The sequence below is a fragment of the Flavobacterium glycogeni genome (genome assembly GCF_048286775.1).
Classification (GTDB): domain Bacteria; phylum Bacteroidota; class Bacteroidia; order Flavobacteriales; family Flavobacteriaceae; genus Flavobacterium.
Genome location: NZ_JBLVPV010000005.1, coordinates 57,672 through 115,342, shown reverse-complemented (window position 1 = coordinate 115,342; position 57,671 = coordinate 57,672). Strand labels below are relative to the sequence as shown.

54 protein-coding genes and 1 tRNA gene (2 of these 55 cut by a window edge) are annotated in these 57,671 nt (G+C 35.5%); 30 read left to right on the top strand and 25 right to left on the bottom strand.

The features are described from left to right. A protein-coding gene (locus ACNQGX_RS05795; protein ID WP_121343043.1) for an AAA family ATPase crosses the window boundary here: on the bottom strand, positions 1-641 show its 5' portion. It extends 364 nt beyond the left edge of the window; only the first 641 of its 1,005 coding nucleotides appear in the window; it begins with the start codon at positions 639-641; the stop codon falls past the left edge of the window. A 212-nt stretch (positions 642-853) separates the two neighbouring features. Here ACNQGX_RS05795 and ACNQGX_RS05790 point away from each other — a divergent pair, with 212 nt between their 5' ends. The 4 genes from ACNQGX_RS05790 to ACNQGX_RS05775 all read left to right on the top strand — a co-directional run bounded on the left by ACNQGX_RS05790 (position 854) and on the right by ACNQGX_RS05775 (position 4,154). Next, positions 854-1,726, top strand: a complete 873-nt coding sequence (locus tag ACNQGX_RS05790) for an aldo/keto reductase (RefSeq protein ID WP_417974878.1) — start codon at positions 854-856, stop codon at positions 1,724-1,726. Between the two features lie 50 nt (positions 1,727-1,776). Then, entirely contained in the window at positions 1,777-2,529 is a 753-nt protein-coding gene (locus ACNQGX_RS05785) for an SDR family NAD(P)-dependent oxidoreductase (protein WP_417974876.1), read from the top strand. Between the two features lie 190 nt (positions 2,530-2,719). Continuing rightward, positions 2,720-2,962 carry a four helix bundle protein gene (locus tag ACNQGX_RS05780; RefSeq protein ID WP_417974874.1) on the top strand — a complete coding sequence of 81 codons (243 nt, stop codon included), beginning with the start codon at positions 2,720-2,722 and terminating at the stop codon, positions 2,960-2,962. A 52-nt stretch (positions 2,963-3,014) separates the two neighbouring features. After that, positions 3,015-4,154 (top strand): ATP-binding protein, encoded by a 1,140-nt coding sequence (locus ACNQGX_RS05775; protein ID WP_417974872.1) that lies wholly within the window; start codon positions 3,015-3,017, stop codon positions 4,152-4,154. A gap of 31 nt (positions 4,155-4,185) precedes the next feature. On the opposite strand, the gene ACNQGX_RS05770 is transcribed toward ACNQGX_RS05775, so the two are convergent. Beyond that, on the bottom strand, positions 4,186-4,611 hold the full coding sequence (locus ACNQGX_RS05770; protein WP_417974870.1) for a hypothetical protein: 426 nt from the start codon (positions 4,609-4,611) through the stop codon (positions 4,186-4,188). 366 nt (positions 4,612-4,977) lie between these two features. Here ACNQGX_RS05770 and ACNQGX_RS05765 point away from each other — a divergent pair, with 366 nt between their 5' ends. Together ACNQGX_RS05765 and ACNQGX_RS05760 are read left to right on the top strand one after the other, a co-directional pair. After that, positions 4,978-5,703 (top strand): metallophosphoesterase family protein, encoded by a 726-nt coding sequence (locus ACNQGX_RS05765; RefSeq protein ID WP_417974868.1) that lies wholly within the window; start codon positions 4,978-4,980, stop codon positions 5,701-5,703. Positions 5,704-5,746: 43 nt separating this feature from the next. Further along, positions 5,747-6,271 carry a DUF6646 family protein gene (locus tag ACNQGX_RS05760; RefSeq protein WP_417974866.1) on the top strand — a complete coding sequence of 175 codons (525 nt, stop codon included), beginning with the start codon at positions 5,747-5,749 and terminating at the stop codon, positions 6,269-6,271. A 119-nt stretch (positions 6,272-6,390) separates the two neighbouring features. Here the strand turns inward: ACNQGX_RS05760 and amaB are convergent, their stop codons facing one another. The 3 genes from amaB to ACNQGX_RS05745 form a co-directional block, all read right to left on the bottom strand. After that, complete coding sequence (amaB, locus tag ACNQGX_RS05755; RefSeq protein ID WP_417974864.1) at positions 6,391-7,938, bottom strand: L-piperidine-6-carboxylate dehydrogenase; 1,548 nt, start codon at positions 7,936-7,938, stop codon at positions 6,391-6,393. A gap of 298 nt (positions 7,939-8,236) precedes the next feature. Beyond that, a complete protein-coding gene (locus ACNQGX_RS05750; protein ID WP_417974862.1) occupies positions 8,237-8,776 on the bottom strand; it encodes a 3-hydroxyanthranilate 3,4-dioxygenase in 540 nt (179 codons plus the stop codon). Between the two features lie 40 nt (positions 8,777-8,816). Further along, a complete protein-coding gene (locus ACNQGX_RS05745) occupies positions 8,817-9,926 on the bottom strand; it encodes an endonuclease/exonuclease/phosphatase family protein (protein WP_417974860.1) in 1,110 nt (369 codons plus the stop codon). A gap of 268 nt (positions 9,927-10,194) precedes the next feature. On the opposite strand from ACNQGX_RS05745, the gene ACNQGX_RS05740 reads away from it, so the two are divergent. The 4 genes from ACNQGX_RS05740 (at position 10,195) to ACNQGX_RS05725 (ending at position 12,867) form a co-directional block, all read left to right on the top strand. Next, the gene (locus ACNQGX_RS05740; protein ID WP_417975103.1) at positions 10,195-11,091 is read left to right on the top strand and encodes a S66 peptidase family protein; all 897 of its coding nucleotides are present in this window, start codon (positions 10,195-10,197) and stop codon (positions 11,089-11,091) included. Positions 11,092-11,273: 182 nt separating this feature from the next. Next, positions 11,274-11,633 carry a YraN family protein gene (locus tag ACNQGX_RS05735; RefSeq protein WP_417974858.1) on the top strand — a complete coding sequence of 120 codons (360 nt, stop codon included), beginning with the start codon at positions 11,274-11,276 and terminating at the stop codon, positions 11,631-11,633. 96 nt (positions 11,634-11,729) lie between these two features. Then, positions 11,730-12,386 (top strand): aspartate kinase, encoded by a 657-nt coding sequence (locus tag ACNQGX_RS05730; RefSeq protein ID WP_131914702.1) that lies wholly within the window; start codon positions 11,730-11,732, stop codon positions 12,384-12,386. A gap of 64 nt (positions 12,387-12,450) precedes the next feature. After that, entirely contained in the window at positions 12,451-12,867 is a 417-nt protein-coding gene (locus ACNQGX_RS05725) for a transposase (protein ID WP_417974855.1), read from the top strand. A gap of 392 nt (positions 12,868-13,259) precedes the next feature. Here the strand turns inward: ACNQGX_RS05725 and ACNQGX_RS05720 are convergent, their stop codons facing one another. From ACNQGX_RS05720 to ACNQGX_RS05705, 4 genes are all read right to left on the bottom strand, one after another. Next, positions 13,260-14,180, bottom strand: coding sequence for a hypothetical protein (locus ACNQGX_RS05720; protein ID WP_417974853.1), 921 nt, complete (start codon positions 14,178-14,180; stop codon positions 13,260-13,262). Positions 14,181-14,481: 301 nt separating this feature from the next. Continuing rightward, positions 14,482-15,558: a hypothetical protein gene (locus ACNQGX_RS05715; protein WP_417974851.1), complete on the bottom strand. Its 1,077-nt coding sequence runs from the start codon at positions 15,556-15,558 to the stop codon at positions 14,482-14,484. Between the two features lie 230 nt (positions 15,559-15,788). Further along, a complete protein-coding gene (gene mfd, locus ACNQGX_RS05710) occupies positions 15,789-19,154 on the bottom strand; it encodes a transcription-repair coupling factor (RefSeq protein WP_417974849.1) in 3,366 nt (1,121 codons plus the stop codon). Beyond that, entirely contained in the window at positions 19,147-19,752 is a 606-nt protein-coding gene (locus ACNQGX_RS05705) for a hypothetical protein (RefSeq protein ID WP_417974847.1), read from the bottom strand. Before ACNQGX_RS05705 ends, mfd begins: the two co-directional genes overlap by 8 nt. A gap of 310 nt (positions 19,753-20,062) precedes the next feature. Here ACNQGX_RS05705 and ACNQGX_RS05700 point away from each other — a divergent pair, with 310 nt between their 5' ends. After that, positions 20,063-21,001 (top strand): L-threonine 3-dehydrogenase, encoded by a 939-nt coding sequence (locus ACNQGX_RS05700; protein ID WP_417974846.1) that lies wholly within the window; start codon positions 20,063-20,065, stop codon positions 20,999-21,001. Positions 21,002-21,073: 72 nt separating this feature from the next. Here the strand turns inward: ACNQGX_RS05700 and ACNQGX_RS05695 are convergent, their stop codons facing one another. From ACNQGX_RS05695 to ACNQGX_RS05685, 3 genes are all read right to left on the bottom strand, one after another. Then, on the bottom strand, positions 21,074-22,948 hold the full coding sequence (locus ACNQGX_RS05695) for a M1 family metallopeptidase (RefSeq protein ID WP_417974844.1): 1,875 nt from the start codon (positions 22,946-22,948) through the stop codon (positions 21,074-21,076). Between the two features lie 60 nt (positions 22,949-23,008). Then, complete coding sequence (locus ACNQGX_RS05690) at positions 23,009-24,631, bottom strand: S8 family peptidase (protein WP_417974842.1); 1,623 nt, start codon at positions 24,629-24,631, stop codon at positions 23,009-23,011. Between the two features lie 75 nt (positions 24,632-24,706). Next, positions 24,707-25,567 carry an MBL fold metallo-hydrolase gene (locus tag ACNQGX_RS05685; protein ID WP_417974840.1) on the bottom strand — a complete coding sequence of 287 codons (861 nt, stop codon included), beginning with the start codon at positions 25,565-25,567 and terminating at the stop codon, positions 24,707-24,709. Positions 25,568-25,736: 169 nt separating this feature from the next. Here ACNQGX_RS05685 and ACNQGX_RS05680 point away from each other — a divergent pair, with 169 nt between their 5' ends. The 5 genes from ACNQGX_RS05680 to sufD all read left to right on the top strand — a co-directional run bounded on the left by ACNQGX_RS05680 (position 25,737) and on the right by sufD (position 30,252). Next, positions 25,737-26,066 carry a HesB/IscA family protein gene (locus ACNQGX_RS05680; RefSeq protein WP_114753489.1) on the top strand — a complete coding sequence of 110 codons (330 nt, stop codon included), beginning with the start codon at positions 25,737-25,739 and terminating at the stop codon, positions 26,064-26,066. A gap of 51 nt (positions 26,067-26,117) precedes the next feature. Then, the gene (sufB, locus tag ACNQGX_RS05675; RefSeq protein WP_417974838.1) at positions 26,118-27,566 is read left to right on the top strand and encodes a Fe-S cluster assembly protein SufB; all 1,449 of its coding nucleotides are present in this window, start codon (positions 26,118-26,120) and stop codon (positions 27,564-27,566) included. Positions 27,567-27,573: 7 nt separating this feature from the next. Further along, the gene (locus ACNQGX_RS05670) at positions 27,574-28,062 is read left to right on the top strand and encodes a flavodoxin family protein (RefSeq protein ID WP_417974836.1); all 489 of its coding nucleotides are present in this window, start codon (positions 27,574-27,576) and stop codon (positions 28,060-28,062) included. Between the two features lie 36 nt (positions 28,063-28,098). Beyond that, the gene (sufC, locus tag ACNQGX_RS05665; RefSeq protein WP_417974834.1) at positions 28,099-28,851 is read left to right on the top strand and encodes a Fe-S cluster assembly ATPase SufC; all 753 of its coding nucleotides are present in this window, start codon (positions 28,099-28,101) and stop codon (positions 28,849-28,851) included. Between the two features lie 84 nt (positions 28,852-28,935). Beyond that, positions 28,936-30,252 carry a Fe-S cluster assembly protein SufD gene (sufD, locus tag ACNQGX_RS05660; protein WP_417974832.1) on the top strand — a complete coding sequence of 439 codons (1,317 nt, stop codon included), beginning with the start codon at positions 28,936-28,938 and terminating at the stop codon, positions 30,250-30,252. Positions 30,253-30,273: 21 nt separating this feature from the next. Here sufD and ACNQGX_RS05655 read toward each other — a convergent pair whose 3' ends face one another. From ACNQGX_RS05655 to ACNQGX_RS05645, 3 genes are all read right to left on the bottom strand, one after another. Beyond that, on the bottom strand, positions 30,274-30,378 hold the full coding sequence (locus ACNQGX_RS05655) for an induction peptide AbpIP family protein (RefSeq protein WP_417974830.1): 105 nt from the start codon (positions 30,376-30,378) through the stop codon (positions 30,274-30,276). Positions 30,379-30,412: 34 nt separating this feature from the next. Beyond that, positions 30,413-31,102, bottom strand: a complete 690-nt coding sequence (locus ACNQGX_RS05650) for a hypothetical protein (RefSeq protein WP_417974828.1) — start codon at positions 31,100-31,102, stop codon at positions 30,413-30,415. 122 nt (positions 31,103-31,224) lie between these two features. After that, positions 31,225-32,601 carry a serine hydrolase domain-containing protein gene (locus tag ACNQGX_RS05645; protein WP_417974826.1) on the bottom strand — a complete coding sequence of 459 codons (1,377 nt, stop codon included), beginning with the start codon at positions 32,599-32,601 and terminating at the stop codon, positions 31,225-31,227. A 339-nt stretch (positions 32,602-32,940) separates the two neighbouring features. Here ACNQGX_RS05645 and ACNQGX_RS05640 point away from each other — a divergent pair, with 339 nt between their 5' ends. The 7 genes from ACNQGX_RS05640 to ACNQGX_RS05610 all read left to right on the top strand — a co-directional run bounded on the left by ACNQGX_RS05640 (position 32,941) and on the right by ACNQGX_RS05610 (position 37,574). Continuing rightward, on the top strand, positions 32,941-34,155 hold the full coding sequence (locus ACNQGX_RS05640) for an aminotransferase class V-fold PLP-dependent enzyme (RefSeq protein WP_417974824.1): 1,215 nt from the start codon (positions 32,941-32,943) through the stop codon (positions 34,153-34,155). An 11-nt stretch (positions 34,156-34,166) separates the two neighbouring features. Then, entirely contained in the window at positions 34,167-34,598 is a 432-nt protein-coding gene (locus ACNQGX_RS05635; protein WP_235831697.1) for a hypothetical protein, read from the top strand. A gap of 2 nt (positions 34,599-34,600) precedes the next feature. Further along, positions 34,601-35,020 carry a SufE family protein gene (locus ACNQGX_RS05630; RefSeq protein WP_417974822.1) on the top strand — a complete coding sequence of 140 codons (420 nt, stop codon included), beginning with the start codon at positions 34,601-34,603 and terminating at the stop codon, positions 35,018-35,020. A gap of 13 nt (positions 35,021-35,033) precedes the next feature. Continuing rightward, entirely contained in the window at positions 35,034-35,750 is a 717-nt protein-coding gene (locus ACNQGX_RS05625) for a hypothetical protein (protein ID WP_417974820.1), read from the top strand. A gap of 23 nt (positions 35,751-35,773) precedes the next feature. Then, positions 35,774-36,097, top strand: a complete 324-nt coding sequence (locus tag ACNQGX_RS05620) for an SUF system Fe-S cluster assembly protein (RefSeq protein WP_131914683.1) — start codon at positions 35,774-35,776, stop codon at positions 36,095-36,097. 81 nt (positions 36,098-36,178) lie between these two features. After that, positions 36,179-36,688: a DUF2480 family protein gene (locus tag ACNQGX_RS05615; RefSeq protein WP_417974818.1), complete on the top strand. Its 510-nt coding sequence runs from the start codon at positions 36,179-36,181 to the stop codon at positions 36,686-36,688. Positions 36,689-36,725: 37 nt separating this feature from the next. Continuing rightward, the gene (locus tag ACNQGX_RS05610; RefSeq protein WP_417974816.1) at positions 36,726-37,574 is read left to right on the top strand and encodes a DUF3078 domain-containing protein; all 849 of its coding nucleotides are present in this window, start codon (positions 36,726-36,728) and stop codon (positions 37,572-37,574) included. Between the two features lie 249 nt (positions 37,575-37,823). Here ACNQGX_RS05610 and ACNQGX_RS05605 read toward each other — a convergent pair whose 3' ends face one another. Further along, positions 37,824-38,447, bottom strand: a complete 624-nt coding sequence (locus ACNQGX_RS05605) for a hypothetical protein (protein WP_417974813.1) — start codon at positions 38,445-38,447, stop codon at positions 37,824-37,826. 203 nt (positions 38,448-38,650) lie between these two features. On the opposite strand from ACNQGX_RS05605, the gene ACNQGX_RS05600 reads away from it, so the two are divergent. Continuing rightward, positions 38,651-38,854 carry a hypothetical protein gene (locus tag ACNQGX_RS05600; protein WP_417974811.1) on the top strand — a complete coding sequence of 68 codons (204 nt, stop codon included), beginning with the start codon at positions 38,651-38,653 and terminating at the stop codon, positions 38,852-38,854. Here the strand turns inward: ACNQGX_RS05600 and hflX are convergent. The 8 genes from hflX to ACNQGX_RS05560 form a co-directional block, all read right to left on the bottom strand. Further along, on the bottom strand, positions 38,851-40,092 hold the full coding sequence (gene hflX, locus ACNQGX_RS05595) for a GTPase HflX (protein WP_417974808.1): 1,242 nt from the start codon (positions 40,090-40,092) through the stop codon (positions 38,851-38,853). The genes ACNQGX_RS05600 and hflX overlap by 4 nt on opposite strands. Positions 40,093-40,228: 136 nt before the next feature. Continuing rightward, positions 40,229-41,095, bottom strand: coding sequence for a hypothetical protein (locus ACNQGX_RS05590; RefSeq protein ID WP_417974806.1), 867 nt, complete (start codon positions 41,093-41,095; stop codon positions 40,229-40,231). 219 nt (positions 41,096-41,314) lie between these two features. Further along, entirely contained in the window at positions 41,315-41,764 is a 450-nt protein-coding gene (locus ACNQGX_RS05585) for an FKBP-type peptidyl-prolyl cis-trans isomerase (protein ID WP_417974804.1), read from the bottom strand. 102 nt (positions 41,765-41,866) lie between these two features. Continuing rightward, a complete protein-coding gene (locus ACNQGX_RS05580) occupies positions 41,867-43,222 on the bottom strand; it encodes a DUF5689 domain-containing protein (protein ID WP_417974802.1) in 1,356 nt (451 codons plus the stop codon). A gap of 10 nt (positions 43,223-43,232) precedes the next feature. Beyond that, positions 43,233-46,070 carry a carboxypeptidase-like regulatory domain-containing protein gene (locus ACNQGX_RS05575; protein WP_417974800.1) on the bottom strand — a complete coding sequence of 946 codons (2,838 nt, stop codon included), beginning with the start codon at positions 46,068-46,070 and terminating at the stop codon, positions 43,233-43,235. A gap of 529 nt (positions 46,071-46,599) precedes the next feature. After that, on the bottom strand, positions 46,600-47,811 hold the full coding sequence (locus ACNQGX_RS05570; protein WP_417974798.1) for an MFS transporter: 1,212 nt from the start codon (positions 47,809-47,811) through the stop codon (positions 46,600-46,602). Positions 47,812-48,005: 194 nt separating this feature from the next. Then, positions 48,006-49,046, bottom strand: a complete 1,041-nt coding sequence (locus ACNQGX_RS05565) for a Gfo/Idh/MocA family oxidoreductase (protein ID WP_417974796.1) — start codon at positions 49,044-49,046, stop codon at positions 48,006-48,008. A gap of 216 nt (positions 49,047-49,262) precedes the next feature. Continuing rightward, positions 49,263-50,333, bottom strand: coding sequence for an NADH:flavin oxidoreductase/NADH oxidase (locus ACNQGX_RS05560; protein WP_417974794.1), 1,071 nt, complete (start codon positions 50,331-50,333; stop codon positions 49,263-49,265). A 199-nt stretch (positions 50,334-50,532) separates the two neighbouring features. On the opposite strand from ACNQGX_RS05560, the gene rseP reads away from it, so the two are divergent. The 4 genes from rseP (at position 50,533) to ACNQGX_RS05540 (ending at position 54,159) form a co-directional block, all read left to right on the top strand. Continuing rightward, entirely contained in the window at positions 50,533-51,876 is a 1,344-nt protein-coding gene (rseP, locus tag ACNQGX_RS05555) for an RIP metalloprotease RseP (RefSeq protein WP_417974791.1), read from the top strand. 138 nt (positions 51,877-52,014) lie between these two features. Further along, positions 52,015-52,088, top strand: a tRNA-Asn gene (locus tag ACNQGX_RS05550). Positions 52,089-52,587: 499 nt separating this feature from the next. Next, positions 52,588-53,712 (top strand): PQQ-dependent sugar dehydrogenase, encoded by a 1,125-nt coding sequence (locus tag ACNQGX_RS05545; protein ID WP_417974789.1) that lies wholly within the window; start codon positions 52,588-52,590, stop codon positions 53,710-53,712. 3 nt (positions 53,713-53,715) lie between these two features. Continuing rightward, positions 53,716-54,159, top strand: a complete 444-nt coding sequence (locus ACNQGX_RS05540; protein WP_417974787.1) for a c-type cytochrome — start codon at positions 53,716-53,718, stop codon at positions 54,157-54,159. Between the two features lie 22 nt (positions 54,160-54,181). On the opposite strand, the gene ACNQGX_RS05535 is transcribed toward ACNQGX_RS05540, so the two are convergent. Continuing rightward, entirely contained in the window at positions 54,182-56,260 is a 2,079-nt protein-coding gene (locus ACNQGX_RS05535) for a TonB-dependent receptor family protein (protein WP_417974785.1), read from the bottom strand. Between the two features lie 308 nt (positions 56,261-56,568). Between ACNQGX_RS05535 and ACNQGX_RS05530 the strand changes: the two genes are divergently transcribed. Both ACNQGX_RS05530 and ACNQGX_RS05525 read left to right on the top strand, forming a co-directional pair. Next, positions 56,569-57,594: a hypothetical protein gene (locus tag ACNQGX_RS05530; protein ID WP_417974783.1), complete on the top strand. Its 1,026-nt coding sequence runs from the start codon at positions 56,569-56,571 to the stop codon at positions 57,592-57,594. 14 nt (positions 57,595-57,608) lie between these two features. Further along, positions 57,609-57,671 carry the 5' end (the start) of a polysaccharide deacetylase family protein gene (locus ACNQGX_RS05525; RefSeq protein WP_417974781.1) on the top strand. Its footprint extends 786 nt past the window's final position, so only the first 63 of its 849 coding nucleotides appear in the window; the start codon lies at positions 57,609-57,611; its stop codon lies off the right edge, out of view.

The following is a 57,671-nucleotide window of genomic DNA, read 5'->3' as shown; positions in this document are numbered from 1 at the left end:
ACAGGATTTACTTTTTCATAACTTCCTTTCAGGTTTTGGCGAATCACTAAACGTTCATCCTCCATTTTTGGATAATCAATAACCGTTTTCAACATAAAACGATCGACTTGTGCCTCAGGCAATTGGTATGTTCCTTCTTGTTCAATTGGATTTTGCGTAGCTAAAACTAAAAACGGTCTGTCTAGTTTGAAAGTAGTATCGCCAATAGTCACTTGCTTTTCCTGCATGGCCTCTAATAATGCCGATTGCACTTTAGCAGGCGCACGGTTAATCTCATCGGCAAGGACGAAATTAGCGAAAATCGGTCCTTTTTTTATTGAAAATTCATTGGCTTTAATGTTGTAAATCATAGTTCCCACAACATCGGCAGGCAATAAATCAGGGGTAAATTGTATTCTGCTGAAAGATCCGTGTACCGCTTGTGAAAGGGTGTTTATCGCTAATGTTTTTGCTAATCCGGGAACTCCTTCTAACAAAATATGTCCCTGACCCAAAAGTCCAATTAACAAACGCTCCACCATGTGCTTTTGACCCACAATAACCTTGTTCATTTCCATCGTGAGAAGGTCTATAAAAGCACTCTCTCTTTCAATTTTTTCATTGATTGCTCTGATGTCTAAAGTCGCTGTATTTTCTTCCATTTTATTATTTTTAAAACCTTGAATTTAATGCCTTCGTTTTGATGGTGCAAATTGAATTTTTTTTTAGAAGTAAGATGTTAAAAAATGGTTAAAACTTCGATAAAAGTGCTAATTTTAAGGATGAATTATGATACAATTTTTATATTTTTAAGAACTTTGAAAAATCTACTTTGAAATAGAAGAATTACGAATTTCAATAAAAAATAAAAACCATGAGCAAAACAAAATTATCACCGATTGTAGCGGGTGTCATGAATTGGGGAATTTGGGATAAAAATCTCAATACCAAAGAAATGGAAAACATGATTAATGTCTGTTTAGAAAATAAAATTACTACTTTCGATCATGCCGATATATATGGTGATTACACCACTGAATCTGATTTTGGAAAAGCCTTTGCGTCGAGTAAAATTGCCAGAGAAAAAATGCAGTTGATATCCAAATGTGGTATTCAAATGATAACCGAAAACCGCATCAACACTATAAAACATTATGAATATTCGAAAGATTATATTATCTGGTCCGTTGAAAACTCCTTAAAAAATCTGCAAACTGATTATCTGGATGTTTTTTTATTACACAGACCAAGCCCTTTGATGCAAGCGGATGAAATTGCCGAAGCGGTTTTGAAACTAAAATCAGATGGAAAAATTATTGATTTTGGACTTTCTAATTTCACGGCCACACAAACCGAATTGATTCGTCAAAAAACAGAAGTTTTGTACAATCAAGTGCAATTTTCGGCAACCAATTTCGAACCAATGGTGGACGGAAGTTTTGATTATATGCAAGCCAATAACATTCGTCCAATGTCATGGAATCCGCTTGGAATCATTTTTAGAGAAGATATTCCACAAACCAGACGATTGAAAAAATTACTGGCGACCTTAGTTTCAAAATATCATTTTGGCTCCGATACTATTTTACTTTCCTGGATTTTAAAACATCCGGCTAAAGTTATTCCAATTGCCGGAACAGTAAATGTGGCCCGAATTCAATCGCTGATGAAAGCTGTCGAATTAGAATTAGACAAAGAAGATTGGTTTGCCATTTGGACAGAAAGCATGGGGAATGATGTAGCCTAGAATTAGTGTTCAGTACAGCAACTTTAGAATCTAAAAACAGAAAAAAACTCATGACTAAAACAGCCTTAGTGACTGGTGCAACAAGCGGAATTGGTCAAGCAACAGCACGAATATTAGCTAAAAACAACTATAAAATTATTCTTTGCGGACGCCGTGAAGACCGATTAATTGCTCTTGAAAAAGAACTTTCGGAATTTACGGAAGTACATACTTTGTCCTTTGATGTTCGCGATAAAAAAGCAGTTTTTGAAAGTATCAATTCCGTACCGGAAGCTTTTTCTAAAATTGATGTTTTAATTAATAATGCCGGAAATGCGCATGGTTTAGATCCCATTCAAAACGGGAATTTAGACGATTGGGATGCCATGATTGACATCAATGTAAAAGGACTTTTGTATGTTTCGAAAGCTATAATCCCGCAAATGATCGAACGAAAATCGGGTCATATCATCAACATTGGTTCCATTGCCGGAAAAGAAGTATATCCAAACGGAAACGTCTATTGCGCCTCCAAACATGCCGTTGATGCCTTGAACCAAGCCATGAGAATGGACTTGAATCCTTATGGAATTCGGGTGGGAGCCATTCATCCTGGTGCAGTAGAAACGGAATTTAGCGAAGTGCGTTTCAAAGGAGATGCAGATAGAGCCGCCAATGTTTATAAAGGTTTTGAGCCATTACGTCCAGAAGATATTGCTGATATTATCCATTTTGTAGTTTCCAGACCCTATCATGTTAATATTGCCGATTTGATTGTTTTTCCAACCGCACAGGCTGCTGCTACTATTTTAAAAAGAGATTAATTATTATTATTTCTATTAATTATTATTTATAAAACCTTCGAATATGGCAAATTACAATTCTTTTGAGGAAATGGGAATTTATCAATTAGCCCGAGAACAAAGCAATCATGTTTGGCATTTAATTCAAAACACAACTCTTGGTCAGGATTATAAATAAAGAGATCAAATCAACGGTTCTTCTGGGTCGGTTATGGATAATATTGCTGAAGGTTTTGGCCGGGGAGGAAACAAAGAGTTTATTACTTTTCTAAGTTATTCAAGAGGTTCTTGTTGTGAAACAAAAGCACAATTACAAAGGTCCTTCGACAGAAAACATATTAATGAAGAAAACTATTTGGAATTAACTTTAAAATCTCAAATTATAATCGACCAAATTTCAAAATTCATGAATTTTTTAAAAAGTTCAGATAGAAAAGGATCAAAATATGATTAACAAATGCGCCTTAATAACAATAAAAATTAGAAATAAATAATAATCAATAGCAATGATCAACAAACGCATTCTTATTAAAAACCTGCTCGCTCACAATGATGAGAGCAGTTTTTATGACAAAAAGCGTCAGTTGAATTTACATACACGGGAAGGTAAAGCCAAGTTCTTGAAACACATTTGCGCGCTGTCTAATTCAAATCCTACGAATAATTCTTATATCGTGGTGGGTGTTGAAGACCAGGATAACACTATCGTGGGTGATGATTTCTTTGACGACAGCCGAATTCAGAATTTAGTGAATGCCTATCTGGAAAATCCACCAAAAATTCAGTACGAAAATGTGCCTTTCCCGAATTTGCCAAAGGACAAAGTTATCGGATTGGTAACGGTCAAGCCAAAAAGCAAAACTTCACATTTCAAAAAAGGAATTCACACAATTCCTGCCAACAGTATTTTTATACGACGCGGCAGTAATACGATGCCAGTTGAAGGCGAAATCGAAAAGAATTATCAGAACACGGAAACCGTTATTGGCATCGAAAACAACTCTCGAAACAGCATCGAATATACGCTCGATGGCGTGATTGATTTCATGAATTTTCGCCATAAGGATATGGCGCCAAAGTACAAAGTATTCAAGGAATTATTTGTGATTTGCTGGGCAGGAATTGCCAAAAAATCCCGGGATAAAACCTATCTGTCACGTGTAGATATTGAATTGATAAACGAACAAATCAAGCTTTTTTATTCGGCTCAGGATGTGGTTGAAATCACTTTCGATGAAGACACTTTCACCATTATTGAATATGTTGCTTTGGGTTTGAATGATAAAACAAGCTACTATCCTTTAGAAAAACAAACGATTCATTTTCATGATAACGGCTATTACAAAATTGAAAGAGAGATCCTTTTTCAGCCGCCGGAATTCAACAAGAAAATGCTGTTTCATATTTATAATTCCAATATTGCTTTGCTGAACAAATTACAAAAAGGACTTTCATTATCCGAGCGGGAACACAAAGATTTAGAGAATTTACCCTCTACATTTATGATTTGTTACCTCAACGGTTTTGAAGAAGCCAAACAAAAACTAATTGATGCAAAAGTGCTTTTAAAACCTTTCAACCAAGTGTATTTGTCGTTTAAAGAAGCGTTACGGATTTTAAGAAAGATGAAATATGATGTGCAATGATTTTTGTTGAAAAAATCGTTTTCCCATATCTTTATTTTGACAATTTGAGTAACCTTTTTTGATCTTTAACAAAAATTGCTTTTGCTTTGGGAATCAATATTTCATAATCATTAAAATCTCCATTGGCTCTTGACAACTGCGAAATTTTAACTGACTTTCCATCTTTTATAAAAACCAAAAGATTAAAGCTATCAGACAAACGGATTCCGTTTTCTCTAATGTTCGACATATCAACATTCAGGCTTTTTTCATGTTTCTCAATCCAAGAATACGGTTCTAATATTAATAGTGTATCCCATTCAAAATCAGTAATTTTTACGAATTTAATTTTTTCTGGATTCGAATTAATTTCTTTTTCTAATAATTTAGTCAAATTATTGTCAGACTTTAATTGAAATAAATAGTTGCAGGACGCAAAATTAAAAATCAGCAGCAATAGAAATATTTTAGTTTTCATAAATTCTAAATAAAAGCCAACAATTCTTTTAAAACTTGACAGATCAGTTTAGCTAAAAGTAACGATAACGCCAGAAGTGCACTCATTTTGAGAGGGTTTAATTTTTTTGTAAAACTAATCTGAAAAATTAAATAAAACAATCACCAAAAACAGTGATATTTCAGTTTTACTTTAAAATGAAATTTGAGGAATTTGGTATCGTTATTTACTATAAAAATTACATTTTTTTGAAATACAGCTCCTTTTAATTTAGTTAAAAAAATAAGTTAAAAAGTAGTACTTCATCACTCTTTTACTTAATTTTATGACTTGAAAAATAGCGCGTATTTCCTGCTATTTTTATACTAATAAAAGAACAACCCGTACATGAGAACACTTGTCATAGGCGATATCCACGGTGGTTTGCGAGCGCTGCACCAAATTATGGAAAGAGCCAACGTTACTAAAAACGACACCCTGATTTTTCTGGGGGATTACGTTGATGGCTGGAGCCAATCCCCTCAAGTACTTGATTTTATAATTGATTTAAAAACCAAACAAAACTGTATTTGTATTCGAGGCAATCATGATGATTTATTGCTCGAATGGCTTGACGAAAGCAAAGACAATCTGTTGTGGTACAAACATGGTGGTGAAGCAACGGTTTTGGCCTACGAATCTGTTAGCTTAGAAACCCAGAAAAAACACGTTGAATTCCTAAAATCGCTGGATAATTTTTATTTGGACGAGCAACGACGCCTGTTTGTACATGCTGGTTTTACTAATATGAATGGTGTTGATTTTGAATATTTTCCCGGGCTTTTTTATTGGGACAGAACCTTATGGGAAACAGCTTTGGCATTAGACAAAACCATGAAAATTGACAACATTTTCTATCCAAAACGCTTTACTTTATATACCGAAATTTACATTGGTCATACGCCAGTAACCCGACTTGGCGAATCAACTCCAGTTCAAAAAGCAAATATCTGGAATGTAGATACCGGTGCTGCCTTCAAAGGGCCATTGACCATTATGGATGTTGATACCAAGGAATTCTGGCAAAGCGAACCATTGAACCAATTGTATTTTGACGAAAAAGGAAGAAATTAGATTTTATTGAATTACTTTTGCATCCACTTAAAAAATTAAAAGTATGAAAAAGATTATCACACTAGCATTACTATTGTCATTTGGTTTAATCAATGCACAACAGGCTTTTAAAGGAAAAGGCGATACTAAAATTAACATCGGCGCTAACATTCAGGAAGGTGGATCAGGAATTCAAGGCTCTGCAGATTTTGGCCTTGGAGAAAATTTTTCTTTCGGATTTGTTACTTCTTATTTGTTAGGAGTAAATGAATATTCTGGCTTTTATGGTTCAACACAATATTATGGAGAAAAACCAGATTTTAAAGATCGTTTTGATGCTAAATTTAGAATCAATGCTAATTTAGGAAGCGTTATAAATGTGGACGAAAAATTAGATGTTTATCCCGGGTTAAGTTTAGGATTGAAAAATTTTGGTGGTCATCTTGGTGGTCGTTATTTTTTTACTGAAGGATTTGGCGTATTTACGGAACTTGGATTTCCAATTGCAAAATATGGAAATGATGACAAATTGTTTCATAATCTAAACAACCAATTCACTTTTAGTCTTGGAGCATCTTTCAATTTGTAGAACGGTTTAACCGCTAAGAGGGCAAAGATTTCCGCTGAGTACACGCAGCAATTTTTAATCATAAAAAAAGGCAATTTGAAATATTCAAATTGCCTTTTTTAGTTTGTTATACTTTGTTGCTACAAATCAAATCTGATTCCTTGTGCCAATGGCAATTGGGTTCCGTAATTGATCGTATTGGTTTGTCTTCTCATGTAGGCTTTCCAAGCATCAGAACCGGATTCACGTCCGCCACCCGTTTCTTTTTCACCACCAAAAGCACCACCAATTTCTGCTCCGGAAGTACCAATATTTATATTGGCAATTCCACAATCAGAACCAGATTGAGAAAGGAACAATTCCATTTCTCTCATGCTGTTTGTAAAAATAGAAGAAGAAAGTCCTTGTGGAACCCCGTTTTGCAAGGCAATCGCTTCTTCAATCGTGCTGTATTTCATTACATATAAAATAGGAGCAAAAGTCTCTGTTTGAACGATGTCAAAATGGTTTTCAGCTTCAATGATGCAGGGTCTTACATAACAACCACTTTCATATCCTGCACCTTCTACCAATCCGCCTTCAACAATCATTTTCCCGCCTTCTTTTTTGGCGCTTTCAATAGCATTCAAATAATCCTGAACAGCTCCTTTGTCGATTAGCGGTCCAACGTGGTTCTTTTCGTCCAATGGATTTCCAATTTGCAATTGACCATACGCATTTTTCAATATGCTGATGGTTTTGTCATACATACTTTCGTGAATAATCAAACGTCTGGTTGATGTACAACGTTGTCCTGCTGTTCCTACGGCTCCAAAAACGGCTCCCACCAATACCATACTGATATCAGCATGTTCCGAAACGATAATCGCATTGTTTCCTCCTAATTCAAGGATTGTATTTCCAAAACGTTCTGCAACGGTTTTCGATACGTGACGTCCTATTCTTGTTGATCCTGTAAAAGAAACTAACGAAATTCTTTTGTCGTTATTGATTAAATCTCCTGATTCGTTTCCAGTTACCAAACAACTAACGCCTTCAGGAACATTATTTCTTTTTAAAACTGTTTTGATAATATTCTGACAAGCCACTCCACACAAAGGAGTTTTTGAACTTGGTTTCCAGATCGCAACATCGCCACAAATCCAGGCAATCATTGCGTTCCAACTCCAAACTGCTACCGGAAAGTTAAACGCTGAAATGATTCCAACCGTTCCTATTGGGTGGTATTGCTCATACATTCTGTGCAAAGGTCTTTCAGAGTGCATTGTTAATCCGTACAATTGACGGGATAATCCCACCGCAAAATCACAGATATCAATCATTTCCTGAACTTCACCATATCCTTCTTGAAGGCTTTTTCCCATTTCATAAGAAACCAGTTTTCCAAGAGGTTCTTTGAATTTTCTTAATTCATCTCCCATCTGACGAACGATATCACCTCTTTTAGGAGCTGGAACCATACGCCATTCTAAGAACGCTTCCGAAGCTTTTTGCATTGCTTTTTCATAATCTTCTTTAGAAGACGTTTTTACTTTTCCAATTAAAGTCCCATCTGCTGGTGAATAACTTTCGATGATTTTTCCGTTGGCAAAATTAGCTGCTCCAGTTGATGTTCCTTCATTTATTTCCTCAATCCCTAATTGCTTAAGGGCCTCTTTGATTCCGAATTGATCTGCTATTGTTATCATTGTAACTTTTTTATTAAAAATTGTTATATTTTTTTACAAATATATTGATTTAACGTGAAATACTAAACATTGCTACTTTAATTTTATTCTCTTGTTTTGCATTGCAATTTTTTACCGCATTTTACCTAATAATCAAGCCAAAAACGATCACAAATTATTAATCGAATGAGATTCCTTCTTCCTCGGAATGACAAAATGGTTCTGTGTATGATTTTTAGCCCCGATAGAAGTGGCATCCTTTTGTGGCTTTCTTTAAGCCACAAAAGATAGAACGAATAGCGGGAATAGCTCCTGAAAATTATTTTTGGGCAATAAATCTAGGGTCGGTTTCCATTACGGTTCCGCATTTTTCGCAGGTTCGCATCTTTTCTGAATTATAAAAATGTTCAAAATGAGGCAGAAAATCTTTCTCGATATTATGCAGTTCAAAATAAACCTCATGCAGCTTATGATTGCAGTTATCGCAAAACCACAATAAACCATCCGTGAATCCTTTTCCAACTCTTTTGCGTTCGATAACAAGTCCTATGGAACCTTCGGAACGAACCGGTGAATGCGGAATTTTGGCAGGATGAAGATACATGTCGCCGGCATGCAATTCCATTTCTTTACGCTCACCATCTTCTTGAACAATCACTTTGATGGAACCTTCAAGTTGGTAAAACAATTCTTCGGTTTCGTTGTAATGATAGTCTTTTCGGGCGTTTGGACCCGCAACAATCATAACGATGTAATCACCGGATTCTCTGTATAAATTTTTATTGCCAACAGGTGGTTTAAGAAGATGACGGTTTTCGTCAATCCATTTATTGAGGTTGAAAGGTTTTGCAATTGCCATTTTTTTAATTTTAAATGTAAAGTTATGAAATAATAAACCGTTATTTTTTTTCCTTAATCAAATAAATATACACGGGGAAATGGTCGCTAAATCCTATTTCGGTGGTGGAATGCCGCAACGGATAGCCTTTGTATTGCCCGCTGGTTTGTATCAAAAACGACTTGTTGTAAATTCCGGCTTTCCAATATCGAAAGCTCGTATAATCCGATTGTATTAAAGTTTCCGAAACCATTATTTGGTCAAAAACATCCCAAGCATCGCGAAATGCAATGGTTCCAAATCCTTTCTTGGCCATTTCTTCAAATGGATTGTAAATCCCAAACGGAAGCACCTCCGTCTTTTTTGCTTTGGCGCCAAGCCCCACTTTGACACTTTTGTTATACGGTCCATCATTTAAATCACCCAAAGTAATCACTTTTGCATTTGGGTTTTTTCGCTGCAGGGAATCAATTACTTTTCGGTTTAGCGCTCCGGCGGCTTCCCTAAACGGACTTGATTTTTTCTCCCCGCCAGAACGGGACGGCCAGTGATTGACAATGATATTGATTTCCTCTCCGTCCAAAAATCCGGTTACCAATAATTGATCTCGTGTGTAAACGCGATAATTTTTAGTGCTTACTTGCAATTCATCATCTGTTTTTTCTTCGAAATTGGCTTTGGAACTTTCATTCGTGTCTGTACCTTTTTTATAAATGTATAGGGGAATATTGGTATAACTCGTAGGCTGAAACTTCTTTTTTTGATACAATAACGCCACATCGATTCCTCTTTTGTCAGGCGAATCAAAATGGATGATTCCGTAGTCTTTCTCAATCAGTTTGGGTTGTTTGACCAAATCTTCCAAAACACCTCTGTTCTCTATTTCACAACCACCAATAAATGTGGGTGAATCTGTATTTTCGGCAGAACCTATTTCAGATAAAACACGGGCTAAGTTCCCCAATTTCTTTTCGTATTTATCAAATGACCAGCGCTGCAAACCTGTAGGCGTCCATTCTTCATCAAAAGTAACGGGATCGTTTATGGTATCAAAAAGGTTTTCAAAATTATAAAATGCAACGGTATGAATGACATATTTTTTCTGTTGCGCATTCGATTTTGCTATTGGAAAAAATAAAAAAAGAATAGGAATCCAGTGCGTAATTCTCATAAGTACCATTTATTTCCTGTCGTTGATTTGATTCCTTTTTGAATCTGTTTATTGTAAAAATAGTCATTTGACCGCGAACTTAAAATTATTTTCTAATTGTCTATCTTTGTTTTTGTCTTTCCAAGACACCATGATTCCAATTATTTTAGAAAAACAATACAACATGAATGCCAACCCGTTTACTTCTATCTCACGTCATCCTGTTTTGTATAAATTTCTATTCCTCATTTTTGTTTTACAATCCTCCAACTCTCAAGCCCAGTCACAAATGATCACACCACCAAATTTACAAAAAGGAGATACCGTAGCTATTTTGGCAACAGCCCGGAAAAATATAGACGATAACTTGAAACCCGCCATCGATTTGTTGCACAGTTGGGGACTGGAAGTTGTCATTGGCAGTACCATTGGCTTAGATAAAGATCAATTAGCCGGCACCGATGAACAGCGCGCAGCCGATTTTCAGCAGCAACTGGACAATCCAAATATCAAAGCCATTTGGTGCGTAAAAGGCGGATACGGAACCGTGCGTATGATCGATTTATTGGATTTTAGCACGTTCAAACAAAATCCGAAATGGATTGTTGGTTTTAGCGATGTGACCGTTTTGCACAATCATTTGAATACAATGGGTTTCAAATCCATTCATGGAATCATGCCAATAAGTGCTCCCAGAGCCACTCCCGAAGCCATAGAAACGATGAGAATTGCTTTGTTTGGCGAAGAATTATCGTATGACATAGACCCTTTCTTAATGAACAGACACGGAAAAGCCAGAGGAGAATTGGTGGGTGGAAATCTATCGATTCTATACAGTCTGTTCGGTTCCCCATCAGCGATCGACTGTGCGGACAAAATCTTATTCCTCGAAGATTTAGACGAATATTTGTATCACATTGACCGCATGATGATGAATTTAAAACGAAATGGTTGTCTGGAAAGCATCAAAGGAATTGTTGTGGGGTCCATGACAAAAATGAAAGACAATGATATTCCTTGGGGTAAAAATGCACTCGAAATAATTGATGATGTCACTAAAAAATACAACATTCCGGTACTCTATAATTTTCCGGCTGGTCATATTCAAGACAATAGAGCGTTGATTTTAGGGAATACGGTGCGTATTGACGTGAACGGCACGTGCAGTAAAGTTATTTTTGAATAAAAAAATCCTCCCTCCGGCTCCCTCCGAAGGAGGGAGAGACTAAACGGAAGCAGACTGAGGATAATTGTTGTAATACTGAATATCGTTTTGGATTTTTGATTGCAGATTAACGTCCCGAATTGTCGGAATCAATTGCAGAAGTTTGACAACTTGAAACCTTAAACTTAAAACAAAATTTTTGAATGGCTGAACATAACGAACTTGGAAAACTTGGAGAAGAAATGGCAGTCGAATTTCTTCAAAAAAATGGCTACACTATTTTAGAAACCAATTGGACGTTCCAAAAAGCAGAAGTAGACATTCTCGCCCAAAAAGAAAATACACTCGCCGTGGTTGAAGTCAAAACCCGTTCCTCTTTGGAATTTGGTTTGCCGCAGGATTTTGTAAAACCCAAAAAAATTCAACTTCTTGTGAAGGCGGTGGATGCATTTGTAAACGAAAGAAATTTAGACATTGAAGTCCGTTTTGACATCATTGCGGTTCATAAAGAAGGCAAATCTTTTGTAATTGAGCACCTTATAGATGCTTTTTATCATTTTTAACGTATTTTTTAAATGTTATATTTGTAACAAATTGTTTTTTTATTTATATTTGCATCCTGTTTACACTAACTACGCGTATAATTAAAAAGCTAAACTATGAAAACTGTTTCTTCCATTGTAGAGAACTACATTAAAACAAAACCATTTTTATTGAATGCATTATCATTAGGCATAATTAATTTGACTTCATTATCCCGAAATATAATGACTGAATTAGAAAGTGAATTTGGCAAGGAAGTAAAACAAGGTGCCGTTGTCATGGCTTTAAAAAGGTTAACCGAAGAACTTGATTTCAGACTGAATCATAAGATTAATAAAGTAATAAAAAACATTGGGGAAATAACCGTTCGTTCCGCTTTGACAGATTATACCTTTGCTGCATCAGAAACCGTTTTGAACAAACAAGCTGACTTAATTACTGATATTAATGCTTTCCCGGATATTTTTTACACCTCATCCAGAGGCGTGAATGAAACTAATATTGTGGTAAGCAACAGCATCAATCATTTGGTTGACAAGCATTTTGCCAATGAAAAATTAATTCAAAAACTGGATAATCTGGCTTCGATTACGGTAAAATTACCTAAAGAAAATATTGTCGTTCCAGGGATTTACTATTTTATTTTCCAGCGTTTGGCTTGGGAAGGAATCATCATCAATGAAGTGATTTCGACTTCAAATGAGTTTACTATTTTAGTGAGTGAAGAACAAGTGGATGTGGCTTTCAAAGTAATTAAAGATCTGAAAAATTAGATTGTCTATATAAAGCTTCCAGCCTTTTGAAGGCTGGAAGCTTTGAAAATTAAATAAACTTATTATGAATCCAATTCCTCTTGAAAACGGTAAATACTATCATATTTATAACAGAGGAAACAATGGAATTGATTTGTTTTTTGAAATTGAAAACTACAATCATTTTTTAAGATTATACGAGAAATACATTGACCCAATAGCCGAAACTTACGCTTGGTGTTTAATGAAAAATCACTTTCACCTTCTGGTTTATATCAAAGAAACGGAAGAGATTGACAGTACAAAATTAGAATATTCTTCAACCGATAAACCAAAGACTGTAAATGCATCAAAACAGTTTTCGAATTTGTTCAACGCTTATACTTTAGCGATAAATAAACGATACAAAAGAACAGGTAGTTTATTTGAGAAAAATTTTAAGAGAAAAGTGGTTACTTCTGAAACTTATTTTTTACATTCACAACAACCCTGTTCATCATAAGTTTACAGAACATATCATAGAATATCCTTGGACTTCTTATCGAACAATTATTTCAACAAAAAGCACCAAATTACAACGAGATAAAGTTATAGAATAGTTTAATGATTTGGAAAACTTTAAATATTATCATTCAACACATCAGGATTTAGTTACTATTGAAGATTTAATTATCGAGTAGTTAAGAAAGCTTCCAGCCTTTTGAAGGCTGGAAGCTTTCTTAACCTCTTACTTTCCCATCAGTCCCAATGCTTTTCGTGTTGATTTCACATTGTTTTCTAACAACCAAAATGCACTTCTGAGAATAATCCAACTGAAATTTGTAAGTACAAAACCAACTATGAATTAGTTTTTTTGCCCCAATCCCGCCAAACCCCTATTTAGTGGATGTTTTTTTATTCATTAATCCATCTCAGTAAACTTTGTCTTTCAACAATATTCCAAGAATGAGTATTTCTATCTCCATTTGCTCTATACCCCCTGTTTTTGGTTATTATTGTCTCATATTTTTTAGAACCCAAACTTTGTAGCGCTTTATTTGCTCTTTCAAGGTGGTAGGCATTGAGGTCATTATATTTTCTTCCAGTTTCTTTGAATGTATCCTTTAAATCGAGTTCAAAATAAAATCTAGTTTTTACATCTTTGAGATAATAAATATTACTTGTCGAATTAGAGAAAATTAAATAAGGAGAAAATTCTTCGTATTTTTTTTTGTTTTTTGACAGTTCTCCAAATTCTTTATCTAATAAATCTACAATAAACAAACCTTCTTCTATTGCGTCTTTATCCATATTTCTTTTAATATCTTCTTTAGCATTCAGATATAATTTCTCTAAATCTAATGGTGAATCTACTACAAAAACGCCTTTTGGCTGAATTGTATTTTTTGTTTTCAATAAAAAATTGGAAAGTACAACTGAAACATTTCCGCCACTTGAAAAACCGCCAATATAAATATTTTTCTTCTCTATTTTATTCTCTCCAAAGATGTCATTCAATTTTTTTGCGTATTCAATTTTTTCACTTTCAGTCAAGTATAATTTTTGATTATGATTTAAAAGTAAAGTTGTTACACCCTCTTTTTCAATATCTTTCAAAAATTTAGCTTCCGTTTTTGTGTTTTCAATATCACAAGGAAAACAAGGAAATAAAATCAAAACTGCTTTTTGATTATTTGAAATTTTCAATTCATAATTTTCACCTTTTACAATTTTAATTTCTCTACTTTTTGTTTTGCAGCAAACTAAAAGTAACGAAATAAATAAAATAAATACTGTTTTTGGGTCTCTTAAAATCATGATTTTTTTCTGTTTCATTTCTCGAAAATATTCAACAACATTTTGATTCTGCAAAAGGTTTAGGACTAAGTAAAGTCTGATTTTTCGGTTGACACAATAATTTCCAAGTTCAAAACCACTTTCCCATTAAGCCCAAATCTCTTGTAGCAGGTAATATGCAACGTTTATTCTTTCGTCAGACTTCCGTCTTTATATTTATAAATATCAGATGAACATTCATTTTCTACTTCCCCAACAGCTCCATCAATTCCAATGCTTTTCGTGTCGATTTGACATTATCAAAAGTTAACAGCAATCGCAAGCCATTTGGTGTTTGTTTTTATATTTTAATTTTCGTATCAGGTTTTAAATTTGGTTTATAATCATCCGCTGTATATTTATCCCAAAATTGATGTCCGCCAAATGTATATTCATCTTTTTTCAAATAATCAAATGTAGGTAGATGTTCAGTGGTAAAATTAACAGATTCAGAACCATCACCTGTACAAATATATTTTTCTATATAATCATATACTTTAATTCCTGGATCGGAAGGGCCGGGTAAAACAATAGCAAATCTTCTTGATTTACTGTTAGTTTTCAAAGAAAACACTATTAAAAAACTTCTTAATTCTTTTGGTAATGTTATAACGTTAATGCCTTCCATTTCTTTTGGAAAATCATAATTTATCCAAAATGGTTTCGGTAAAATACTTTTATCAGGATTTAAAATTTGTTCTCGGACTTTATACAAACCGGCATTTATTAAAAAGCCATTTCCTAAAGTAGAAAATGCTATTAAATAAGCGATTCTCAAAAGAGCTATTTCAGCTCTTCTTTCGTCAGCTTTTAAACGTTTTGGTTGTATATTAAAAGAAGGTGATCTTGATTCATCGACCAATCCTCCATTAAGAAGAAATAAAGGATTATAAATAGTTTTAGGTGGAAATAAATCAGCCATAAAACTATCTGCATCTTTTGGATTTGAATGTTTTGGTTGAAAATTCAGGATTGCTGTACCATTTTCATCAAATTCAAAAACACCATTCATCTTAAAACCATTTATTTCGTATGTAGCTGCAGTTTTAGAGTTTGGTAAAAATGACTTGGAATCTATGTCTAAAAGACGATTTAAAAGATGTATATCTAATTCTTTGCCGCTTTCATTGTTACACTTCTTACAAGTGAGCGCTTTTGGATGTCCTCCTAACGTTTTAGGAGGAATATCTTCTAATGTTAAGTGATTTTCTAAAGTAATATCTAAATCTTTTTCAAAGAAAACCTCAAAACATAATGGACAAATGTATCCATTCGTGAACTCTGGTCTGAAAGAAATAGATGGATTTTCTTTTACCCATTCTAAATTTTGAGAAAAGAGGTTAAAAATAATTTTTCTTATTTCGTTAGGTTTACTCAATATTTATTTTTTAGTATTAATTGTTGGTAAAAATAATATTTCATAGCATTTTTTCGTTTTGCTACGTTCTGCTAACAGCTAACTTGCATATATACTTGACTCTATCACAAATTCATAATAAAGCTAATTTATAAAAACTTTATAAATCATTAAAGAGACTTTTCCTTTTTTGTCTAATCCTAATAAGAAGTAATTGACACAATAGCACTATTCTTTGATTATATTTTGTTCTACTTCCCCAACAACTCCATCAATTCCAATGCTTTTCGTGTCGATTTCACATTATCAAAAGTCAACAGCAATCGTAAGCCGTTTGGCGTTTGTTTTTCTTTCATTTTACAAATAGAACTGTGCGTTTGCACAAATTGTAGCACCTGATGAAAGCGATTCGACTGATAATAATCCGATTGTTGATCAGACACAAAGTACCCAATCATCTTGCCTTGTTTCATCACCAATTTCTCGATTCCAATGCGCGTGGCAATCCATTTGATACGGATGCTATTCATTAATGCATTGGCTCGTGGTGGCAAAGGACCAAAACGGTCAATCAGTTTATTCTGAAAAATGATGAGTTCTTCTTCGTTTTTCACACCGCCCAACTCATTATACAAACTCAATCGTTCCGAAACATTATTGATGTATTCATCCGAAAACAACAACTCAAAATCGGTATCGATTTGCAGGTCTTTTACATATTCTTTGGTTTCCAAATTGTTTTCCTCAGGATACAAATCCTTGAATTCGTTTTCTTTCAATTCATCGATGGCTTCATTCATGATTTTTTGGTACGTATCAAAACCGATTTCGTTGATGAAACCACTTTGTTCCCCACCCAATAAATCACCGGCACCACGAATCTCTAAATCTTTCATCGCAATATTAAATCCACTTCCCAACTCGCTGAATTGTTCCAAAGCTTGAATTCGTTTTCTGGCATCATCGGTCATTGCTGAATACGGCGGACAAATAAAATAACAGAACGCTTTCTTATTACTACGACCTACTCGACCACGCATTTGATGCAAATCAGACAATCCGAAATTATTGGCATTATTGATAAAAATCGTGTTCGCATTGGGAACATCTAAACCGCTTTCGATAATAGTGGTAGCCACCAAAACATCAAATTCTCCGTTCATGAAAGCCAACATCAATTCCTCCAGTTTTTTTCCTTCCATCTGGCCGTGACCAATTCCTACTTTGGCATTGGGTACCAAACGCTGTATCATTCCGGCAACTTCTTTGATGTTTTCTATTCGATTATTGATAAAGAAAACCTGTCCGTTTCGCTGGATTTCATACGAAATCGCATCCCGAATCAACTCTTCACTGAAACCAACCACATTCGTCTCAATAGGATAACGATTAGGCGGAGGCGTAGTAATTACGGATAAATCACGCGCTGCCATCAATGAAAACTGTAAGGTTCTCGGAATTGGCGTTGCCGTTAAAGTCAGCGTATCGACATTTGCAGCAATGGTTTTGAGCTTGTCTTTTACGTTGACACCAAATTTCTGCTCCTCATCCACAATCAATAATCCAAGGTCTTTGAAAACTACATTTTTGTTGACTAATTGGTGTGTTCCAATGACAATATCGAGTTTTCCTTCGGCTAATTGTTTTAAAGTTTCCGCTTTTTGTTTGGCAGTTCTAAAGCGGTTTAAATACCCAACAGAAACCGGCATATCTTTCAATCGTTCCGTAAAAGTTCTATAATGTTGGTATGCCAAAATTGTCGTAGGAACTAATATTGCAACTTGTTTGCTGTTATCCACTGCTTTAAAAGCGGCACGAATGGCCACTTCGGTTTTACCAAAACCTACATCACCACAAACCAAACGATCCATCGGGCGATCACTTTCCATATCGGCTTTTACTTCTGCCGTCGATTTGGTCTGATCCGGTGTATCTTCGTAAATAAAGGAACTTTCCAGTTCATTTTGCAAATAACTGTCGGGCGCAAACTGGAATCCTTTTTCGAGCCTTCTTTTGGCATACAATTGAATCAAATTGAATGCAATATGTTTGACGCGTGCCTTGGTTTTTTGCTTTAAAATCTTCCAGGCATTCGAACCTAATTTGTAAATTTTGGGTGGCGTTCCGTCTTTTCCGTTGTATTTTGAAATCTTATGTAGCGAATGAATGCTCACATACACGATATCATTATCGGCATACACGAGTTTGATCGCTTCTTGCGTTTTTCCCTCGACTTGTATTTTTTGCAAACCTCCAAATCGCCCGATTCCGTGGTCAATATGCGTCACATAATCACCAACTGAAAGTGTCGTGAGTTCTTTTAAAGTGATATTCTGTTTTTTCGAATACCCATTTTTGATGCTGAATTTATGATAGCGTTCAAAAATCTGATGGTCGGTGTAACAGGTTATTTGATTTTCTTCGTCAATAAATCCTTGGTACAAAGGCAAAACAACGGTATGATATTGTTTTCTGATATTCTCAGAATTCGCTTCGTCCAACGTTTCGAAAATATCATGAAATCGTTTGGCTTGGGCATCATTGGAACAAAATAAATAATTTTTGTAGCCATTGAAATGATTTTCATTCAGATTATTCAACAACAAATCAAACTGTTTATTGAACGACGGTTGCGGCTGAATGTGGTATTCGAATTTTTTCGTAGTTCTAAAAATAGCCTTCGGACTCAATTCCACAATCGAAAAATCCAACGCTCTTTTTATAAACTCAGTTTGATTTAAAAACAATTGTTCCGGTGTGGAACGTTTTATTTCCAGTGATAATTTTGCGAAAGCTTCTTCGGCTTTGCCAAATTGTTTGTCTAATTGTGATAAAAAATCTTCGGTATTCTGAATAAAAATGACCGTTTTCTCCGAAATATAATCCAAGAAGCTTTCCCGGTTTTCCTGAAAAATTTTGTTCTCCACATTTGGAATTATCGTAATTTTCTTCTGTTGTACAATCGACAATTGCGTCGCTACATCAAAACTACGAATACTCTCCACTTCGTCTCCAAAAAACTCAATTCGGTACGGATTATCATTCGAAAACGAAAACACATCAACAATTCCTCCACGAACCGAAAATTCTCCGGGCTCGGTAATGAAATCGACTCTTTTGAACTCATATTCAAACAATACTTCATTGATAAAATCGATAGAGATTTTGTCTCCAACACTAACTTTCAACGTGTTTTTGTCCAATTCTTTTCGAGTTACCACTTTCTCGAATAATGCTTCGGGATAGGTGACAATAACGGCCGGTTTTTTGCGGGAATTGATTCTGTTGAGCACTTCGGCGCGAAGCAAAACATTCGCATTGTCGGTTTCTTCAATTTGATACGGACGACGGTATGAACCGGGATAAAAAAGCACATCTTGTTCCCCAATCATTTGTTCTAAATCGTTCAAATAATACGCCGCTTCCTCTTTATTGTTTAAAACAATTAAAAAAGGAAGTTCGGCTTTCTTGAAAATCGATCGGATTACAAACGAAAGTGCGGAACCCAAAAGTCCCGACAGCTGCATTTTGACTTGATTGTTTTCCAATAAACGAGCAACAATTTGCTGGGTTTTTGGCGAATTATCGTAGGTATTGTATAAGGCTGTTTTACTCAACGCGTGGCAGATTTGGGTCGATGATTGGTGTGTTAGGAATGGCTCTTGTGGTGTCCATCATTTTCAATAAATCAGATTCTCCTTCTTCAAGCGGAATTTTACTTTTCTCCACAATTTTGTCCATTTGTCTTTGTAGCGAAACCAATTCCAAATTGATTTCTGACACTAACAATGTCACTTTTTTATCTGGAATGTTATCCAAATGAATGAATAAATCCAACAATCGCACTTTAGTGATTAGAGTCGAAATCCTGCTTTTTATTTGAGGTTTATTGTATTCATAAGGAATGTTGTCGTTCAAAGCCAATACTTTTTTAGAAAGTGCCTCCGATTTTTTTTGAAAGGCGCCAATGGTTTTATTAGGTTTTTGAGCCAGTTCAGCCAAAAAAATACGCCATTCGTTCCAAGATGCGATACTTTTTTCAGAAGCCTCGGTTACAGGCGTATCATAAAAAACCCAGCCTTTCTCTATGTTTTTGAAAATGACTTCTCTTTTTTGCATCTCTTTTTTATTTTCAGCAATGCGTTTTTGATTGTCATTTTTACAGGACAATAAAAGAAAAACCAGAGAAAAGAAGACCGTTATTTTATATTTCATGTGTAGCTATTTATTATTTTTAATGGCTGTATGTCATTCGCATACTGTCTTAATTTTGTAAACTAGAACCAGTTATGCTGATTTAAAAATCAGCATTAATTAAGGTACAAAGTTACAAAGTAAATTTACAATTACGAATTACAGCATAGGAATAACAATCTAATATTCCTGAAGCATTTTTTATTTTTAAAAAATAGTAACTAAAAAATAAATTCTAATTTTTATCGTCATTTTAATATTTTTTATAATCATTTTATCAAAGTTATTTTATTTGCGAAAACATTATCTTTGCTTTTCAAAACAGACAAAAATGAGTACTAAAATATTGATTATTGGAGCTTGCGGACAAATTGGAACGGAGCTTACACAAAAGCTGCGAAAAGTATACGGAACAGAAAATGTAATTGCTTCGGATATCCGAAAGTTAAATACTGATGTGGTAAATTCAGGTCCATTTGAAGTGGTGAATGCCTTGGATTTCAATCAGATTGAACATTTAGTGGAATTGCATCAAATTGACGAAGTATATTTGATGGCCGCATTATTATCAGCAACAGCCGAGAAAAACCCTGCATTTGCTTGGGACTTGAATATGAATTCGTTATTTCATGTTTTGAATTTGGCGAAAGCCGGAAAAATAAAAAAAATATTCTGGCCTTCGAGTATTGCCGTTTTTGGACCAACAACTCCTAAAGAAAATACGCCTCAATATACCGTTATGGAGCCTTCAACGGTTTACGGAATCAGCAAACAAGCGGGCGAAAGATGGTGCGAATACTACCATAATATTTTTGGTGTAGACGTAAGAAGCATCCGTTACCCGGGTTTAATCAGCTGGTCATCGCCTCCTGGTGGTGGAACTACGGATTATGCGGTGGATATTTTTCACAAAGCACTTTCGGATAAAACATACGAATGCTTTTTATCCTCAGAAACTAAAATGCCGATGATGTATATGGACGATGCCATTGCTGCGACTATCCAGATTATGCAGGCACCGGTAGAACAAATAAAAATTCATTCTTCGTACAATCTAGCTGCAATGAGCTTTACGCCAACGGAGATTGCTGCCGAAATCAAGAAACATATTCCTGAATTTACCATTTCTTACAATCCGGACTTCCGTCAAAAAATAGCCGACAGCTGGCCTGCGAGTATTGATGATGCTGAAGCCAGAAAGGACTGGAACTGGAAACATGAATTTGATTTAGCATCGATGACTAAAGATATGTTGGAGCATTTGAAATAGTTTCCTTAAAAATAAAACCAAAAAAAAGTCTAGTTTAAAAACTAGACTTTTTTTATGGCGTTTCGATAAAAATTACTTTATCTCATACGTATTGTTTTCCTTTTTCAAATCGGCCATTAATCCACTTGGATCTATGGAGATTTTCTTGATGGAAGCTTTCGATTTAGCAATGTTAAATTCAAAAGTTGGATACGCCCAAGCCCAATCATTCAAAACTGTTCTTTTTACAGCAGGATTTGGGTTTTCTTTTTCAAAACTCATCATTCGCAACGGAATGTAGAAACTTTCTGTTGTTCCATCCGTATACTCCACTGTCAAATCAATTGGCATTGGCATTCTTCCAATTCTTTCTAAAATAACCGTTGTTTTATCCGCATTTTCTTTTACATCCTTGATACCATAATCAATAGTATTGGTGGTTTGTGTCCAATCCGTCAAATACCAATCCAGATTTGCTCCAGAAACTCTTTCGGCAGATCTTTTGATATCATTTGGTGTAGGATGCTTGAATTTAAAATCGCTGTAATATTTTTTCAAGGTTTTGAATACATTTTCTTTACCTATTAAGTATATCAATTGCGCCAAGAAAACTTCACCTTTACTATAGGAAGTAACGCTGTATACTTTGTTTTCATCAAAACGATCCGCATGTGTTCCTTGTGGTAATTCTTTCCCTGAATTTACCATTGCAAAATACCCTTTATATGCTCCTGCAAATGGATTTTCTACTTTTTTAGCCTCGATTTCATTCAGTCCAAAATCTTCCAAGAATGATGTAAATCCTTCGTCCATCCATCCGTGTTTAGATTCATTGGAAGCTAAAATATGTTGGAACCAAGAATGTGCCATTTCATGTGCGGTTACGCCTAGCAATCCGTCAAAAGTACCTTGACCCAGAATCAACGTACACATTGCATATTCCATTCCGCCATCGCCACCTTGAATCACAGAATATTGTTTGTATGGATAATCTCCAACCGTTTTGTTGTAAATTTCCATCAACTGAACCGTTTTTGGTTGCAGGTTTTTCCAGTTTTGAATGTATTTTGGATTGTTTTTATACAAGAAATGCAAATCAACGTCATTAGGTCCTTTTACTACATCGTGAATGTAATTCTTATCAGCAGCCCAAGTAAAATCATGAACCATTGGCGCATTAAAATGCCAAGTCAACGTTTTTGTTTTCTTTGGAACAGACACAACAACACCTTGGTCTTGATAGCCGTGACCAATTTCGTTTTTGTTTTGCAAATAACCGGTACCTCCTAAAACATAAGCTGCATCAATAGTAATATTTACGTCAAAATTCCCCCAAACGCCATGAAATTCTCTGGCGATATACGGATCAGCATGCCAACCTTCAAAATCAAATTCAGCAAGTTTCGGATACCATTGTGACATGGATAATGCTACGCCTTCGGCATTATTTCTTCCGGAACGACGAATCTGAATTGGAACCTGACCATCAAAATCTAATGTAAATGTAGTTTTAGTATTCGGCAGTATTGGCTTAGCCAAAGTCACTTCAAGAATAGTCCCAACCTCTTTTGCATTAGCAACTGCTCCATCTTGTTTGAAATTAGAAATTCGCAAATAACCAATTTCATTTGGTTTCAAATTTTTGATTCGGCTTTCTTTGACTTCGGTATCGCCAACTTTTATTTTGGTAACCATTCTTGCATCTGGATCTTTGATGCTTTGGATTCTGGCATCCATTTCGCTTCCAGGCTGAAAGGCATTATTGAATAAGTGATAATATACTTTTCTCAAAGTATCAGGAGAATTATTGGTGTACACCAATTCCTGTTTTCCTTTGTATTGGTATGTTTTTACATCCATGGAAACATCCATTTTGTAATCGACATGTTGTTGCCAATACGAAGTGTTCTGAGCCAACAGACTTCCAAAACTTAAGGAAAAAATAGAAAATAAAAGTAACTTTTTCATGTAGGTTAAAATAAAAATGGAAGGGCAAATTGCCCTTCCATGTAATGAATTGTTAAAATATTATTTAGACATTTTCTCTGCCATCAGTAAAGCATTATACGCATTTACTATTTTTCCTGATTGAGACAAAGTCGTAAAAGAACGCGTGTCATTTGCTTTTCCACCTACAATAACATCCGTTGAAATTGCAACTCCTGAATCCATCAAAATATGTTTTACCTGTTTAGCAGATAATTTTGGATAGTACGAACGAATTAATGCGGCAACTCCGGCAGCATTTGGCGCAGCCATTGAAGTTCCTTGTAAATATTTATAAGTATTGTTTGGAGTTGTAGCGTAGATTTTTACTCCGGGAGCAAAAACGTCAACATTAATTTTTCCGATATTAGAAAAACGAGCCACTACTTTATTTCCGTATTCAAAATTCAAAGCACCAATGGTGATTAAATTATCAGCAAACTCCGTTACTTTATCTTCAGAATCGTTAGGAAAATTTTCTGACAAGTCAATATCTTTAGCATCATTACCAGCAGCGTGAACAATTAACACATCCTTTTTTTCTGCATATTTTATAGCATCATAAACCCATTGTTTATGTGGAGAAAAGCTTTTTCCGAAACTTCCGTTGATTACTTTGGCACCATTATCCACTGCATAACGAATTCCAAGTGCAATATCTTTATCGTATTCATCTCCGTCTGGCACCGCACGAACAGTAAGAATTTGAACATTATTAGCAACACCATCACCACCTAATACGTTGTTTCTACTTTGAGCAACAATTCCGGCAACGTGAGTTCCATGAAGAATTTCGTTCTTATCTGGCCCCATCACATTGTTATTTCCGTATTTAGTATCAGTAATATCATTTGGATTATCACCTACCACTTTACGGTAATCCGTTTTCAGATTGTCTCCGTTTATAAGCGCAATCTGATCGTCTAATTGTTTTTGAACAGCAACTTTTAGATCAGCTATTGGCAATCCATAAGAAAGCATTTGTTGCATAGCCGCTTTGCTCTTTTGTGTTGCCGGTTCTTGCGAAACGATTGCATTAACTTCTTCAATTGTGTACACTGGCTTGCCAAAATGTTTTACTAAAGCAGCATCTCCTTCGTTTAAAGTCCCCAACATTTGCTCTGAACGTGTTTTTCCTGCAGCTGCATCAGCTACTTTTTTGTCGTTCAATGCTTTTGCAGCCTGATAGGTTATCTCATCAACTAAGCTTTTATTTTTAATGATTCTTTCGTATTCTAGATTCTCTTTGGTACTATCTCCAAGAAAATTCCAACCGTGAATATCGTCTATATATCCGTTTTTGTCATCGTCAATTCCGTTTCCGGCAATCTCTTTTGTATTGGTCCAAAGCACAGATTTTAAATCCTCGTGTTCGATATCCACACCAGAATCTACAATTCCAACAATTACAGGCACGCCTTTTTTACCTTTCAATAATTCAGCATACGCTTTGTCAACACTCATTCCAGGAATGGTATCGGTTACAATATCTAAATGACTCCAACGTTTTAAGTCGTTTTCAGTTATTGGTGCCTTTTTTGTAATGTTCAAAGGTGCACTTATGGCAACTAGCCCAGAAGTAGTTGAAACTTGTTTTGAAGCGCCACACCCTACTAATGCTAAGATTGCAAAAGCAGAAATGTAAATAGGTTTAATGGTATTCATCTAAAATGTTTTTGTTGATTTTAAAATATTTGTCTAAAATAATTTTTTTTGTTACAAAAGGCGTTATGATTAACACTATGTTAAGATTTCGTTACAGGTAAATCTTTCTTTCAACCGAACTCCTTTTTCGGTTTTTTGTACGGTTATTATTTCATTATGTGCATCGTGTTCCAAGAACAAATAATAATTATTATCGGCAGCGGCATTTAGGAATTTTTCTTTTTCTGGCATGGTCAATAAAGGTCTGGTGTCATATCCCATCACATAAGGAATAGGAACGTGTCCGGCTGTTGCCAATAAATCAGCGCAAAAAACAATTGTCTTATCCTTATATTGTATGTGTGGAATCATTTGCTTTTCGGTGTGTCCATCAGCAAAGAAGATGCCAAAACCCAATTCTGATGTTGTTAAAAAATCCCCTTCTGGTCTTTGGATGAAATTCAACTGCCCACTTTCCTGCATCGGCAAAATATTCTCCGATAGAAAGGACGCTTTTTCTCTAGGATTTGGTTTGGTTGCCCATTCCCAATGATTTTCATTGCTCCAGAATTTGGCGTTTTTAAACGCCGGTTCGTAACCTGTTTTATCAGCGTTCCATTGCACACTTCCACCACAATGGTCAAAATGCAAATGCGTCATAAAAACATCGGTGACATCATCACGATGAAACCCGTATTTCGCCAACGATTTATCCATCGAATGTGTTCCCCAAAGCGAATAATAACCAAAAAATTTCTCTGATTGTTTGTTTCCCATTCCGGTATCTATCAGGATCAGTCGGTTGCCATCCTCAATCAATAAACAGCGTGCCGCAATATCAATTAAATTAGTTGAGTCGGCTGGATTGGTTTTGTTCCAAATAGTTTTTGGCACCACGCCAAACATCGCACCGCCATCCAATTTAAAATTGCCTGTTTCTATAGGATATAATTTCATGTTTTTTTATTTTTTTCGAGAGGAACCAAAGTTAAGGAATTCAAACGCTTTTATCCGTTTCGAATAGGTTTTTTCTATTTTTGCATTGGTTATAAAAATCGCATCAATTATGGAAAAAGCTTTTTATGCACTATCTTTGTGCTTAATTTAGACAAAATCAATATAAGCTATGATAAAAGTTTCTGACACTGCAAGAAAAAAAATCATCGATCTAATGAAAGATGATGGTTTTGATGCTGCAATCGACTACGTAAGAGTTGGTGTAAAAAGCGGCGGATGTTCTGGATTGTCTTATGATTTAAAATTTGATAAAACAAAAAACGAAGACGATAAAATTTTTGTTGACAACGATATCACTATTGCTGTAGAAAAAAAATCTTTTCTGTACTTAGCCGGAACAATATTAGAATTCTCAGGCGGAATAAATGGCAAAGGGTTTGTTTTCAATAACCCAAATGCCAATAGAACTTGTGGATGCGGAGAATCGTTTTCACTTTAAAAAATACCCTTTCAGGGTTTTAAACCCTGAAAGGGTAAATAAACATACAAAATGAGCAAATACACAGAAGACGACTTAAAAATCGAACTCGAAAATAAAGAATACGAATACGGATTTTACACCGAATTAGAATCAGAAACGTTTCCTATTGGTTTAAATGAAGATATTGTTCGTGCCATATCTCATAAAAAAGGAGAACCTCAATGGATGACCGATTGGCGTTTGGAGGCTTTTCGTGCTTGGGAGCAAATGACAGAGCCAGAATGGGCAAATGTGCATTATACAAAACCCGATTTTCAGGCCATTTCCTACTATTCAGCTCCAAAAGCGGTAGATCCTAATAAAACATTGGACGATGTAGATCCTGAACTTTTAGAAATGTATAAAAAGTTAGGCATCTCTGTTGATGAGCAAAAAATGATGAATAATGTAGCTATGGATATCGTAGTCGATTCGGTTTCAGTAGCTACAACATTCAAGAAAACATTAGGCGAAAAAGGAATTATCTTTATGAGTATTTCTGAAGCCATCAAAGAGCATCCAGAATTAGTTCGCAAATATTTAGGAACTGTTGTACCACAAAAAGACAACTTTTACGCTGCGCTGAATTCTGCAGTTTTCTCTGACGGATCTTTCTGTTATATTCCAAAAGGCGTTCGTTGCCCAATGGAACTTTCGACTTATTTTAGAATTAATCAAGCCGGAACAGGACAATTCGAAAGAACATTATTAGTTGCAGACGAAGGTAGTTATGTTTCTTACTTAGAAGGATGTACTGCTCCAAGTCGTGATGAAAATCAATTGCACGCTGCTGTAGTAGAACTAATCGCTTTGGACGATGCCGAAATCAAATATTCAACCGTCCAAAACTGGTATCCTGGAAACAAAGAAGGTAAAGGTGGGGTTTTCAATTTTGTGACCAAAAGAGGTATCTGCGAGAAAAACGCAAAAATTTCTTGGACTCAAGTTGAAACGGGTTCTGCTATAACTTGGAAATATCCTTCTGTTATTTTAAAAGGAGATAATTCAACAGGAGAATTTTATTCGATTGCTGTTACCAATAATTTCCAACAAGCCGATACGGGAACCAAAATGATCCATTTAGGTAAAAATACTAAATCGACGATTATTTCTAAAGGGATTTCTGCCGGAAAATCACAAAACAGTTACCGTGGTTTGGTACAAATTAGCGCCAGAGCGGACAATGCCAGAAACTTTTCGCAATGTGACTCGTTATTAATGGGGAACAATTGTGGCGCGCATACTTTCCCTTACATCGAAAGTAAAAATCCATCGGCAAAAATCGAACATGAGGCTACGACAAGTAAAATTGGCGAAGACCAAGTTTTCTATTGCAACCAACGTGGAATTCCAACCGAAAAAGCTATTGCTTTAATCGTAAACGGTTTCAGTAAAGAGGTTTTGAATAAGTTGCCAATGGAATTCGCAGTAGAAGCACAAAAATTATTAGAAATTTCTCTTGAGGGAAGTGTTGGATAATTTGAATATGGAAAACACGAAAGTTATTATTGTCGGTTCTTCCAGAAGCAATGGAAACACTTCAAAAATAGTTGATAAAATTTCCACCCAAATAAATGCTGATGTTATTGATTTAAGAGATTATTCTATTTCCTATTATGATTATGAAAGCGAAAATAGAGCCGATGATTTTTTGCCTTTAATATCTTCAATTATTGAAAAATATGACACGCTAGTTTTTGCAACACCCGTTTACTGGTATGCGATGAGCGGGATAATGAAAGTGTTTTTTGACCGTTTTTCTGATTTAATCAGAATCGAAAAAGAATTAGGTCGGAAATTAAGAGGTAAAAATATGTTTGTGATTTCAAATTCTGATGAAGATCAATTGGATTATGATTTTTATTTACCCTTTCGATTATCAGCGGAATATTTAGGAATAAAATATTTAGGAGAAAAGCATTTGTCCTATCAAACAATAAAAGACCAAGAACGCATCAATAGTATTTTAGAATAAAAGAGAATTTAAATCCTTTTAAAATTAAAGAAACAAATGTTAAGTATAAAAAATTTACACGCCTCAATTGGGGATAAAGAAATATTAAAAGGGATTAACCTTGAAGTGAAAGCGGGAGAAATTCATGCGATAATGGGACCAAACGGTGCCGGAAAAAGTACCCTTGCTTCCATCATTGCAGGAAACGAAAACTACGAAGTAACCGAAGGTGAAATCTCTTTAGACGGTGAAGACCTTTCTGATTTGGCACCAGAAGAAAGAGCACATAAAGGAGTGTTTTTATCGTTCCAATATCCCGTAGAGATTCCAGGAGTTTCAGTAACGAACTTCATAAGAACAGCCATCAACGAAACGCGTAAAGCAAACGGTCAGGAAGAAATGCCGGCTAAAGATATGCTGAAAGTGATTCGTGAGAAATCGGAATTATTAGAAATTGACAGAAAATTTTTGTCTCGTTCTCTAAACGAAGGTTTTTCTGGTGGAGAGAAAAAACGTAACGAAATTTTCCAAATGGCGATGTTGGAACCAAAATTGGCTATTCTTGATGAAACCGATTCTGGACTTGATATTGATGCCTTACGTATTGTTGCTAATGGCGTTAACAAACTAAAAAGCGACAAAAATGCTATCGTAGTGATTACGCACTACCAAAGATTATTAGATTATATCGTTCCTGATTTCGTTCACGTACTGTACAACGGAAAAATTGTAAAATCCGGTGGAAAAGAACTAGCGCACGAACTGGAAGAAAAAGGATACGACTGGATTAAACAAGAACAAGAAGCGTAAAATTAGTTTGCAGTTACAGTTTGCAGTTCCGATAGCTATCGGAAGCACTCATAACTTATAACTCATAACTTACAACTACCAAAAATGGAATTGAAAGAAAAATTACTATCGTCTTTTATGGCTTTCGAAGAGCGTATTGATGTTCATTCCGAACTTCATGATGTGAGAACAGCTGCCATAAAAAACTTTGAAGATAAAGGTTTCCCAACCAAAAAAGACGAAGCTTGGAAATACACTTCGTTAAACGCCATCCTAAAAAATGACTTTACCGTTTTTCCAAAGCAAGAAAATGCAGTTGAATTCAACCACGTAAAAAAATACTTTTTACACGAAATAGACACCTATAAAGTGGTGTTTATTGATGGTGTTTTCAGTTCGCATTTATCGTCAACAACACACGACGGAATTGATGTTTGCTTGATGTCATCGGCATTGACCAAACCAAAATACAAAATGATTATTGATACGTATTTTAATCAAATTGCCAGCAAAGACGAAAGTTTAACTTCATTGAATACGGCTTTCGCCAATGAAGGAGCGTATATCAACATTCCAAAAAGTAAAGTGGCTGACAAACCTATTGAGATTATGTATTTCTCAACAGGTAATGAAGCGGCACTTTTGGTCCAACCAAGAAACTTGGTGATTGTTGGGGAGAATTCTCATGTTCAAATTATTGAGCGTCATCAAAGTTTAAACGAAAATCCAGTGCTAACGAATTCCGTTACCGAGATTTTTGCCCAAAAACGTGCTATCGTTGATTATTACAAAATTCAAAACGATACGCTTGAAGCGAATTTAATTGACAACACTTACGTTTCGCAACAAAAAGAAAGTCACGTTTCGGTTCATACCTTCTCCTTTGGAGGGAACTTAACGAGGAACAACTTGAATTTTTATCACTTTGGGGAACGATTGACAAGTACCTTAAACGGAATAACGATTATAGGCGAAAAGCAACACGTAGATCATTATACTTTGGTGAAACATTCGACTCCAAATTGCGAAAGTTTCCAAGATTATAAAGGAATCTATGCTGATCGTTCCACAGGAGTTTTCAACGGAAAAGTGTATGTGGAGAAAGATGCTCAAAAAACGAATGCGTTCCAAAAAAGCAATAACATTTTATTGAGCGACAAAGCGACTATAAACGCGAAACCGCAACTGGAAATTTTTGCTGATGACGTAAAATGTTCTCACGGTTGTACCGTTGGACAATTGGATGAAACGGCGATGTTCTACATGCAACAACGCGGAATTCCTAAAAAAGAAGCTAAAGCGTTATTGATGTATGCGTTCTCGAATGCAGTTATCGAAAACATTAAAATACCGGAATTAAAACAACGAATCACCACGATTATCGCCAATAAATTAGGCGTGAAATTGGGATTTGATTTGTAGTATTAGTAATTAATTATAATTTTAAACCCGACAGATTTTAGAAATCTGTCGGGTTTGTTTTTTAGGAGCTATTCCCGCTATACATTGCAATCTTTTTTCGGTAAAAACCTCAAAAAGGATTTTCATTTCTATCGGGGCTAAAAATGTTTCCTTTAATTACTTAATTAATAATATAACTAACCAAAGTACTTTCTACCGTACTTCCATTAATAGTATTTATTGATTTTACTGGTCCAACTCCTTTTGCATACCAATATACTGATTCTGTAATAGTAGTTTGGCCTTGGAAATTTACTTCTTGTCTAAAACTCATTTTAATGACACTCGCATAAACCTTATTATTCACTGTTATACTTGCATCTTTTTCTAATATAACTCCCAAATATTTTATAGTTGTGTCAAAAGAAGAAAAGTTAGAAGCATCTGTAACACTTACCTTGGAAGTAACACTACCGTTCCATTGTTCATTAACCGCCAAATTATCTTTCAACATTGGCAATTCATAAGAACTCATTTTAATAGTAATGCCATTTTCAGTCAGGTTTAAATCTCCTGTCTTTAAAAAATAAGTCGCTCCTTTTTTAACTGCCCAAGTTTGTAAATTATAGGCATTGTCCGTTGAAACTCGATAATAAGCAGTCCCTCCAAAATTATCTGTACCTGTGATTTTCACAGGAGAAATTACGGAACCATTTTCATTATAAATCCATTGATTGTTTATAGCTAAAGGCCAATAATCGCCACTCGAAACCCCATTTGAATCATCAGAAATAGAATCATCACTAGAACAAGATGTAATTAATAAGGAAGAAAAAAGCAATGCGAATGCTAATAAAGTAATTTTTTTCATGTTAATATTTTTTTATTAGACCAATGTAAAACATTTTAAGCAGATTTATGAATTTTATTAACAACTTTGCTGATTTTTGTTAAAAAAAGACAAGCTATTAAAACTGCAATACATGGTGTTTTTTACTTCTTCAAACTCCCAATAATCCCTTTCAACATTCCATTAAAATCAAATTCAGGTTCTTCGGTCAAACCCATTCGTACAATCACTAAATCAAGTGACGGAATAATCGCCACCATTTGTCCTTGAAAACCGCTACAGTAATACATATCTCTTGGAACATCACGGAAAGATCCGCCGGAATTGAGCCAAAAGTGTCCGCCATATCTTCCGTCAGATCTATTCGTAGGAGTTGCAGTGTATTTCTCCCAACTTTCGTTGAAAATTTGTTCGCCGTTCCAGTTGCCTTTGTGCAAATACAACAACCCAAATTTTGACCAATCTCGTGTTGTAGCCCAACCGTAGGACGAGCCTACATAATTTCCGGCCATATCTGTTTCGATTACCATAGAATTCATTCCTATTTTATCAATCAATGCTGAATACCAAAAATCTAAATACTCCTGATGCGTTTTGAACTGCTTCCGCAAAATTCCAGAAAGTAAATTAGTAGTTCCCGAAGAATAATTCCACCGCATATTGGGTTTATATTCCGCCGGTTTCTCTAGTTGTACCCGAGTCATATCTTCGGCCTGAAAAAGCATTTTGGTGGCATCAGAAATGGCATTGTAATCCTCTACCCATTGTAAACCGGAATTCATGTGTAGCAAATCACTTGTTGTAATCAATTTCCGTTTGTCATTCGCCCATTCTGGAATTGGAGCAGGAGCATCAATATCAAATTTTCTTTGTTTCTCCAAAATCCCAAACATGGCGCTAGTAATACTTTTAGTCATGGACCACCCTAATAGTTTACTGTTTTTATCAAAACCGGTATCGTACTTTTCGGCAATGATTTTGTCTTTATAAATTACCAAAAGGGAACGCGTTCTTTTTTTGGTTTGCTTCGCCTGCTCGCCTTTTAGGCTCGAGTCACCTTTTTTATCAAAAGCATTGGCGACAGCCGCATTCAATTTAGTATAATCAACATTTGCAAAAACGGTGTCTTTGGGTTCGTTATTTCCATACGGAAAAGGCAAATTGTTGTTCAGTTTTGTTCTTTTCGGAACTAAATACGGTTTTGTAACATCAAAATCATCGTTGATTAAAGTGGCTCCCAAACCTTCGCGGTAAATTGCTTTTCGTTCTTTCAAACCATAAACCGAAGCAGCGGCAAACTTCCCGACATCTTCAATTTTGTTTTTGGCCAAATCAATCATATCGATATCATTGTCGCCTTTCTCAATCATTTCCTGTGAACGATTATCAATAAAATGTCCCGAAGCGATACTTTTGGCTGAAAAGCCGGATATTAAATCCAGTTTTGGATAGGTGGTGAATCCAAAATAAAAGATTCCGATAAAAGACGCAAAACCAACAAACTTCACTAATTTTTTCATACGTAGATACTATTTGTTTTTTATCGGAATATGGAATTCGCTTATCTCAATCAATTTTTGCATCACGTTTTCGGTATGCTCATTTCATAGTAGCTAATTGTAAAACAATGCAATATAATTATTTTTTAGCCACAAATTCAGGAATTCTATTTTAATGAAACACCGAAATTAATAGAAGTAAATTGGTTAATTCATGGCTAAAACAATTTAGTTTTTATTACTTTTGTATTTAGAAAAATTCTAAATAAAGAAACGCGATTAGAATTTTGATTATTTTAAAAGATTGTCATTATTGGCGTTCTATCTGACCAATAAAAAACAATAAAAACAAGCAGATAAATGTTAGACATAAATAAAATTAGAGCCGACTTTCCTATCCTTTCACAGAAAGTAAACGGAAAACCATTGGTTTATTTCGACAACGGAGCTACTTCGCAAAAACCACAGGTTGTGATTGATGCGATTTCAAAATATTATCAGGAAATTAATGCCAATATTCATCGCGGTGTGCATACTTTGAGCCAGCTAGCTACCGATGCTTATGAAACTTCCCGTGGTAAAATTCAAAATCATATCAATGCTAAATTCGCTCATGAAGTGCTTTTTACTTCAGGAACAACGCACGGAATTAATTTGGTGACCAATGGATTTGCTTCGATTTTAAAACCAGGTGATGAAGTCTTGGTTTCCGCATTGGAACACCACAGCAATATTGTGCCTTGGCAAATGTTATGCGAGAAAACCGGTGCGACACTGAAAGTCATTCCGATGAATGAGAATGGCGAATTAATTATGTCTGAATACGACAAATTACTTTCGGATAAAACTAAAATCGTAACCGTAAATCATATTTCGAATGCTCTTGGAACTGTCAATCCGATTAAATATATGATTGACAAAGCGCATGAAGTTGGAGCAGCGATTTTGATCGACGGAGCGCAAGCCGTTCCACATTTGAAACCAGATGTTCAGGAATTAGACTGTGATTTTTATGCCTTTTCAGGACATAAAATGTGTGGACCAACAGGAACCGGAATTTTATATGGAAAAGAAGCTTGGCTGAATAAATTACCGCCCTATCAAGGTGGGGGCGAAATGATTAAGGAAGTGACTTTCGAGAAAACAACTTATGCTGATTTACCCCATAAATTTGAAGCCGGAACGCCTGATATTGCAGGTGGAATTGTTTTGGGAACAGCCGTTGATTATTTGAATGAAGTTGGTTTCGAAAACATTCAAAAACAGGAACTGGAATTACTGGAGTATGGAACGCAACGCTTACTGGAAATTGAAGGTTTGAAAATTTTTGGTACATCGGCAGCAAAAACTTCTGTAATTTCGTTTAATATTGAAGGAATTCATCCCTATGATGTTGGTACGATAATTGACAAATTAGGAATAGCCGTAAGAACGGGTCATCATTGCGCGCAACCGATTATGAATTTCTTTTGTATTCCCGGAACGATACGGGCATCATTTGCTTTTTATAATACCAAAGAAGAAATTGACGTTATGGTTGAGGCTATAAAAAAAGCTAAATTAATGTTATCCTAAAATATAAACCCATGAAAATATTATCTTTATTGTTCCTGACTATTTTTCTAGGCAATGGTTGTGACAGCGCCAAAGCACAAGAAATAAGTACTGCTGTTATTGAGTACGAAGCCAATACCAGAGGCTTTTATCAAAAAATAACGATAAAAAATCAGATGGTTACTGTTTCAAAAGACAGAGATGGAAACGACAAACCGGTACCGAAAAAAATATCGGATGCCGACTGGAAAGAATTAGTGGAATATTTTAAAACAGTGGAACTGGATAGTTTGGCAACACTAAAAGCACCCACTCAAAAACGTTTTCATGACGGTGCGGCTATTGCCAATTTGAAAATCACTCACAAAGACAAAGCCTATGAAACGACTAGTTTTGATCATGGTTATCCACCTAAAGAAATCAAGAAATTCGTAAATAAAATAAATTCATTTGCTAAAAAATAATAATGAAAATTAAAGACATACAAGAAGAAATCGTTGATGAGTTTTCTATGTTTGACGACTGGATGGAGCGTTATGAATACATCATCGAATTGGGAAAAAATCTTCCTTTAATCAAAGAAGAATTCAAAACAGAGAACAATCTGATAAAAGGCTGCCAATCGAAAGTGTGGTTGCAAGGAGAGAAAAAAGATGATAAAATTGTTTTCACTGCCGATAGCGATGCTATTTTGACCAAAGGGATTATTGCCATATTAATCCGCACTTTTTCAAATCAAAGTGCCAAAGATATTCTTGATGCTGATATGGATTTTATTGACAAAATAGGATTAAAAGAACATTTATCCCCTACGCGCGCCAATGGATTAGTATCGATGATAAAAAATATAAAAATGTATGCTTTGGCATTCAACACGCTGAATTAATTTCATTATTCGTATGAAAAAAATATTTTTTATAATGTTAATTTTAGCATGCAATGTTGTTTTCTCACAAACAACATTGCCAGGAACATATTCAAAAATCAAATTTGTATACGAACAAAAATCGAACTTTTTCATTGAAAATGACAAAGTGTATGCAGACACATTATTACTTAAAGTTGAATATCCAAAATTAAAATTTTCAAAAGTAATAAGTCCGTTTGATTCGACAAAAATTATTGGATTTCTTGAAATTAAAAGTTTTAATAACGAAGACAAAAAAATACTGGAAAGTTATTTATATCATACAACTCATACGATAGAAGGAACCTATGATCTAAAAAAGAATAAAACTAAACTATTTTTCACGCGAGGAAATAAGGCTTTAAACGAAACTTTTAAAAAATATTTTGGAGGCAACTATAGTCCTTTTATATTCAATGTCGTTGTTGATTACAATGAAAAAAAAATACATACTAACTATCCAAGAATAAATTATACAAAATCGTTTGACTCACAATTAAAAAAGATAAACTTTATTAGTGACGATAAAACTTTAGGAACGTACACTTTTCAAACAAAAAAAGGTTTTCATACCAATGTAGTTACTTTAGACAAAAAGTACAATAATAAAATTACTCTTGATATTATATTTTCAAATAATGATTTTGGAGTTGATAAAATAGTCTCCCTATTTGATACAATTTCATTAATATCAGTTATTTACGAGTAATAAAATAATAAAAATTAAAAATTATGACACAAGAAATAGACACCACCGAGTTAGGGGAATCAATCGTAAAAATTTTAAAAACAATTTACGATCCGGAGATTCCTGTAGATATTTACGAATTAGGATTGATTTATGACGTAATGGTTAATACCGATTATGAAGTAAAAATCTTGATGACACTTACTTCACCAAACTGTCCTGTTGCCGAAAGTTTACCAAGAGAAGTGGAAGAAAAAGTAAAATCATTAGACAATGTAAAAGATGCGGAAGTAGAAATTACTTTCGATCCGCCTTGGAGTAAAGATTTAATGAGCGAAGAAGCAAAATTAGAATTGGGAATGCTTTAGAATTTAGTCATAAAGTTGAAAGTTATAAAGTCTCAAAGCAGTGACTTTATGACTTTCGACATTCGACTTTAAGACATGATTATGGAAGAAATAATAAATAAAGTTGCGAATAGCGTTTTGGAAGTTTTCGATCTCGAAGATTACTATCCAGAAGGAATTCATGTGCAAATCGATATTTCACAATGGCTTTTGGAAGGATTTTTATTAAAAGAAAAAGACTTTAGAGAACAGCTGAAAAATCACGATTGGTCACAATATCAGGATCAATATGTTGCTATTTATTGCAGCACATATGCTATTATTCCTACTTGGGCTTCTATTTTGGTTGCGATTCAATTAGCGCCATTTGCGAAGAAAATCATTAATGGAACTCTAGAGGATTTAAACGCTTCCCTTTATGAAGAGTTGTTGCCTAAAATTGATTATTCGATTTATAAAAACAAGCCTGTGATTATAAAAGGGTGTTCCAGAAAACCAGTCCCTATGCGTGCCTATGTATTGGCTGTACACTATCTGCAACCTTTTGCCAAAAGCATTATGTATGGAGAGGCTTGTTCAGCTGTTCCTTTGTACAAAGCACATAAAAAATAGCAGCATACGTTTATTTTATAATTTAAATCAAACAGACATGAAAAAAACAATATTTTCTCTAGTGTTACTTTTAGTGGCAATTGCTATTAATGCGCAAGAAACGGCAACAGACACCACAAAACTTTGGACTAAAAAAGGAAATATTTCTTTGCTTTTTAATCAATCTGCTTACAATAAGCAATGGTTGGGTGGCGGAACGTCAAACATAGCGGGAAATTTTGGTCTGAATTATGATTTTAATTATAAAAAAGGAGATGTTGTTTGGGACAATAAATTCATTCTGGCTTATGGATTAACCAAGATAAAAGGTGACGAAAAAACAGCCAAAACAGATGACCGTCTAGAATTGAATTCCCTTTGGGGCAAGAAAGCGAAAGGAGATTGGTATTATTCTGTTTTTTTTAATTTCAAAACACAAATGGACGCTGGTTATGATAAAGATGGAATTAGGCTTTCTCATTTTTTCTCCCCTGCCTATTTTCAATTTGGACCCGGAATGTTGTGGAAAAAAAGCAATAATCTGAGTGTTAATTTTTCTCCCGCGACTGCAAAATTAATATTGGTTCACGACCATTTTACTGAATTTGGTCCTTCATTTGGGGTTTTACAAGGAGACAATTCCAGATTTGAATTCGGCGCAAGCATTTCGGGATATTATAAATTCAATATCATGACAAATGTATCTGTAGAAAACAGATTGAATTTATATTCTAATTATTTAGACAACCCGCAAAATGTCGATGTCGATTATCAGATGAATGTGGTTATGAAAATAAACAAATATTTGTCAGCAAATGTGGCTGTACAGGCAATTTACGATGACAATTCCGTGCAAGCCGTTCAGGTAAGAGAAGTGTTTGGTTTAGGCGTTAATTACGGTTTTTAGAAAAACACATTTTTATAAAAAAAGACCTTTAGAAATTTCTAAAGGTCTTTTTTGTTCTGTAACGTCCTGAAATAGCCTTGTTTTTGTCATCCGCGTTGCAAACGCTACAATTTGCCTCTTAATTTAAGTAGGCACTCGTCACAGACGAGCACCAGAGAACGTGGACAAACGAGTGCCAGTGGGAAAATTACGATTGAAACCGCTAATTCCACTAAATCCCAGTCACTCCAAACGCCTGTTACCTGCTGGTTATTTTGGCATAAATCTATTCGGGTCTTCTTTGTTTATCGTTTCTTCAATTCTATTTTCGGTTTCTACTTTTTTGTCCTGGTAGTTAGTTTTCCCAATAAAAGTTTCGTTTTGTATGATTTCTTTTGCAGTTGAAACTACTGGAGAAATTCCGCTCAAACTTTCCCATTCTTTTCTTATTTTTAGTAATTTGATTAAATAAGGAACTAATAGAAATATTTCAAATCTTATATTTAGGTTGTTTAATCCATCTTTGAATTCTACAAATGGTAAAACTACCATAACAGCAAAACAAACAATTATTCCAAAAACAGCATCAATAATACCATAATTAACAGCCCAGTCTTTTTCCATCCAGAGACCATAAGAAACAACTATTTTAAAAATCATTATAGTGTTTATAAATACTCCAAGTGGAGAAAAAAACAAATTGGTTTCTAGACCATAAATGGTTGAATTGCCAATATCTGACCCCATTATATTTTTTGCAACCAACATGCAAATTCCTGCAAAACCCAAAAACAGGAATAAGAATATAAAAAATTTAATCCACTTAGGGATAAGTTCGCGTCTTCTTTTTGTAGATAAACTTTTTGATAAATTTTCGTTTAAAATGATTTCCATAATTATTATTTAATTTACTTGTTTTTTTACGTTTTTCTGGTTTTAACTAGCAGGTAACTTGTATATAGGTGTGACAAAATCACACAAAGCCACCCAAATTTGGGTAGATATGTGTGATAATTATCACACAATATTTAATTTCAAATATATTGATTTTTTCTTACAAATAGTCTAAAAAACCGGAATGGCAATTTAAAAAATCAATGGCAATTATATCCCGTAAATCCCGCATGAAGGATGGCAGCGGAAATCCTTTTATGCAGCGCAGCGAAATAAAAGATTGCAGCGTCCCGAAGCCTCGGGATCCTGACGCAGCTGAAACGCAGTGGAAGCTGGGACATGCCCAAAAAAAATCCCTCTTAAAATTTCAAAAGGGATTGATTTGCTTTTTAGCTTGGGAGAATTAATCGTTTTCTTCCTCTTCTTTCTCCACAGCGTCTTTATAATCCGGATATAAAAACTTATTGTACGGAAAACGGGTGATGTGAATGTGTCTTACGGCTTCATAAACGCGTTCTCTGAATTCCTCGAAATTTTCTTTGTTGGTAGCCGAGATAAACAAGGCATTTTGTTCGCCTACTCGACTCATCCAAGTCGATTTCCATTCTTCCAGCGTGTAATGTCTTGGCGTTTTTTCGGTCATTAAATCATCTTCATCAATAGTCAAATGCTTGTAGGCATCGATTTTATTGAAAACCATAATAACGGGTTTGTCATTCGCTTTGATGTCCAATAAAGTTTGGTTTACCGATGCGATATGATCTTCAAATTCAGGATGTGAAATATCAACCACGTGCAATAACAAATCGGCTTCACGAACCTCATCCAGTGTACTTTTGAAAGAATCCACCAGTTGTGTCGGTAATTTTCGAATAAATCCTACCGTATCCGAAAGTAAGAAAGGCAAGTTTTTGATGACTACTTTTCGAACGGTGGTATCAAGCGTAGCAAAAAGTTTGTTCTCTACAAAAACGTCACTTTTCCCAACGGCATTCATCAAAGTCGATTTTCCAACATTGGTATACCCAACCAAAGCCACACGAACCATAGCGCCACGATTGCCTCGTTGCACGCCCATTTGCTTGTCGATGGTTTTTATTTTCTCTTTCAATAATGCTATTCGGTCACGAACAATACGTCTGTCGGTTTCAATCTCTGTCTCTCCAGGTCCACGCATTCCAATTCCCCCTTTTTGACGTTCCAAGTGTGTCCAGAGTCCCGATAATCGAGGCAACATATAGATACATTGTGCTAATTCTACCTGCGTTCTTGCATATGAAGTCTCAGCACGTTGCGCAAAAATATCCAGGATAAGATGCGTTCTGTCGAGGATTTTACATTCCGTAATGATTTTAGATATATTTTTTTGCTGTGAAGGCGATAATTCATCATCAAATACCAAAGTCGAGATATCATTTTCTTTTACAAAAAGATGAATCTCTTCAATTTTTCCTGTTCCAACAAAAGTCTTGGGATTAGGGCGTTCCATTTTTTGCGAAAAACGTTTCACTACTTCACCACCTGCGGTAAAAGTCAAAAACTCCAATTCGTCAAGATACTCGTTAAGTTTCTCTTCACTTTGGTTTTGAGTTACAATACCAACAATAGCTGTTTTTTCGAAATTTATTACTTCTTTTTCTAACATGTCTTTGAATAAGCTACAAATTTAATGATTTGTAAGGTACTAACGTTTATTCAATCCTTTTTAAATTAAAGTAAACAAATTTCATACTGAATCTTAATATTAAAAAGGATAAAAATTTCCCTTAAAAAGGTGCTCCTTACTCGTAAAAATAAATTTTTTCAGTTTTTACTATCCCATTTTCTTCTATAAGGGAACAGGATACTGGGTAGTTTAAATTATTGTATTTGTATTTTCCGCTTTTGCCAATAGCATTTATAGCAGTAGAGGTAAAACTTAATTTATTATTATTAGATATTGATTCGAAATCAAATTCTTCTTCATGAAAAGAAACTAATGGCACAATAACTTTATAGTTTTGACCAAAAATGTTTTTCACTATTAATAAATCAGCTGAATTTTTATCATCAAAAGTATAGTTCTTCATTGATTTATCACCAATCAATCCTTTGTGTCTGACAATATTATCTTTGAAATACACATACTCTATTTTATTAACTATTTGTTGATTTCGATCTCTGGAGGAACGTCTGGCAACAAGACCATTCTCAACAATATATTCAATATCTTCAATTAGGGTTTGATGACTGTTACTTTTTTTAGTTACTGCTTTTACTCTTGATCCTTCATAAGTTATAGCAACTGTTTTAGTGACAAGTTCGCCACCTTCTTCGTATTTTTTGGTAAACTTCACTAGTTGCTCTTCTTTATTATAAGCATAATTCACAACCTCTTTCCAGTTGCTTCCTTGCCTTTCTTTGACAGTCATGTCTAATAATCCTTTTGGATTATAAAAAAAACTTTGGAGGACGTCAGATGTTTTAATGGACAAAAGCTTACCTTCCTTAAATAAAATGGTTCTGTTTATAATCTCGCCACTTTTTAAATTGCGGAAATTTGTCTTTACAACATTAATTTGCTTTAACTTAACTGAATTTTCCAAAATTTGGCTTTGTACAAAACGCGGGCTGGCCATCAAAAAAATGGCAATAAAGTAGATTTTCATTTGGTAATTATATCGATTTGGGATTGCCAAAATACAAAAACCAATTAAAGGATAAAATTATTTATTTCAAATTTATATTTTTCAACTTGAATCCGACCAGTTTATGTGTAGTTATGGTATTTTGATCAAAAAAAAACAGGAGTTATCTCCAAAAATAGATAACTCCTGTTTTTTATGTAAGACACCCTAGGTTTCTAATACAATCCCTCAGCAATAAACCTAATTCACGGAAATAAGTTTGACCTCAAAAATAAGTACAGAACCTCCAGGAATTGGCCCCTTATCATCATTCCCATAGCCAAGATGAGCAGGTACCAAAAGGATACCACTTCCCCCTTCTTTAAAATAAGCGATACCTTCTGTCCAGCCTTTTATGACTTCTTGCAAGCTAAACGAAATACCTTCCGCTTTACTTTCATCAAATACAGATCCATTTGTAAAATAGCCTTTGTAAGCGACTGTTACATTAGAGTTTGCGGTAGGTTGTTTTCCATCACCTGCTTCATTAATCACATAATACAATCCTGAATCGCTTCTTTGGGCTGTTAAATTATTTTTTGCGATATATGCAATAATATCTTGTTCGTTTTTAGCGACATAATCGATTTCTTTGTCTTTTGAACAGGACATACAAAGAATTAAAGCTAGTACAAAAAGGATTTTTTTCATGATAAAATTTATTTAAAGAAGGCAAATATAATAAAAATGCGACTGTAGCTGCAGCGAAAATTATTTCTTCCCAAACTCCGAAAGCTTCCCTTTAATTAAAAATTATTTATCCCCAAAAACTTGGACATCATCTACTTGAAAAGCACCATCTAAAGCCAGGTTTTTCCCGGAACCTGTGTATTTAAAAGCGATATTGATTTTGCCATTATACGAAGATAAATCTACCCCGCCACTTCCAATAAATTGATACCAAGGTGTCGCTTGTTTGGGTAAATTAACAACTAACGGAATCCAAGTCGCTGTCGCCAAATTCAACCCGTCAAAATTAGTGGAAACATAAACTTCCAGAGAATTTAACTGGGAATCAACATCTAAATGATGTTGGGCCGCTCGAAAAGTCAAGACTTCTTTCGTGTGAACATCCATGTCTATTTTTGGAGAAATCAACCAAGCCACATTCGAAACGACTTTGGTTCCCGTAATATTAAATTCGGCATAACCGTTTCCGGAATAGACTGTGCCTTTCCAGAAAAGCGTCCCTTTCTGAACAATATTCGCCCAGCCCGGCAGACTCAAGTTCGACTTATCAACAACGGTTTCAAAATCTTCTGAGAAAAAAGGAATTGCTCTTGTTCCGGTCATCACAACATCTTTTTCGGAGCGCGGTAATAATTGGTAATCACTTCCGTATTTCGTCAAAATTCCTTTTACTTTTCCGCTTCCATTCGGCACTAATTTACCCGCAAAATCAGAAAAACTACTGGTTCTAAAATAGACTTGATTGCCTAATTTATCCATCAAACCCCAATTCGTCGCACCACCCACATTATTAGTTTCCTCAAAATAATGGCGGCCTATTGCGGCGGCTGTAAACTGAACATCAGACAATTCAACCAACGTATTTAAATTAGAATCATTCAGCAATTCTGACATCGAAATGGACCGAATCAACAAGTCCTCACTAACATTCGTACAGGAAGCATTCAACACTTTTTTATACTTATTTTGAGAAAGTCGCCCTACTCCGCCTTCATTATAAGAATTCACAAAAATGCTTCCTATACGCATCCCGCCAAATAAAATATCTGTGTATTGGTCTTTCAACTTTATATACACTTTATTGCCCAATCTGTAATCAATGTACAAATTTGTAGCATCCACGGGAACACTAAATCCTATGGCTGGTGTTGTGGCTGTTGCCAAAGTTTGAAAGGAAATCGACTTGAAAAAATTTCCCGATTCATCGCTGGAAACCACATATGCCTCGATTATATCATCGTATTTGTATTGTGTTACAATAGCATTCGCAGCAGCGTGAACTTCGCTAACTGCTTTATTGGTCACTAAATCCGGTTGTGTACAAATAAGTTTTGGTGCAGCAACCTCATCCGTTGCACAACTGCCGAATATAATTGTCAACAGCAAAAATAAAAAGGATTTGTAGAATGTTGATTTCATATGCTTTAATTTATAGATTGATATAAAGATTCACGAAATACGTTCTTCCGTATCCGTAGAAATATTTTGGTCCAAAAGAGGGCGTACCACTGGAAACATCCTGATTAATTTGTCTGAAATTAGCATTTCGGGCTTGTTCATAACCACCTGTTTTATAGGAAACATCAAGAACATTATTGATGCTGGCAAAAACCCCAACATTTTTTCCATAAATCAGCCATGATTTTCCACCCACGAGATTCAATAACATCGTTGGATCAAACTTTTCTTGTTTTAATAGTATTGCTGCCCGTTCTTCGGTCGCCTCCGGGAAATTGAAACCGCTTGCGGAATTTTTATAAAATATTTCGGTTCTCGAAATGGGAGAAATATCAATATAACTATTCGTGAGATAATTAACATTGGCGCTAATCCACCAATATTTTGGGTCTCTATATTCAATTCCCAGTGAGTACGCTCGTTGCGGCATTCCCGCTTGTTTGTAATTTTTTAGTGCGGCCGTTCCAAAATCAAAAACCGGACTGGTATTTTCCAAAGAAGCTTCGGCATCATTTGTCAAAGTCACTTTTGGATTACTGTCATACGTATATTCCCCAAAAGCCGCCGAGAAAGTAGTCTTGAAAGTTTGATTTAATTGGTATTCCAAACTGAACTCTCCACCCATATTCTTCTTATTCAACTGCGTTAACGTTTGACTGACAAAAGCATCGGTGTTTAAATAACCTGCGCCATCATCAAAAATTCCTTCGGCATAAAAAAAGGAAATTTGAGTCGCGTTTTTAATTAGTGCATAATAAGCCGTCAGTCTGGCTTTCAGTTTTGGGGAGCGATAGACATAACTGGCGTCCAAACTGTTTATATTTTCACTTTCCAGTCCGTCAACAATCGAATTATTCAATCGGGAATTAGCAAAAGTATTTCGTAAAGAAGGCGCTTTGGTCAAATGTGCCGCGTTAAAAGTCACCAACTGTTTTCCGGAGATTTTCAAATTGAATCCGGCTTTGAAGCCAAAATTTTCAAACGCTGCTTTCTCGCTTTTCCCGAAGGAATTGGTTTCGTAAATTCCGTTTTTGTACAAACCTTCCCTTTGATAATTGGCGCTTGAAAAATTCTGGGCCAGATAAAAATCCACTTTATTGTAGGTGAATTTAAATTGTGTGAACGCCTCTAAAGTATTGGCAAAATAATTATAGTTGTATCCGTACGTATCACCAACGACTACTTGTCGGTCTGGATTATTCAAATCAGACTGGGACTGATTCCCGCTGTAAAAAGCATCAATATCCTCAAAATAAGAACCACCGAGCAAATCCAACAATTTTTGAGAATTATGCGATTTTAATTTTTTGAATGACGCTCCCGCATTCAAAAATATATTTTCTGACAGTTGCGCACTCAAATTCGTTGTCGCCACAGCAGTTTGATCCTCTACTTGATCTTCATACAAAACATACTTACTTTTTGCCGGTTCATACCCCGAAATAGTTCCATTGGAATCAAAAACCGGGCTTTGATTGGCTTGATACATCGCTTTCCAATCGATTTGGGAATTGGCTAAAAACTGAGCTTTACTTTTTTCTGCATTTTCATAATCCGGAGTAAATGCTCCCGAAAATTCTCCGTTATCCGGCGCATAAAGTGAGCTGTAATAACTGGGCATTTTTCTGTAGTACGTTGGATCCGGACTGTTGGCATTTTGATAATCGATGTTGCTGTTGGCGATTTTTCCAAATTGATACATCACACTCGAATTCAGATTGGCTTTATCATTGATTTTAAAATAATGATTCAGCATAATCGTGGGTTCTTCAATCGTCTTTATGCGGGCGTTCCTTTTTTCACCGTCTTGAAAACCCCAATAGGAATTGTACTTCACATTGGTCAGTTGGGCTACTTCTGCTGTGTTTGGGGAGTTTTTAGCTCTGGAATTGGGCGTGTACATTGTCGTTAGATTCAACGAATGATTCTCGCTTAATTTTTTTTCGAGACTTATAAAAAAGGAATTTGCATCATAATTTGTTCCTTCAAAATATCCTTCTTGCGCCCAGCGTTTCCCTGCCGAAACTACAAAAGCCCAGCCTCGGTTATTCATTCCCGAAGCGTATGTTCCCATGGTGCGCCAACTGTAATTGGTATTGGTTCCTGAAAATGAAATTCTGGAACCGGGTCTGTAAATGGAAGCTCGGGTATTGATTTCCTGTGTTCCTAAAATTCCGCCAAAAGTATAATCAGAAGGTGTTGTTCCCAGCGTAAATTCCTGATTCCGGAGCGCGTCATTCAATCCGCCCCATTCACCCCATTGCGGTCTTCCGTCATAGATTTTATTCATGGAAACGCCATTGATCATCATGGTGGAATGCTCGCTGTCTAATCCCCGAACTCTAAAACGAGCTTGTCCCCAATTGAAAGCGGCGGCTTGCAAAAATGCATCCCGGGAGGATTGTAACAGTCCCGAAGTACTTTCGGAACTACTGTTGTCGTCGCTGAGATCGCTTTCGATAAGTGTTATTAAACTGCTTTGCTGTTCTGTGGATTGATCTTCTTCTAAAACTATGGTTCCTAAATCCAGCATCTTCCCTTTGATAATTTCTATAGGATACAAGGCATCTTTGAAACCCTGACTGTGAATAAGCAACAATACATTTCCTGTGGGAACCGTATCAAAACTGAAATTTCCATCGGTTTTGGTGAGTTGCATTAAAGTAGTATTTTGAATACTGACGACCACAAAACCTAACGGATTCTGCGTTTTGGACTCGATGACTTTCCCGAAAAATCCCGTATTATGTTGTGCTGTAACGCATCCTATTTGAACGATAAAGAAAAATGCAATGTGAAATTTATTCATATATTCAAATTATGATGATGGTATATAATTACTGAAATTTTGGTCGAGAGGATTTTTATTTTTTTTATTCCTAGCGAGAAGTTCAACCGCTAAAATTCCTTTTAACGGTTGAACAAAAAGCATAGAAAGCGTCATCCGAAATGGAATAACAACTTGAAAATAATTAAAACTGAATTTTGGAAAAGTGGTATAAACCTTAAATAATATAATGCTGAAGAAAGTGGTATTTAAAATTCAGCATACAATAAAAATCTTGCTTGAAAGAATTGTAATACTAAATGTACAAAAAAATACTAACTTATTGATTTTCAATGAAAATAATTTTATTAAATCTATTTTAGCAGCTTCCAATTGAAAAAGTTCTTAGAAAAAACAAACGGATTGAGTAGCCCCGATGGCAGCAAGTATCCTTTCCAGTCCTGAACTTGTTTCAGGATTCTGAAACAAGTTCAGGACTGGAAAGATACTGCGAACAGCGGGAAGAGGTGTTTTCATGGAAACGAAATATAGTGCTCCTAAAAATTTATATTTATTCGATTGCTTTGATTCTTGAGACCATAATTGCTATTAGAAATCCAAAGACTCCAATGAAAGCAAATGAAAATCTCAGGCTTGACAGTTCAGCGATGTAACCGATAATTGGCGGTCCCATAAGAAAACCTAAAAAACTGACGCTTGAAACTGTGGTTAAAGCTTCACTTGGGGAAACATTTGGATTCTTTCCTGCGATACTATACATTGTGGGTACAATGGTAGAAACGCCGAGCCCTACAAACATAAACGCAATGGTTGCGGGGATGACAAAGGGGAAAAATACGGCCGTAAAAAGCCCCCCCGAAATCATGATTCCGCTGATTTGCAAGACGGTTTTTCGACCAAACTTATGTATTAATCCATCACCAAAAAATCGTCCGCCAGCCATCATAATCATAAAAGAAGTGTATCCCAAAATGACTAATGGTCCTGGTGCTTTGATGACATCTTTGAAATAAACGCCGCTCCAGTCAAACATAACTCCTTCACTTGCCATGCAACAAAAACCAATTATACCAAGCCAAATTAAACCACTATCCGGTTTTGAAAAGAGTTTCTTCTTTTCTACTTTGATGGTTTCCTTTGCTTTTATTAAGAATTTATAATTAAAAGCAATCATCAAAAGTACCATTCCGGCAACGATTAAAAAATGTAGGTACGGACTAAGTTCTAAAGTCAGCATTCCTAAACCTACCAAAGCTCCCGTGAATCCGGCAAAACTCCACATTCCATGAAAAGAGGACATGATGGTTTTCTTGAAAAGGACTTCGGTATAAACACCTTGTGTATTGACCGCAATATTCGATAAATTACCAAAAATTCCAAATAAAAATAAGCCTAATGACAGTTGCCAAGCCTGAACAGCCAAGCCTAAATTAGTCAAACAAAAAACATAAAAAAGCAAGGATACTATCAGAATACGGTGGCTTCCAAAACGGGTGACCAATTTACCGGAAAAAGGCATCACTACGAGTTGTCCCAATGGTAACGCAAATAAAATACTGCCTAAATCACCTTCGCTTAACTGTAATGCGGTTTTAATATCCGGAATTCGGCTGGCCCAAGTGGCGAAACACAAACCCATGGCAAAATAAAACATGGATACTGCCCAACGGATTCGGTTCAAATAGGAAACCTTAGCGTTTTTATACGTTTTTTTGTATTTTGCTTTGGTTCTAAATCGGGATATAAAATTGAGATCGATCAAGATAATTTGGATTTTGAAATTTAATTTATCAAAATTACAAAAAGCAATCGTTCATCACGTCAAAACAACATATCTATCAAAAAATACAACGTTATTGTTTATAAAAAATACAGATTACTGCTTTTAGAAAGTGATAACCGCGAATTCGCTAATTCATTTTTTATACTTTCAAATTAGCGAATTTGCGGTTAATTTTACAAATCAATCCCTTTCTTCTCGGCACTGCTTTGAATCGCGGCTTCAATAATTTGCATCACATGAACTCCATCTAGTGCCGTTACCGGTTCAATAGTATCCTGTGTAATTGAATTATAAACGCCATCAAAAAAGTCATAATAATTCCCTTGAAGTGTTGGTATATTTTCAATTAAGACGTCATTATTAATCTCCGTATGAAGAATGCCTTCTTTACTCTTAGCTTCTTTACCCCAAGTGTCGAGGTTTGGTTTTTTTCCAAGTTTCAAATCGTCTTCCTGTACATCGCCACGTGCTTTCAGGAAAGATCCTTTTTTACCATGAACGACATACGCCGGAATGGCTTCGCGCACAAAAAATCCGGCTTTTAATCGGACGCGAAAATTGGAATAATACAGTAAAATATCAATGTAATCATCTACCAAGGAATGTTCCCGTGTGATGCGAATATCTGCAAAAACCGATTGAGGCAAACCAAACAAACACAAGGCCTGATCAATTAAATGAGGTCCTAAATCTTTCAGAATCCCAGCACCTGAATTGGCCGTTTCTTTGTGTTGTTTTGGACTCAAAAGCGGATTGTAGCGATCAAAATGAAATTCGGCTTCCACAATTTCGCCAAGGACATTATCCGAAATGATTTTTTGTACGGTTTTGAAATCGCTGTCCCATCTCCTATTTTGGAAAACGGCCAGTTTCAATCCTTTTTCTTTGGCCAAAGCCGCTAATTCCTGCGCTTGGGCAACAGTTGTGGTAAATGCTTTTTCGACCAAAGCATGTTTTCCGGCCAGCAACACTTTTTTGGCATATTCATAATGTGTTTCCACCGGAGTATTTACGACCACCAGATCAACATCATCTTCCAACAACTCTTCCATCGTGGCGTAACTTTTCACCGAAGGATAATCTTTATGGATTAATTTTTTACTTCGTTCCCAAGAACCAATCAGTTCAAATCCGGGATGGAAATTTAAAAAAGGAGCATGAAATACTTTTCCGGACATTCCGTAGGAAAGCAAAGCAGTTTTAATTTTTTGCATGGTATTATTTTATAAAAACACGAAATTATACTTTTTAATCTTAAGACTTATGTGGACTTATATTCCTTATATTTTTCAAAGTTTAACCACATGAAGGAATATAAGTTCATTGAAGAATTGGTTCTCGATACTTTTTTGTTCCGTTTCACTGCTCAAAATCCCGAAGCGTCGGGACGAACTGATGTATTAATCGATTCAGAAGATTTATCTAATAAACTATTTAATTTTGGCTCTTTCGTATTGTTTTGGCCATTGGATATCAGCCTGAAGTTCCTCGGCAAATTTCAATCCTAAATTTGGATTTCTAAGGGATTCTCTGGCAAATAACACTACATCTGCTTTTCCTGAAGCAACAATTTCCTCGGCTTGAACGGCTTCGGTGATTAAACCAACCGCGCCAGTTCTAATTCCGGTTTCCTTTTTTATACTTTCCGCAAAAGGAACTTGGTAATTTGGACCCAACGGAATTTGTTGGTGTGAAACTAATCCTCCCGAAGAAACATCAATCAAATCCACTCCTTTTTCTTTTAGTATTTTCGAAAGCTGTACTGATTCCTCCAAGTTCCATCCGCCTTCTGCCCAGTCCGTAGCCGAAATTCTAACGAATAAAGGCAAATTTTCCGGCCATTCTGATTGTACGGATTCTACCACTTCGATTGTCAAACGGATTCGGTTTTCGAAACTTCCTCCGAATTCATCGGTTCTGAAATTTGACAAAGGCGAAAGGAACTGATGCAACAAATATCCGTGAGCCGCATGGATTTCCAGTATTTGGAAACCCGCTTGAACGGCTCTTTTTGTGGCTGATCTAAAGTCGGAGATTACTTTTTGAATTCCCGTTTTATCTAATGCTATTGGTGTTTTTTCGTTGTCATGATATCCCACAGCACTTGGCGCTACGGTATCCCAACCCCCTTTTGTTTCATCTAATTTTCTACCTCCGTTCCATGGTGATGCGGCACTTGCTTTTCTTCCGGCATGCGCCAATTGGATTCCGGGAACTGAATTCTGGCTGACAATAAAACGATTAATCTGTTGCATTTTTTCGATATGTTCGTCTTTCCAAAGTCCTAAATCCTCTGGAGAAATTCTGCCTTCGGGAGAAACCGCAGTCGCTTCCTGAATGATTAATCCCGCTCCTCCGGTGGCACGACTTCCCAGATGTACGAGATGCCAATCATTGGCAAAGCCATCTTGAGCAGAATATTGGCACATGGGTGAAATAACAATTCTATTTTTAAGCAAAATGCTTTTTATTTGGAGTGGTGAAAATAATTGAGATGGCATACCTTTGATTTTAATATAATTTAAGTGAAAATAAAGGAAATATCCTTTTTAAAAAAGTAAAGTTAAGGGACAAGAGCCAAACGAGAGATTCAATATTCATTAATTAACAAACATTTAAAATGGTATGGAACAATTATTGTAAAATAAACAAATAGAAAACCTTACTTTTGTGAGTCATAAAAAGAACTAAAATTAAAAAATGGACATAGTTATCAAGCTTTCTCAATTTTTATTGAGCTTATCATTACTGATTATACTTCACGAATTAGGACATTTCATTCCTGCTAAACTGTTTAAAACCAGAGTCGAAAAATTCTACTTGTTTTTTGATGTTAAATATTCCCTTCTAAAAAAGAAAATTGGCGAAACTGAATACGGTATCGGTTGGTTGCCTTTGGGCGGTTATGTGAAAATTTCCGGAATGATTGACGAAAGTATGGACAAGGAACAAATGGCTTTGCCGCCGCAACCATGGGAATTTCGTTCTAAACCGGCTTGGCAACGTCTGATTATTATGTTGGGTGGAGTTACCGTGAATTTCATTTTGGCATTCATTATTTACATCGGAATGGCATTTGCTTATGGAGATACCTATATTGCTAATGAAGATTTGAAAGACGGTCTTTTGATCGAGAGTCCAGTTATGAATACTGCCGGATTCAAAACTGGCGATCACATTGTATCTGTAGATGGCGAAAAAATTGTCAAATTTGATAATGATCTTACTATAAAAGTTATCATGGCAAAAGAAGTGCTGATAGAAAGAGATGGAGCTCAGCAAGCTATCAAAATGCCTAATAATTTTGTGGACCAATTATCAAAACAGGGAAAAAGCACATTGCTGGATATCAGAAGACCTTTTGTTATAGGATCTGTTACTGATGGATCTAAAAACACTGCACTACAGCCAAAGGATTTAGTTATTGCCCTTAACGGACAAAAAATAAAATACTTTGACGAAGTAAAAGCAATTTTAGAGAACAATAAAAACAAAACCATTTCTGCAACTGTTCTTCGTGATCAAAAAGAAGAGCAACTTCAGGTTTTTGTAAACAAAGATGCAGCATTAGGTGTGCAATTAGGCGGATTAAGTATGGCTTCACTTGAAAAATCGGGCTACTACAAAGTAAGCAAGCAGGAATTTGGTTTCTTGGAATCCATTCCAGTAGGAATTACAAAAGGAAAAGATCAATTAGTAGGGTACGGAAAACAATTGAAAATGATTTTCAGTCCAAGTACGGGTGCTTACAAACAAGTAGGTGGTTTTAAAGCCATATTCGACATTTTCCCTAATACTTGGAGCTGGCAAGTTTTTTGGAACATCACCGCTTTGTTATCAATTATGCTTGGTGTAATGAACTTATTACCTATTCCGGCACTTGATGGTGGGCATGTAATGTTTTTATTATATGAAATCATCAGTGGTAAAAAACCAAGCGATAAATTCTTAGAAAATGCGCAAATGGTTGGTTTCGTATTACTTATAACACTGTTATTATTCGCTAACGGAAACGACATTTACAAGGCAATTGTAGGGAAGTAAAAAAAATTGAAAAAAGTTTTATTTTTGCTTGCAGAAATCAAATTAAGCCCTATCTTTGCACCGCTTTACAAGTGAAACACACCTCACTAATAAGCACCCAAAAACGTTCATTCAATACCAGAATAAAAATATACAGTTTCCTTCTTAGCTCAGTTGGTTAGAGCATCTGACTGTTAATCAGAGGGTCCTTGGTTCGAGCCCAAGAGAGGGAGCTTTTTAAAAAGACTTTACAGCAATGTAAGGTCTTTTTTGTTTTAAGTCTATAGCAAAATTACCACTTCACGATGTTTTATTAAAAAATGGAGATTTTGTCATTTGACACCTTTGACCCGTTTTTTGATAAAAAAAGGCAACCTATTCGGTACCCATATAAATTCTCGAGGTTTCCATTTTTAAAACTGAATCATTACACCAATTGTTTAACCCAAAATCAATTGGAAACATTCGAAACCCACATCAAAAAAATATTTTTCTTCCGATGAAATGAAAAAGTGGGTTCCTGACAACCAAAATTTAAATACTTTTTCGAAAGAAATCAAAAAAAACGTTTGCTCAGGAATAAATGTTCACTAAAACATCTGAAATACAGTGTCTAAATTACTCTATTCTGTTAATTTTCAGCAAGTTTTAAAAAAACACTTTCCTTTTTAATCCCTCTTTTACTATCTTTAAAAAAGATTTCAATCCAAACGGAACCCAAAAACGAAACTCATGAAAAAAACAACACTAGTCTCTCTTTTGATTCTTTCATTCCTTTCTTTCAGTTGCGAGTCACAAGTAAAACCAAACGAGGTTGTCATTAAAGACAAAGTAAAGAACTATACGCTCGAAACCGTAGTTTCAGATATTGCTATTCCATGGGGAATGACTTGGTTGCCTGACGGCACAATGTTGGTAACAGAAAAAAGTGGAATTCTATATCATATCAAAAATGGCATAAAAACCGAAATTAAAAATGTCCCCAAAGTATATTCAAGAGGACAAGGCGGATTGTTAGACATCGTTCTACATCCTGATTATGCTAAAAATGGCTGGATCTATATGACGTACGCTTCCGATGAAGGTGAGGGTGCCGGCGGCAACACTAAACTCATTCGAGCAAAATTACTTGACGGAAGTCTGAAACAAATTCAATCGCTTTATAAAGCCACTCCCAACACTACAAAAGGCCAGCATTTTGGTTCCCGAATTGTTTTTGACAACAGCGGCTATTTGTATTTCTCCGTAGGAGAACGTGGCAACCATCTCAGAAACCCGCAAGATATCAAACGGGATGGCGGAAAAATATACCGCTTAAATGACGATGGAAGCATTCCTAAAGACAATCCTTTTACAGGTCAGGCCGGAGCGAAAGAAGCCATTTACACCTATGGAAATCGCAATCCGCAAGGAATGGCAAAAAACCCGGTAACAGGAGCGATTTGGGCACATGAACACGGCCCCCAAGGTGGAGATGAAATCAACATCATAAAAAAAGGAGCCAATTACGGATGGCCAGTGGTTACCTATGGCATCGATTATGACGGAACAACCATTAGTAACGAAAACGAAAAACCAGGCATTGAAAAACCAATTTACTATTGGCTGCCTTCTATTGCTCCAAGCGGAATGACTTTTGTTACCAGCGACCGTTATCCAGATTGGAAAGGACACTTACTCATTGGATCCTTAAAATTTCAATATCTTGAACTAGTCAAATTGAAAGGCAATAAAGTTATCGGCAGACAAAAAATCGCCACTGACATTGGTCGTGTGCGTAATGTGGCACAAGGTCCGGACGGCTATATTTATATGGGCGTTGAAGGAAAAGGAATCATCAAAATCATACCTAATTAATCGATGCTGACAACGAAATTATTTTTGGGATTTGGAGTGTTTGTATTGGGAGGCTTCTCTTTCGAAAACCCATTTCCCCAAGACAACTATATTGACGTGAATACCGAAACCACTGTTGTTTCAAAATTTCAGACACCCGGAAAAGAAATATATGCTGATTTTTGCATGCAATGTCATGGTGCAAACGGCAAAGGAGACACTAAGAACTTTCCTCCTCTTGACGGTTCTGACTGGCTGAAAAACAAAAGAAACCAAAGTATTGCTGCTGTGAAATTTGGACAAAGTGGCGAAATTGTTGTCAACAAAATGAAGTATAACAGCAGCATGCCACCCATGGGACTTTCTGATCAGGAAGTCGCGGACGTGATGAATTATGTCATGACTTCTTGGGGCAATAAACAAACCAAAATTATTACCGAGAAGGAAGTAGCAGCCATTAAAAAATAAAATTAGGATTTGGAATTCTTATCTAAAAAACATAGGATACCGAAAAACCTCCATAAAAATTTACGGGATTTCCCGGATAAAAATAGCGTGGAGCGGCTGTACCAAAACCTACGGCGTTAGGCAAAATGTTAGCTGCATATTTAGTGTCCAATGCATTATTTATACCGGCATTCAACTCTGTTTTTAGGATTTTAAGGATCGTAAAAACATACGTCGTTTTAATATCAAGCAACGAATAACGTTCACTGTATTTTGTATTGGAATCATTTAACGGAATTTTACCCATCGTTCGAAAAGAGGTGTTGATACTAAATCCGTTTTTTGTGTTTAAATCCACTCCAAAATTAAATTGTTTTTCGGGAACGCCCGTAAGTTGGTTTCCCGAATAATTCGCATCACCATCCAAAAATTCTTTGAATTTAAAATTATTCACCGCTCCTGAAAAATAAGGCGTAATTTGAAGTTGGGTCAATTCCAAAAGTTTATAATTAACCAAGAATTCCAACCCCGCATGCGAACTGCTGCCTGCATTAATCCCTACAAATTGATCATTGGCGGTGCGTCTGGCTACCAATAAATTTTTAATTTGTGTGGTATAAAAAGTTACTTCCGTGTATACTTTATTTTTAAGCCAATTTCCTTTGAAACCCAATTCATAATTCCAACCAATTTCTGGTTTCAAATCGGTATTTATTTGACCCTCGGGAGTCAATGTTTCAGCAACTGAAGGAACCGAAAATCCTTTGCTGACCGACGTGAATATATTTTTTCCATTACTTACTTTATACGACAAACCAACTCTTGGCGAAAAAACATTTCCAAAAGTAAATGGCATCTTTTGACCTCCAGAATTATTTTCGAAAACATCTTCTAACGAATATTTGGTTGTGTTTAATGCCACTCCAGTTTCCAGATGCAGCTTTTCTGAAACCCAAAGTTCCATTTGTAAAAAATAATTGATATAATTTCGATTTTGTTTGATGGAACTGAACTCGTCGCCTTTTATACTTCCTTGACCCGGTTGTGATTTGTATTCGTTTTCAAATAATGAATATTGATATTTTTCCGTTAATAATTCGGTGCCAAAACTCAGTTCAAATGGCAAAGAAAACAATCGGTTTTTATAATTTACATTGTAACGAAAACCCGTAGCACTTGTTTTTTCATCCAAAATATCAAACGGCCTGGGTTCGTACGCGTCTTTAAAATTAGAAAAAACACTGGTTTGTATAGACCATTTCTCAGAAAATTGATGGTCGTATCCTAATCCGAGCATGAATTTATCATAGGACTCAAAACCTTGTGCCGCTTCCCATGTACTGGCTGCTTTTTCAGGATTATTTTTTAAATCAGTCTCATTGATAGAACTTGGAATAAAAGCTTTCAAGCGAGTGAAAGTTCCCAAAAATGACAAACTGCCGTTGGGCGCCATTTTTTGTTTGCCGTGGAGATTAAATGATTTTCTGTTATAAGAACTGTTAGCCCTAAATCCGTCGCTTTCTAAATCCGTATAACTTGTGTATACATTTGTTTTAGAATCGCTGTATCCTGCCGATAGACGCTGCTGCAACAACGCAAAACTTCCAGAAGTGATCGTTGATTTTCCAAACGATTCCAACAAAGGTGTTTCTCTTGAAAAAAGCTGAATTACACCGCCCAAACCAGAACCAAAACTAGTGGAATTTGGCCCTTTTATAATTTCTATTTTTTCGATTGATGCCAAATCAATATCGTCAATCGTAGTTTCGCCTTCACCGGAACTCAATGGAATCCCATCAAAATACGCTTTTATTTTGTTAGTTCCATATTGAGATCGGGCGCCAATGCCACGAATAGTAATCCTATTGGTATTCAAAGCGCCTTGTTGCATCGTAACGCCAGGGATTTTGTTTAAAACCGGAGTCAGTATAATTCCATCACTTTTATTGATGTCAGCTGTAGTAATCAATGAAACGGAAGAAGCAGTGTTTTGAAGTACATTCTTGATAGGCGAACCCTTCAAAGTGACTTCTGAAAGTGCAATCGTATCTTTTTTTATTTGTCCAAAAACAACAGTAGCACTAAATAAAAAAAGAAGGAAAGAAAGGGATTTTTTGAACAATTGTTTGGTATTTAGGTGAGTAAAAACTTTTATAAAGTTAGCCTTTTCTTTTTATTTTCCAAAAACTATTCTCAAATTGTGATAAAAGCAAACTACCTTTTTATTAAAATTGACAGTCGAACAATTAACTGAAGTACATTTCGTTTGAATATTAAACTTGGAAGAAACTTGAAGTTCGAATTCAGGTAGTTTGAAAAACATTAAAATCTGTGAATTATATAAAAAATAGCCGATTGAAACACTGCTATAATTGACATCACACTTCTAAAATACTTTATCTTTACATTGAAATTTAATAAAATTAATTTATGAAAAAATCAGCTATTGCATTTATTACACTTCCATTACTGCTCTTAAATATTTCCTGTGAAAAGGGAAAAGCAGCCGATGCTGTAACCGGTACAGAAAAATCGGATACCGTAAAAACGGATACGACAAAAAAAAAGACAACCCTTACAATTGATACTGTTGACTACAACAAAAGAATGGTGGCATTAAGCAATAATGACACTACCGGCAGATGGCCTGTAAAAGCGCCTTATCCTTTGCCTGGAGCGCTTTTGCCATACAATCGAATTATTGCGTATTACGGAAATTTATATTCTACAAGAATGGGAATATTGGGTGAACTTCCCCGAAAACAAATGTTGGCAAAACTACAAGGCGAAGTAGCCAAATGGCAAGCAGCTGATTCTACTGTTAAAGCAATTCCCGCTTTGCATTACATCGCTGTTACCGCTCAAGGCGCTCCGGGAAAAAATAATATGCACCGCATGCGCATGCCTTTTAAACAAATAGACACTATTATAAGTTGGGCTAAACCAATTAATGCCTTGGTTTTTTTAGACATTCAGGTAGGACACAGCACGGTTAAAGCAGAAGTAGCCGAACTGGAACACTATCTTTCCATGCCTAATGTTCATTTAGGAATTGATCCCGAATTTTCGATGAAAAACGGAGAGCGTCCGGGTTCTAAAATTGGGCATTTTACTGCCGCTGATATTAATGATGCCATTGACATTTTGGCAAACATCGTACGCAAAAATAAGTTGACTCCAAAGGTGCTTGTAATACACCGTTTTACACAAGGAATGGTAAAAAATTACAAAGAAATTAAAAAGGTTCCTGAAGTTCAAATCGTAATGGACATGGATGGTTTTGGAAGTAAGGTACTAAAAAAAGATTCTTATATGAGTTATATTTATAGAGAACCCGTACAGTTTGCCGGTTTTAAATTATTTTATAAAAACGACAATAAAAAGGATTGGAAAATGTACAGCCCGGAAGAGTTGGTAAAATTCACTCCAAAACCAATTTACATTCAGTACCAATAATTACTATTTGATTTATGAAAAATATTCTATGTTTTATTTTTGGTGCATTTTCATTATTGGTCGGATGTCAATCAGAA

Excerpts from the sequence above, each read along its gene's own strand:
- ACNQGX_RS05790 (WP_417974878.1), top strand. The coding sequence starts at position 854 with ATGAGCAAAACAAAATTATCACCGATTGTAGCGGGTGTCATGAATTGG.
- ACNQGX_RS05785 (WP_417974876.1), top strand. The coding sequence starts at position 1,777 with ATGACTAAAACAGCCTTAGTGACTGGTGCAACAAGCGGAATTGGTCAA.
- ACNQGX_RS05780 (WP_417974874.1), top strand. The coding sequence starts at position 2,720 with ATGGATAATATTGCTGAAGGTTTTGGCCGGGGAGGAAACAAAGAGTTT.
- ACNQGX_RS05775 (WP_417974872.1), top strand. The coding sequence starts at position 3,015 with ATGATCAACAAACGCATTCTTATTAAAAACCTGCTCGCTCACAATGAT.
- ACNQGX_RS05770 (WP_417974870.1), bottom strand. The coding sequence starts at position 4,611 with ATGAAAACTAAAATATTTCTATTGCTGCTGATTTTTAATTTTGCGTCC.
- ACNQGX_RS05765 (WP_417974868.1), top strand. The coding sequence starts at position 4,978 with ATGAGAACACTTGTCATAGGCGATATCCACGGTGGTTTGCGAGCGCTG.
- ACNQGX_RS05760 (WP_417974866.1), top strand. The coding sequence starts at position 5,747 with ATGAAAAAGATTATCACACTAGCATTACTATTGTCATTTGGTTTAATC.
- amaB (WP_417974864.1), bottom strand. The coding sequence starts at position 7,938 with ATGATAACAATAGCAGATCAATTCGGAATCAAAGAGGCCCTTAAGCAA.
- ACNQGX_RS05750 (WP_417974862.1), bottom strand. The coding sequence starts at position 8,776 with ATGGCAATTGCAAAACCTTTCAACCTCAATAAATGGATTGACGAAAAC.
- ACNQGX_RS05745 (WP_417974860.1), bottom strand. The coding sequence starts at position 9,926 with ATGAGAATTACGCACTGGATTCCTATTCTTTTTTTATTTTTTCCAATA.
- ACNQGX_RS05740 (WP_417975103.1), top strand. The coding sequence starts at position 10,195 with ATGATCACACCACCAAATTTACAAAAAGGAGATACCGTAGCTATTTTG.
- ACNQGX_RS05735 (WP_417974858.1), top strand. The coding sequence starts at position 11,274 with ATGGCTGAACATAACGAACTTGGAAAACTTGGAGAAGAAATGGCAGTC.
- ACNQGX_RS05730 (WP_131914702.1), top strand. The coding sequence starts at position 11,730 with ATGAAAACTGTTTCTTCCATTGTAGAGAACTACATTAAAACAAAACCA.
- ACNQGX_RS05725 (WP_417974855.1), top strand. The coding sequence starts at position 12,451 with ATGAATCCAATTCCTCTTGAAAACGGTAAATACTATCATATTTATAAC.
- ACNQGX_RS05720 (WP_417974853.1), bottom strand. The coding sequence starts at position 14,180 with ATGAAACAGAAAAAAATCATGATTTTAAGAGACCCAAAAACAGTATTT.
- ACNQGX_RS05705 (WP_417974847.1), bottom strand. The coding sequence starts at position 19,752 with ATGAAATATAAAATAACGGTCTTCTTTTCTCTGGTTTTTCTTTTATTG.
- ACNQGX_RS05700 (WP_417974846.1), top strand. The coding sequence starts at position 20,063 with ATGAGTACTAAAATATTGATTATTGGAGCTTGCGGACAAATTGGAACG.
- ACNQGX_RS05695 (WP_417974844.1), bottom strand. The coding sequence starts at position 22,948 with ATGAAAAAGTTACTTTTATTTTCTATTTTTTCCTTAAGTTTTGGAAGT.
- ACNQGX_RS05690 (WP_417974842.1), bottom strand. The coding sequence starts at position 24,631 with ATGAATACCATTAAACCTATTTACATTTCTGCTTTTGCAATCTTAGCA.
- ACNQGX_RS05685 (WP_417974840.1), bottom strand. The coding sequence starts at position 25,567 with ATGAAATTATATCCTATAGAAACAGGCAATTTTAAATTGGATGGCGGT.
- ACNQGX_RS05680 (WP_114753489.1), top strand. The coding sequence starts at position 25,737 with ATGATAAAAGTTTCTGACACTGCAAGAAAAAAAATCATCGATCTAATG.
- sufB (WP_417974838.1), top strand. The coding sequence starts at position 26,118 with ATGAGCAAATACACAGAAGACGACTTAAAAATCGAACTCGAAAATAAA.
- ACNQGX_RS05670 (WP_417974836.1), top strand. The coding sequence starts at position 27,574 with ATGGAAAACACGAAAGTTATTATTGTCGGTTCTTCCAGAAGCAATGGA.
- sufC (WP_417974834.1), top strand. The coding sequence starts at position 28,099 with ATGTTAAGTATAAAAAATTTACACGCCTCAATTGGGGATAAAGAAATA.
- sufD (WP_417974832.1), top strand. The coding sequence starts at position 28,936 with ATGGAATTGAAAGAAAAATTACTATCGTCTTTTATGGCTTTCGAAGAG.
- ACNQGX_RS05655 (WP_417974830.1), bottom strand. The coding sequence starts at position 30,378 with ATGAAAATCCTTTTTGAGGTTTTTACCGAAAAAAGATTGCAATGTATA.
- ACNQGX_RS05650 (WP_417974828.1), bottom strand. The coding sequence starts at position 31,102 with ATGAAAAAAATTACTTTATTAGCATTCGCATTGCTTTTTTCTTCCTTA.
- ACNQGX_RS05645 (WP_417974826.1), bottom strand. The coding sequence starts at position 32,601 with ATGAAAAAATTAGTGAAGTTTGTTGGTTTTGCGTCTTTTATCGGAATC.
- ACNQGX_RS05640 (WP_417974824.1), top strand. The coding sequence starts at position 32,941 with ATGTTAGACATAAATAAAATTAGAGCCGACTTTCCTATCCTTTCACAG.
- ACNQGX_RS05635 (WP_235831697.1), top strand. The coding sequence starts at position 34,167 with ATGAAAATATTATCTTTATTGTTCCTGACTATTTTTCTAGGCAATGGT.
- ACNQGX_RS05630 (WP_417974822.1), top strand. The coding sequence starts at position 34,601 with ATGAAAATTAAAGACATACAAGAAGAAATCGTTGATGAGTTTTCTATG.
- ACNQGX_RS05625 (WP_417974820.1), top strand. The coding sequence starts at position 35,034 with ATGAAAAAAATATTTTTTATAATGTTAATTTTAGCATGCAATGTTGTT.
- ACNQGX_RS05620 (WP_131914683.1), top strand. The coding sequence starts at position 35,774 with ATGACACAAGAAATAGACACCACCGAGTTAGGGGAATCAATCGTAAAA.
- ACNQGX_RS05615 (WP_417974818.1), top strand. The coding sequence starts at position 36,179 with ATGGAAGAAATAATAAATAAAGTTGCGAATAGCGTTTTGGAAGTTTTC.
- ACNQGX_RS05610 (WP_417974816.1), top strand. The coding sequence starts at position 36,726 with ATGAAAAAAACAATATTTTCTCTAGTGTTACTTTTAGTGGCAATTGCT.
- ACNQGX_RS05605 (WP_417974813.1), bottom strand. The coding sequence starts at position 38,447 with ATGGAAATCATTTTAAACGAAAATTTATCAAAAAGTTTATCTACAAAA.
- ACNQGX_RS05600 (WP_417974811.1), top strand. The coding sequence starts at position 38,651 with ATGGCAATTATATCCCGTAAATCCCGCATGAAGGATGGCAGCGGAAAT.
- hflX (WP_417974808.1), bottom strand. The coding sequence starts at position 40,092 with ATGTTAGAAAAAGAAGTAATAAATTTCGAAAAAACAGCTATTGTTGGT.
- ACNQGX_RS05590 (WP_417974806.1), bottom strand. The coding sequence starts at position 41,095 with ATGAAAATCTACTTTATTGCCATTTTTTTGATGGCCAGCCCGCGTTTT.
- ACNQGX_RS05585 (WP_417974804.1), bottom strand. The coding sequence starts at position 41,764 with ATGAAAAAAATCCTTTTTGTACTAGCTTTAATTCTTTGTATGTCCTGT.
- ACNQGX_RS05580 (WP_417974802.1), bottom strand. The coding sequence starts at position 43,222 with ATGAAATCAACATTCTACAAATCCTTTTTATTTTTGCTGTTGACAATT.
- ACNQGX_RS05575 (WP_417974800.1), bottom strand. The coding sequence starts at position 46,070 with ATGAATAAATTTCACATTGCATTTTTCTTTATCGTTCAAATAGGATGC.
- ACNQGX_RS05565 (WP_417974796.1), bottom strand. The coding sequence starts at position 49,046 with ATGCAAAAAATTAAAACTGCTTTGCTTTCCTACGGAATGTCCGGAAAA.
- ACNQGX_RS05560 (WP_417974794.1), bottom strand. The coding sequence starts at position 50,333 with ATGCCATCTCAATTATTTTCACCACTCCAAATAAAAAGCATTTTGCTT.
- rseP (WP_417974791.1), top strand. The coding sequence starts at position 50,533 with ATGGACATAGTTATCAAGCTTTCTCAATTTTTATTGAGCTTATCATTA.
- ACNQGX_RS05545 (WP_417974789.1), top strand. The coding sequence starts at position 52,588 with ATGAAAAAAACAACACTAGTCTCTCTTTTGATTCTTTCATTCCTTTCT.
- ACNQGX_RS05540 (WP_417974787.1), top strand. The coding sequence starts at position 53,716 with ATGCTGACAACGAAATTATTTTTGGGATTTGGAGTGTTTGTATTGGGA.
- ACNQGX_RS05530 (WP_417974783.1), top strand. The coding sequence starts at position 56,569 with ATGAAAAAATCAGCTATTGCATTTATTACACTTCCATTACTGCTCTTA.